Source organism: Streptomyces sp. ICC4, assembly GCF_003287915.1.
Lineage (GTDB): Bacteria > Actinomycetota > Actinomycetes > Streptomycetales > Streptomycetaceae > Streptomyces > Streptomyces tritrimontium.
Genome location: NZ_CP030286.1, coordinates 283,554 through 339,742, shown reverse-complemented (window position 1 = coordinate 339,742; position 56,189 = coordinate 283,554). Strand labels below are relative to the sequence as shown.

The following is a 56,189-nucleotide window of genomic DNA, read 5'->3' as shown; positions in this document are numbered from 1 at the left end:
AGAGTCGGCCGGTCAGGTGGGCCCCCAGCCGGTCGTCCTTCTCCACCGCCCACAGGGGGTGCCCGGCACTGGCCGCGGCAAGCGACAGGGTCCCCAGCCCAGCGCCGACTTCCAGTACAGGCCGACCCTTGGGGATGGCAGCGGATGCGAGCAAGCGCAGCGCCGCGTCCTCATGGCGCAGGAAGTACTGGCCCAAGTCCGCCCGTGTGGTGAAGCCCGCCGCTGCGACAGCCTCTGCCGCCGAGGGGGCCGACGGCTCCGCCAGGCCCCGGGCCGGTGCGATCTCGATCAACTCGGTTGTCCCTTCAAGGAGCAGCGCAAGGACACGCCGCGAGGGGGAACTGCATGGAGGGAATGGCAAGGCCGGATACGGGGAGAGGCCGGTCTGGGCCTCGTGCCGCTTGGCGTGTGCGTCACAGGAAACCGGTCCCGCAGGCTTTGCGGGAGGCGAACTAGGGGGGCGAACTCACCACGAACCAATGCGCCCCCAGCACCTGGCGCCCTACGCTCAAATCCACCTTCGAAGCACGGGCGCGACACTCGAACAGGGAGGGACCCGTGGCAGGCAGCCAACGGCGGGCAAGACAGCCGAACGAACCGCTGGCGCGACTCATCACGGCCGCGGGAGCCAGCCACATCTCGCTGGCCGCGCAGATCAACAAGATCGCGGCAGCGGCCGGCGTCGTCACCCGCTACGAGAAGACCAGCGTCGCCAATTGGGTGAATCTGGGGATGATCCCCCGGGGCCGGGCTCCGGAGTTCGTGGCCGCTGCGCTGCAAGAACGCCTCGGTCGGCCTGTCAGTCTCCAGGAAATCGGTATGTACCGCCGTGAACGAGGCGACGCCGACATGGGGTTGGATTTCGCACGCGACCCCGCCGACGCCGTACACGTCGCCGCGACCTACTGGAGAACCGTGGACCGCCGAAAGCTCATCACCACCGGATTCGCCGTATCCGCATACGCCACCCCGGTGATGCGCTGGATGACCACGCCGGCCGACCCGGCGGTCACCCACCAGGGCGGCCAGCGAGTGGGACGCGGGGATGTAGAGGACCTCTGGCAGGCCGCCGAGGACGCGCGGCTGTGGGATTCCCGGTACGGAGGCGGAAACGGGAAGGCGAACTCGGTCACCGAATGCCTCAAGCTCAAGGCGGCCCCGCTGCTTACGGGTACCTACACCGAGACGGTGGGCAAAGAACTGTTCACCGCCACCGCCGAGCTCTCCCGCGTCGTCGGATGGAGTGCCTTCGACATGGGACAGCACGAACTCGCGCAGCGCCATTTCGTCCAGGCCCTGCGCCTGGCCCGGGCCGCCGGAGACGTCCAGACCGGCTGCTACGTCCTGACCACCATGTCCCTGCAGACGTTCCTGCGAGGATTCCCCCGCGAAGCGGCGGACATGGCCGAAGGCGCCTACGAGCGGGCCAAGGGGCACGCGGCACCCCGAGTGCTCGCCTTCGCGAAGCTCGCCCAGGCCCGCGCCCACGCCCGAGAGGGCGACGCCCGGGCGGCGGGCGCTGCGCTGGCGCTCTCCGAGAGCCTCCTCGACTCGATCGGGCCTCACACCCAAGATCCCGAATGGCTCGCCTACTTCACCCACGCTCGCCTGGCCACCGACGCAACCGAGATCTACCGGGACCTGGCCAACCCGAAGGCCGCACTCACCTGGGCCCGGCAGGCAGATGCCATGCCCGCCGGCCGCTTCACCCGAGCAGTCGGCATCCGCCTCGCCGTCCTCGCCACCAGCCACCTCCAGGCCCGCGACCTCACCCAGGGCCTCCAACTCGGAACCCAGGCACTGCAGGTGCTCCGTCAGGTCCACTCCAGCCGCGCCCACGGCTACGTCCGCGACATCACCACGGCCCTGGCCCCCTGGCGGGCCGAGCCCCAGGTAGCCGACTTCACCCACCAGGCCCGTACGGCGCTCGCGGCAACCGCGTAAATTGCCCACAGCCGTAGCTGAGGACGCAGTACCACCGATGCCGCGGGCCCGAAAGCGTTCGGACATGAGCGGCCACTTCCTCTCTGGCGGGCCTCGCAGGTTCGCTGGGCGGTATGAGGACGGGGGCTTCAGCCGCGCGTGAAGGCCAGGAAGACACGAAGGGCGGCGGCCAGTCGGGCGGTGTGCCACAACCCGAGCAGGCTGGTATCGGGAAGCGGTGCGTGGACGGCCTCCCGGAGGAGGAGGACGGCATGCCGGACACGGTCCGGCGGCCCGACGGTGGTCCCGGCGCAGGCCGTCAGAAGCTGGACGGCCATCTCCCGCAGGCTCTCCCACCGTGCTGCGACTTCCTCGGGCGGCAGGAAGCGACGGTGGCGCCAGCAGTTGTGGGCTTCATGCATCGCCTGGCGGACCACCGCCGGCGCGGGACGCTTCCCGCTCGCGGAGGAAGGAAGCACCGCGTTGGGACGTGGGGCGAGCAGGTGCGCCGAGGCCAGGACCAGGGCCGGGCGTCCCCGTGTCCGGGCCACCCACCCTTCGTGCTCCAGAAGCTGCAAAGCTTCGGTGACCAGCCTCACGTCCGAGGCGCAGTAGTTGCCGAGCTCGTCGGCGCCGGGGAGCCTGTCCCCAGGCAGGTAGAGGCCGAACGCGAACGAGTCGAGCAGCCGGTCGGCGAGGTGGCGGACCCGGCCCGTTCGCTCATCAGGTGCTCCACAGACTGTGGTGCGGTGGTGGGACGCGATCAGCACGCCGACGGCGGACAGGTCCGCGAAAGCGAGCCGGACCAGCTCTGCGGGCACGCCGAGGTCAACAGCTGTCGTCTCCCGGCTCAGCTGCATCCCCGGCGCGTACCGGCGGCTTGCGACGTGTGCGGCGATCCGATCCGCGATCTCCGCGACCGGAGGGCAGGGCGGAGCGCTGGTCTCCAGAGCGACGAGCAGAGTGTGGACGGCCTTTGCACCGGCACGGATCTGTGCCACCACGGAGAGGTCGGTATCGCTCTGGTCGGCATCGTTGATGAGGCCGGCCCATCGGGCGGTGTCACTGGGCGATCCGGCGGCCGCCTCGGCCCTTTCGAGGGCCTGTGGCATCCAGAGGCACACCGTCGAGCGGATCCACGCCGCATACCCGGCGGCATGCGTCTCGATCAGCAGCGAGCCCCGGTTTGCCATATCGAGGGCGCGACGAATGTCGAAGCTCAGGCACTCTGGCGTGGTGCTGGCCTCCGGGAGCGGCATGGGTTGGGTGGGGCTGGCCGGGTCCGGCAGGCCCGCTGGAGGGGGCACGACGGCGCGGGAGCCGCCAGCCGCGGGGAGGGTCATTGCGTGCACGAGACCTCCTCCGGGACGGTTGAGCGTCTAGGTGTAGGGCGCTCACGGAGGTAGAGACCGGGTCCGTGGGGCCCACCCAGCCGGTACCGAAGGAGACCGGACGAGATGAAGGGCCGGGCCGCGCGGTGTACTCGTGTCGTCTCGACCCCGAGGTCCAGAGCGATCAGCCCATGGGGGAGGGCCTGACCGGGCCGGTAGGCCAGGGCCGTCTCTTCGATCAGGTTGGTGATGGCCACATCGTCGGGGTGCGGCTGCCCTGGCGGCACTACGATCAGCCTGGTGCCGGCGAAGGCGAGGTCACCGCGCTGTTCGAGCACACCGAGCGCGGCTGCGGCCAGCGATTGTGAAAGCCCGAGCTGGGAGCCGAGGGCCCGGGCCGCCTGCGCTCGCGATGCCCTCCGCGGCACGGTCACGGGAGTCTCGCGCAGGTGCCGTCGTATTGAGAGGACGGCTACCGCCAGGCGTCTCAGCCGGGCCGGGGAGTCCTTGGAGACACGAATGCGGTGTCCACCCGACACGCCGGTGGAGCTAGGGAGGTCGGTGTCATTCACGGTCAGCCCTGCCCCTCCGCGTTGGGGCCCGCTCCGTGCGCGAGGTAGTCGGCGGTCTGCTTGGCCAAAGGCACGAGCCCGATATCGGCCCGCAGGCGCTCCGCAGCTTCAACGTCCTTGATCGCGTACGGGCGCAGCGTGCGGGGGTTGACCTGGGTTCCGTAGGTCTGGGGCACGGACATGGTCACGGCGCAGACATCGACGACGTGGGCGAAGAACTGCTCCGGGAGTTCGCCGCTCTCGACGGCCGGTTTCATCATGTCGCGGCACTGGAACAGGAAGGCCGGCTCCTGACAGACCAGCAGGATCCGTACGGCGTGGACGGCGGCCTCGTCACCGACCAGCCCGGCCGTCGGCCACCCGTGTGCGGCCACGATCTTCTTCAGGCCGTCGGCATTGGTCCGCCGAACCAGGTGCAGTTCCTTCTCCCGATGCTTCGAGGGGATCCGCCAGGCAATCAGCTGGGCTCGGCGTTCAGCACGCCCCATCTCCGTCAGCTGGTGCGCGACTGCGGCCAGGGGGATGGTGACCGTGGTGGTGGGAGGGATCATGCGGCACCGGCCAGTGTGGGGAGCGGGCGGTGCGGGGCGATGATCTGCCCGTTCGGAAGCAGGGCGCCGGTGTCGTCGAAGATCAGCAAGCCGTTGCACCGGCGGCCCCACCCCTGTGAGACGGCCTGGGTCACGAGCTGGGCCTGGTCCCGGTCCGCGGAGTCGGCGTCCGGGCAGCGGGGTTTGTGCTGGCACATGGGAAGTCCTCGGTCGAAGGGGCGCGGCGGGCGCCGGGGTCCGTGTTCGAGTGATCTGGTTCGGGTGTCCGGCCTCTACGGGGTGTCGCCGGCGAGGTCGAGGATCTCCTCCGCGCAGGCAGCGAGGAGACGCAGGTAGCCCAGCTCGGTGCGGGCCACTGCCGGGGCGTGGAGCAACCGGTGGGCGCGGAGGAGGGCGTTGTCCATCGCGGTCTCTTCCGCCCGCCCCGACTCCACCGCCTTCTGGTGGATCGCCCGGAGACGCGGTCCGCAGCTGCCGAGCGTGCCTAGAACTTCCTGGAGTTCCAAGATCAGGGACGGGATCTCGTGGGCCCCGGGGGCCGAGGGCCCGGCTACCCGGTCCAGGGCGTCCCAAGTGCGGGCGGCTTCTGACAGTGCGGTCAGCTCTCGGGCGCACGCGAGGCCGTTGATGAGGAGAAGGAAGCCCTCCGGCGGACTCGGTCTTGGAAGGGTGGAGACGGACACGACGGCTCCTTGGAGAAACGGTTGAGGGGCTAGCTGGTGAGGGTGCTGGCCATGGCGGTCCGCAGGAGCGGCAAGAGGCAGCCGCCGTCGCTCAAAGTGGCGGGCGTCGGTTCGTCGAGTGCCCAGGGCCAGGTGTCCCAGCGCGAGCCACCCGAGGGCGGGAGCGCGATGCGGCCACCCGGACCGGACTCCACACGGACGCCGGCCACTCCGATCAAGGGAGCAGCGGTGCCCGGGGCGACGAGCAGCACTGTCTCGCCTGTCCCGTACACGAGGGAGGGCACGGGAGCGGGGTCCTGGCCACGCCGATCGGCCAAGACCAGGAGGTCCGCCCCCAGGACGGCGGGCACGATCACCGCGTCGAACGCGGAGCAGGTCGTCTGCAGTTCGAGACGACCAGGTGCCTCCTGCACGAGGGCGAGAGCGCGGTGTGCGGAGACGATGTCGCTACCCACGATCAGCGGCCAGGCAAGCACGTCCTCGTAGGCGGACACCAGGGCTGGGACGTTCCGGCTGATTGGAGGCCAGTGAGAGGCCCGAAGTGGTGTCACGGTGTGCCTCCTCCAACTGCTGCTGGTGTGTGGACCTGGCTCGGGGCTACCTGGGGAAAGCCGATCGGCATCGGGAAGCGGGGGGTGCCCAGGGCACGGAGGCACACACGGTTTCCGGTAAAGGCGGTGCGTGCGTGGAGCCATCGGTAGTTGTCGATCAGGTAGCCCTGGCCCGCTTCGAGGGTGAGGCGCTGTTGTACGGCGTTGATGGCCTGTCTGAGCTGGGGGAGGTACCCACTGATGAGGGGGCTGAATGCGGCAAGGGAGTCTTGCCGCAGCCGGATCGAAGTTCGTTGGCCGGGATGCCGGGTGAAGACCTGGGACGGGTGGCCCCCGCCGTCGCCGTAGAAGACGGTGTTGGGGAGGGTGAGTGCCTCCAGGGCCGCGGGGGAGCGCTCGGCGAGATAGCCGTGGACGGCTTGGCCGTCGGTCAGGATCACTTCGCCGCCGGTGGTTGCGGGGCGCAGGCACACCAAGAGCATCAGCCGTGGCGGATGTGGCTCGCTGGACCGCTCGGTATGAGGCAGAAGTTCACCGTTGCCCAGTCCGCCCAGGCCCGACTGCTGGGACCGGCGGCCGATGTCCTGGATGGTGGTGAGTTCGTCCGAGTCGCTGTCGCGGTGGGGTTCCAACCTCATCACGCGCTGCGCGAGGGCGAGTACAGCGGTGCGAGTCGTCAGGCCCTCGATGGTGGCCAGGCCCTGGCTCTGGAGCCGGGAGGTTATGCCACGGGGCTGCTCAGGAAGGGGTCGGGGCGCGCGGTGTGCATCGAACAGGCTGAGCGTCGGCATCGACGTGCTCCTCATGCGGTGGGCGGTGCGCCCAGGGTCTGGACAGGCGGCCAGATGCGTAAAGCGACAGGTTGTCGACTCGGACATACGCGACAGGCTGAGTCGCCGCCACGAGCGCGGTGCTACGTTCCGAAGGACAACCCCGCCACCACTTCTCCGGGACGGTCGATGTACAAGCCCTCGCTGTGGCCCGTGTCCGTCAAGGGCGTTGCTCTCGACTCGAAGGACCGGGTGCTGCTGCTCAAGAACGAAAGATCCGAGTGGGAACTCCCGGGCGGCCGCTTGGAGGTTGGTGCCGAAGGAGGCGGTTCGGCACCTGCCGACGACAGTCCCACCAAGGCTCTGGAGCGTGAGATCGCCGAAGAGACCGGCTGGGTGGTCACGGCCGGCACCGAGCTGGCTGGCGGTACGTGGATCTACGAGCCGCTCCCGGGCCGCCGCGTCCTGATCGTCACCTACGGCTGCACGGTCCTGACCCCCGACCGTGATCCGGCACTGAGTCACGAGCACAAGGAGATCGGTCTGTTCCGTCGCTCCGAAGTCGACGCTCTGAACATGCCTGTCGGCTACAAGCAGTCGATCGCGGCCTGGTACGGACATCCGCAGAGGTAACCCGCCATGTACACCCCGCAGAAGACAGGCGAGCGGCCACGACGATCGCCCCGGTTCGTCTCCTGGCATTGGGCGACTCCTGAAGCCCAGGCCATCCTCGCCACACGGAACCTGTCCGCGATCCTGAAGTACCACCGGCGTGTCCATGGCGACAGCCAGACTCAGACCGGTGAACTCCTCGGCTACGACAAGACGTACGTCTCCGCCCTGGAACTCGGAAAGCGGCACCTCAACGACGTCGGCAGTCTGCGCCACGTCGCTGAACGCCTCTCCCTGCCCCCACACGTTCTTGGCGTCACCGACCCCGCCGACGCGGACCACCGCGCGATGCTTCAGTTCGGCCAATCCACCGTCCGTCTGGCCGAGATCGCTCGCCAGTCCGGGCACGCCACCGAAGCCGTCGCGGAACTCTGGCCGCTCGTCGCCCGACTCGAAGCCCGGGCCCGCGATGGGAACACTGAACGAGAGGTCCTGCGCCTCCTCGCCCATGCTCGCCTGGGCCTGGGCACGGCCCTCGGCAACGTGCTGCCGGAGGAGCGCCTGGCCACCGCCGCGCACTGGACAGCGCAGAGCCTGGACGTCGTGCGCATCTTCGATGACCCGGCGCTCACAACCACGGCTCTCCGCATGCACGGAAACGAGCTGCGAAAGTCGGGCCTGGTCGGCGCTGCCGTCCACCGCCTTGTTCATGCTGCGGCCGTGGCCCCGAACCTGTCCGAGCGCGCGGCCGTCCTGCCGCTCCTCGCACGAGCCGCCGGATCCCTCGGCAACCAGACCCTCTTCGACCGCACTATCGAGGAGGCACACCAGCTCCTCGACGAGGTAGACCACACGAGCCTGGTCAACCCCACGGCCCTCTACGAGATCCATCTGCGGGGCCTTATCGCCACCGGCAGGGCAGACGACGCGATACGGCGCGCCGAAGCCGCCGCGCCCACCTCGACCATCTCGATCGCACCCCAGTGGCGCGTCATCGAACTCATCACCACCGGCCGTGTCCGGCTCCTCGCCGGAGACCAGCGCGGCGCCACCGAACTGCTCGTGGGCGCCGTACGTGAAGCGCGCGCCCAACGCCTCCCACACCAGCTCCAGCGCGTCCTGCGCGCCGCTGGCGACGCCCTCCCGGATGCCCACGAATCCGCCGAACAGGCATTGACCCAACTGCGCACGGAGATGGCCGCATAGAGAAGAAGTCGAACCGCGGTGGCCTCGGGGTCCACCGGTCGCACGGTTCGAAGGATCTCTTCCGCACATCGAACGTTCCCTTCATTCCGTGGGCTGGACTTCTGAGGCCCCATCAGGCTCAGGCGGTAGGTAAGAGTCGCCACGGCCCACGTGGGCCTCAACCGGCGCACCCGCCGGATACGGCGCATGCGGCGACAGATTTTGGGAATCCCGCGGATTCTCCGGCGCATCCGCCGGAGAATCGTGGGAACCCGAGGTGCTGCTGGGCGGCGCCCCCTGATCGGAGCCCACGTGACGACACCAGCGCCTCCTCACCGGCCAAGCTGTGCGCGCGCTATCCGTGTCCGCGAAGAGCGCGCCGGCCGGTCCCACCACGACATCGCCGGCCTGATCCACCGGCATTGCGGGGTCTCGGCTCTCCGGGCCTACCGCTTGGCCCTTGGCAAGACGCTGGCCGTAGCTGGTCGGGAGGTTCGAGCCTTGGCTTTGAACCACGACCCCGAAGGACCCCGGGTCGAGGGCGACCAGCTGAGCTCTTGGGAAACTGGCGGCCGAGAACCGCGTAAGGCCGTCGTCTCGGTGCTGTGCGAGTACTACGGCGCGACGGCAAGCGCACTTGGGCTCTCTGGCGAGCCGCCGGCTCCCGGCTACACCGGGGAGGCGCTGCTCCCAGTCCCTGCCGTTCCGAGCTCCTCGTCACTGGGAGACCGCGTTGATGCCGCACGGCGGTCGACTAACTCGACCCTCGCGGCGGGTACAGTCGCCGGCGGGCAGATCGACCTCCTGGACGAGCGACTCCTACTTCTCCGGAGGCAGTACCTCTACACGCCCCCGGAAGCCATGCTGACCCAGCTGCTGGAGGAACTCGACGACGTCGAGAGCCTGGTGCGCGAGCGGCAGACGACCTCCGTTCACGTCCGCCTGACTGAGATGACGGCACTTCTGGCCACACTGATCGCCGATTCCCTCATGAAACTCGGCGACCTGCGTCGAAGCGGCGTCTGGTACGAGACTGCTCGCTTCGCCGCGGAGGAGAGCGGCAACCTGGATCTGCGTGCCCGGGTCCGGGCACAAGCCGCGATGCTGCCGTACTACTACGGCCCCCTCGATACCGCCATCGCACTCGCCCGCGAGGCGCGACTGCTCACCCGGGGCCGGCCGACCGTAACAGCAGCGTTCGCCACGATGGCGGAAGCGAGGGCTCTTGCCCAGGTCGGAGACGGCGCGCAAGCGGAACTCCGGCTCAGAGAAGCGGCGACGATGTACGAGCGCCTGCCCACTGGGGCCGATGACGATGCGTTCACCTTCCCGCGGCGCCGGTACCTGCTCTACCTCAGCGGTACGTACACCGCCCTCGGCCGCAGCTCGGCCGCGATGAAGACCCAGGCCGAAGCACTCGCCCTTTACCCGGCGCAGACCGGGATCGACCCCTCGCTCCTTCGACTGGAGACCGCCATCTGCCTGGCCATGGGCCGCAGCGCGACCGAGGCCTGCCAGTTGGCCACGGCCGTCTTCCTTGAGGTGCCGGAAGAGCACCGGACTCCCATCATCGGGGCACGGGCCCGCGGGGTGATCGAAAAGCTACCGGGAGCGAACGGTCGGTCCCGTGCGGCGATGGAGCTACGCGAGCTCCTGTCACTCCCAGCCGGGCCGAGGTGACAGCTGGGCCGATCATCGGACAGATTGACCCCCATGACTGCATCGTCGACAGCACCCGGCGGCTACACAGAAGCGGACATGTGGAGCATCCTGCGCCAGGCCTGCGAGGTGGTTGGCCTCAACGCCGAGGGCGCCGAAGTGCTTCGCGGACACACCAACGCCGTCCTGCGCCTCCATCATCACCCGGTCGTCGTCAAGATCGCTCGGCTCGGGACTCCGCCCGAAGCTACGGAGCGCACGGTGCGGTTCACCCGATGGTTGATGGATGCCGGGTTCCCCACGGCGCCTCTTCTGGAATGTGACCAGCCGGTCCTCGTCGACGGGCAGCACGCGGCAACGTTCTGGGTCTACCTACCGCAGCCCACGGCCTCGGTGACTGCGGAGCAACTGGCCAAGCCGCTCCAGATGCTGCATACCCTAGGCCGCCCTCCCTTTGCGCTTCCCGAGCACGACAACGTACGCGCGATACGGCGGTCGCTCGCGGTCACCACTACCCTTCCCGCTGCCGATCTCCACTTCCTGTCCTCGCGTGCCGATCAACTTGAGGGGGCGCTCGAAGACGTCGTATTCGAGTATCCGCCGGGTGTTATCCAGGGCGACCCACAACATCGAAATGCCCTCCACACCGGTGGATCAGCCGTACTGTGCGACTGGGACACCGCGGCAATTGGTCAACCCGAATGGGACCTTGTCACGGTGGAGGTGCACTCGCGGCGATTTGGATACGGCAAGGAGCACTACGACGAGTTCGCCGCAGCATATGGATTCGACGTGACTCGATGGCCGGGATACGAAACGCTCCGTGATCTCAGAGAACTACGCATGATCACGACCAACGCCAGAAAGGCTCGTCACACGCCGGGCAGCATCCACGAAGTCGAGCGCCGGGTTCAGGGTCTTAGGCGAGCCGAAGCGGGTCTCCCCTGGCGGATCCTTTGACGCGGGAATGCGAACTGTCCACTGGTACACGCGCTTACTGGACGTTGCTGTTGTGCCACTCGGCGAGCAGGACTCGGACCGCGTTGCCGTAGCCCCGGGCCCGTTCCCAGACTTGGTACCGATCGGTATGGAGCCGGTGTGCCTCGCCCTCCATACCGGGGCGGATCCGGAGGCTGGCAGGTACCCCGAGTTGGTCGGAGTCGTGACCGGACTCGATGACTTCGTACAAGACAGCGGAACCCCGGACGTTCCTTGCCTGGCTGCTCAGACCCAGAAGCTTCGTCCATGAGGCGACGGAAGCAACAGCTGGATGATCGCTCGGCATCCCCAAGGCCCACTCAGGTCCGCTGCCGGGGATGCTCCGCCAGATAGCTCCAGGTCCATGGACCGCACCGACCCACCAATGCGGTGCCCCGGGGCCCACAGGCCATGGTCGGACCAGCCGCATAGGGGGCCGTCGATCCGAGGCTGCCCGCCGAAGCAGCAGGCCGGCGGCTCGAAGATAGGCCACATCGCATGTCTTGCTACGGGCTTGCAGCGCCGAGTGAGTGGCGCCCCGGTGGCTGCGGGTCCCGCTAGCGGCCTTCGTGGAGGCGAGCGCCTCGCGTGCCGAGGAAGCCCGTTCAAGTGCCATTTCGGATAGCTGCCCAATCTTATCCAACTGGCCCAGCGATCGGGCCCAGGACGATTCCACGGTCCGCATGCGCCGACTCTCCTTACTTGCTCGGTCGAGATGCAAACTGAATTCGCTTACGGCAGACGCCAATTATGCCCAAATGACTGGCGCCTTCTGTTGGGGCATGTCAACCTACAACACCCCCGTCAACCACCATCCAGGCAAGATCGCATGTAACCCGTGCTGTGCTCGGATCGCGAGCCGGATGCAGATCCAAGGAAAGCCGCTGCCTAAGCCCCTCTTGCTGTCCATTCGCCTGACCGCCCCACTCCTCTTCGTGCTTGGGGGCGCATGCGCAGTGATCGGGCAACAGAACCATGACCACCTGTCCGTGGCCACGGCTCTATGCCTGATCGTGTCCTCGGCTGGCCTCATCGCCCATGACCTGACCCAGGGCCGCTATCGGCGCGACCGAGACGTACTTGTTCACGTGGCTGCGAATCCCGGAGTCACTGCAGAACAGATCGCCAGTTCCTTGAAGATCGCTGACAGGGCAGTGGTAGCCGTCCTGGCCCGGCTCGTGGGGGACGGGCTGGTGGTGCAGGCAGATGAAGACTCGCCAGCGCGCGGATCGTACAGGCTGGTTGGTTGACGTCGGCCATGCCGTACCGCTCCGCCGAAGGCGATACATAGCCGATGATCCCCGGTCAGCCAAACCGGGGATTCTCCAGACCATTGAAGAAGTTCGCATCGGCTGCTTGGCGGTGGACCGCAGCGAACAGCCTGACCGATGCCCGGAACGCGGTGTTCAGGGATCCGTGCGGAGTCGGCCTGCCCCCGAAAGCGGGTGCGCAGCGCCTCTCCCCGTGGATCCCTGCGCACTCGGCCGGCGCGAACCACCAGCACTACTCGTGAGGATTCCTGCCAGTGCACCCTCTTGCGATATCTCCTGCCCAAAACGTCCAGTCGTCTCTCCTTTGCGGGCCGCCACACGCCTTCGAGTGGGAGCTGCTCTGTGCGCCGTTTTGGGTGGGGGTGCAGAGTGAGGGGGCGTGATCGGCATGATGAGCTGATGACTGTTCCCGAGATTCTTACAGAACTGAAAGGTGTCTCCCGTAGGACATTCTATCGATGGCGAGAAATGGGGACCGGCCCCACTTCATTCAAGCTCCCTAATGGTGAACTTCGTGTTTGGCGTAGCGCATTTGTGGAATGGCTCGAAGATCGAGAGAGGTATGCGGCTTGAAGACAACTGATGTGCTTATTTGGGGCGTCAGGGTTAAGTCGCGCCAGGGGAAGGACACCTACGAGGTCCGCTGGAGGGTGGGCGACCGCCCCATTTCTCGATCGCGTCGCACGAAGGGGCTCGCCGACAAGTTGCGGGCGCAGCTGCTCATGGCCCAGGAGGCTGGCGAGCAGTTCGACACCGACACAGGACTCCCGTCTTCGATGGAGGAGAAGGCGCCGGCCCGCACTTGGTACGACTTTGCGCTGGACTACTTGCGGATGAAGTGGCCGCACTGCTCTCCTAATTACCGCGATGAAATCAACGAGGCACTGACCGGGGTAACGAAGGCCCTCATGCCCAAGAAGCCCGGTCGGCCGTCGGATGTCGCGATGCAGCGTGCGCTCCGGGATTGGGCTTTCATATTGCCCGGTCCGGATGAGCGGGACGTCCCTCCGGAGATTCTGGTTGTACTCGAATGGATCTCCAAGAATTCGCCCCCACTCGAAGATCTTTCCAAGCCTGCGGTCACGCGAGGCGTTCTGGATGCGTTGACCCTGAAGCTCGATGGTGAGGCGGCGGCGGGGGAGACGATAAAGCGGAAGCGCAAGGTGTTCGTAAATGCCTTGAATTATGCCGCCGAATTGGGGGAGTTCGCCGAGAACCCGATCAAGTCGGTCTCCTGGCAGAAGCCGCCCCGAATTATCCAAGTCGACCCGCGGGTCGTAGCCAACCCGCGTCAGGCGGGCAACCTGCTTGGAGCCGTCTCGTATGTGGGGGGCTATGGGCGCGCCAGAGGCAGGCGTCTGGTCGGCCTGTTCGCGGGCATGTACTACGCCGGCCTGCGTCCGGCCGAAGCTGTGGGCGTCGCGCTCCCCGACTGCACACTGCCCAGCGAGGGCTGGGGGGAAGCGGTGCTGCACCGGACCAGGCCCACGGTCGGGAAGAAGTGGACCAGGAGCGGCGAGGTCCACGACGACCGGGGGCTGAAGAATCGCGATCCGGCGGACGTGCGGCGAGCTCCACTGCCCCCCGCGCTCGTCGCGATCTGGCGAGACAGCATCGACACGTTTGGCACGGCTGACGACGGGCGTCTCTTTTTCAACGAACGTGGTGGTCTGGTTGGATCATCCACATATTCTCGCGTTTGGGGCGAGGCTCGTGGCCTCGGCCTTCCGCCGGAGCTTGTCAACAGCCCACTGGCAGACGTTCCCTATGACCTTCGCCACTCTGCGCTCTCCACGTGGCTGAACGCCGGGCTCGATCCGACCGAGGTCGCCGAGCGTGCAGGTAACAGCGTGGAGGTCCTGCTGGCCAGGTATGCCAAATGCCTCCATGGGCGGCATGTTGTGGCCAATCAGCGCATCGACGACCTACTGCGCGAATATGAGTGATGATCGTCACATCCGACGCCCCGGGGCCACCGCCTCGGGGCGTTTCCTATGTGACGGTTCATCGGGTACGTGGGTGAATGTCCGATCCCACGTATGTCCCACGAGGCGTGTCCTACGGGTGCTTTCACTCGAACACGGCTGCATATGACTGCAGGCCCCCTGATCCGGCTAGTTGCCTGATCAGAGGGCCTATTAGGCACCTGAACTGCGGTGCCCCCGGCAGGATTCGAACCTGCGCACACGGCTCCGGAGGCCGTTGCTCTATCCCCTGAGCTACGGGGGCGCTGTCGCTGGTGTTGCGGCGACGGGTTGAACACTACCAGCATCCGGACGGTGATCAGGAACGGATTCCCGGGGAGGGGGAGGTGGGTCGCCCGGAGGGGGTGGAAGTGGCAAAAACCCGGACGCGGGGGCCGGGGCCGACCTACTCTCGAGTTGTGTCGGGCGCCTCGGGCCGGGTGCTTGTTGTCGATGACAACAAGGTCATCCGGCAGCTGATCAGGGTCAATCTCGAGCTGGAGGGCTTCGAGGTCGTGACCGCGAACGATGGTGTCGAGTGCCTGGACGTGGTGCACCACGTGCAGCCCGATGTGATCACTCTTGATGTGGTCATGCCCCGTCTGGACGGTTTCGGGGCGGCCGCGCAGTTGCGGGCCGATCCCCGGACGCGGCACCTGCCCGTTGCGATCGTGAGCGCCTGCACGCAGTACGAGGTCGAGGCCGGGATCGCCGCAGGCGTGGACGCCTTCCTCGCCAAGCCCTTCGAACCCGCCGAGCTGGTGCGCGTCGTGCGCCGGCTCATCGAGCGGCGGGACCGGAGGGAGCGGAAAGGGGCTCCCGCCGGGAGGGGGAGGGGCTGATCGGCCGCGTCCGTGGTGGGCGCATCCTTGACCCCTCTGTTCACAGGTCTGTTCGCGGGGCTGTTCACATGGCGAAACCGTTCGCGTGACCTGGGGGCTTCTCGCCTAGGCTGAGCACGTGACCCCCGCTGACCTCTCCCGTGTCGTCGTGCGCGCCCTGCGCTGCGCCGTCGAGGACGGGGAGCTGCCCGACGGGGTGGTCGTGCCCGAGCGGGTCGTCGTCGAGCGGACCAGGCCCGGGGGAGTGGGGGATTACGCGTCCCCCGTTGCTTTCGGAGTGGCCAAGAGCGGTGGAGTCGCGCCCCGTGGAGTGGCCGAGGTGCTGGCCCCCCGGCTGGCGGGACTGCCCGGGATCGACCGCGTCGAGATCACCGGCGCCGGGTTCCTGAACTTCCTACTCGCCGCTGCTCCCGTCCGGGAGTTCGTGCGGAGTGTTCGCGCGGACGGCGAGCGGTACGGGTTCGCCCCCGGTGCTCCCCCCGCGCTGGACGTGGCCATGCCCACGTCCGCCGGTCGCTCCCGTGCGGACGTCGTGCGGCTCGCCGTGCTGCGGATCGAGCTCAGCCAGGGGCGGGAGGCGACCCCCGGCGGATCCGTCGCACCCGTCGCCAAGCGGGACGGGGATGTCGTCTCCGTCTACGGGGCCGGCGCCGCCGCCTGGGCGATGCTCTGCGTTCCCGCGCAGGAGACCCCCGTCTTTCCCGCGTCGCTCCTCGTACAGGACGAGTCCAGCGAGTTCTTCCGCGTACGGTACGCCCGCGACCGCGCCCGCGCGCTGACCCGCAATGCCCGGCAGCTCGGGTTCGACGCGCTGCCCGGCGAGCCCGGCGACGGTGCCGAAGCCCTGCTCGGGGCCCTCGCCGACCACCCCCTCGTGCTCGAGGCCGCCGCGCACCACCGTGCGCCCGAGCGGCTCGTCCGGCAGCTCGTCGTGCTCGCCGACGCCCTGCTCGACTTCCAGTACGGCGTCCTGCCCAAGGGCGACGAGAAACCCTCGGCCGCCCACCGCGCCCGGCTGGCCCTTGCCGAAGCCGCCGGGACGGTGCTGGCCGGCGGCCTGGCCCTGCTCGGCATAGACGCGATAGACGCGCCCGACCACCTGTGATGCGGATGTAGGGGACGAATGCCGTCCGTACCGTCCGGATGATTGCGAAGAGAGAGTTTCGATGAGCCGTTCCGCCCACCCCGCCGGGCCCCGCCACGCCGATGTCATGCCCGAGGGCCACTACTCCCCGCCGCCCGCCGACCTCAACGCCCTCGACGAGAAGATCTGGGCGCGGACGGTCAGCCGGAACGACGACGGAGTCGTGACCGTGGGCGGGATCGAAGTCACCAAGCTCGCCGAGGAGTTCGGGACGCCCGCCTACTTCCTCGACGAGGAGGACTTCCGCGCCCGCTGCCGTGCCTGGGCGCACGCCTTCGGGCCGGACGCCGACGTGTTCTACGCCGGCAAGGCGTTCCTCTCCAAGGCCGTCGTGAAGTGGCTGAAGGAGGAGGGGCTCAACCTCGACGTCTGCTCCGGCGGGGAGCTCGCCACCGCGCTGGCCGCCGGGATGCCCGCCGGCCGGATCGCCTTCCACGGCAACAACAAGTCCACCGCCGAGATCACCCGCGCCATCGAGGCCGGCGTCGGCCGCATCGTGCTGGACTCCTTCCAGGAGATCGCCCGCGTCGCGCACATCGCCCGCGAGCACGGCGTGCGCCAGCCCGTGCAGATCCGGGTGACGGTCGGCGTCGAGGCGCACACCCACGAGTTCATCGCCACCGCGCACGAGGACCAGAAGTTCGGGATCGCCGTCGCCGACGGGTCCGCCGCCGAGGCCGTACGGCGCGCGCTCGGGCACGACAGCCTGGAGCTGCTCGGCGTCCACTCGCACATCGGCTCGCAGATCTTCGACATGGCGGGCTTCGAGGTCTCCGCGAAGCGGGTCGTGCGGCTGCTGGCCGCCGTGCGCGACGAGCACGGGGTGGAACTGCCCGAGATCGACCTCGGCGGCGGACTGGGCATCGCCTACACCTCCGGCGACGACCCCCGCGAGCCGCACGAGATCGCCAAGGCCCTGCACGAGATCGTCGCCCGCGAGTGCGAGGCGTCCGGCCTGCGCGCCCCGCGGATCTCCGTCGAGCCCGGACGGGCCATCGTCGGCCCGACCGCCTTCACCCTCTACGAGGTCGGGACGATCAAGCCGCTCGAGGGACTGCGGACGTACGTCTCCGTCGACGGGGGCATGTCCGACAACATCCGCACCGCCCTCTACGACGCGGAGTACTCCGTCATCCTCGTCTCGCGCACGTCCGACGCCGAGCCCGTGCTCGTGCGCGTCGTCGGCAAGCACTGCGAGAGCGGCGACATCGTCGTCAAGGACGCGTTCCTGCCCGCCGACCTCGCCCCCGGGGACCTCCTCGCGGTCCCGGCCACCGGCGCCTACTGCCGCTCGATGGCCAGCAACTACAACCACGCGCTCCGTCCGCCCGTCGTCGCCGTGCGCGACGGCGCGGCCCGTGTCATCGTCCGTCGGGAGACGGAGGAGGATCTCCTGCGTCTCGACCTCGGATGATCCGCATTCTTCTGGGGGAAGCCCCCCAGACCTCCAAATAGGTGTCTCACTCAATGGACCGAGGGTGGAAACTGTTGTCCATTGAGTGAGACTGGTTCACACCTGGGATGCAAACCGCTCACCAGGTACTGATGTGAAGATCGAAAGGCGTAGGTCGAATGATGCGTACGCGTCCGCTGAAGGTGGCGCTGCTGGGCTGTGGAGTGGTCGGCTCAGAGGTGGCTCGCATCATGACGACGCACGCCGACGATCTGACAGCCAGGATCGGCGCGCCCGTCGAGCTCGCCGGCGTGGCTGTGCGCCGTCCCTCCAAGGTGCGCGAGGGCATCGACCCGGCCCTCATCACCACCGATGCGACGGCGCTGCTCAAACGCGGTGACATCGACATCGCCATCGAGGTCATTGGCGGCATCGAGCCGGCCCGCACCCTGATCACCACCGCCTTCGAGCACGGCATCTCCGTCGTCTCGGCGAACAAGGCGCTGCTCGCGCAGGACGGCGCCGCGCTGCACGCCGCCGCCGAGCGGCACGGGCTGGACCTGTACTACGAGGCCGCCGTCGCCGGCGCGATCCCGCTGGTCCGCCCGATGCGCGAGTCCCTCGCGGGCGACAAGATCAACCGGGTGATGGGCATCGTCAACGGCACGACGAACTTCATCCTCGACAAGATGGACTCCACCGGCGCCGGGTACCAGGAGGCCCTCGACGAGGCCACCGCCCTCGGGTACGCCGAGGCCGACCCCACCGCCGATGTCGAGGGCTACGACGCCGCCGCCAAGGCCGCGATCCTGGCCGGCATCGCCTTCCACACCCGGGTGCGCCTCGACGACGTCTACCGTGAGGGCATGACCGAGGTCAGTGCCGCGGACTTCGCGTCCGCCAAGCGCATGGGCTGCACCATCAAGCTCCTCGCCATCCTGGAGCGCGCCGCCGACGGCGAGTCCGTCACCGCGCGCGTCCACCCGGCGATGATCCCGCTGACCCACCCGCTGGCTTCCGTCCGGGAGGCGTACAACGCCGTCTTCGTCGAGGCGGAGGCCGCCGGGCGGCTCATGTTCTACGGGCCCGGCGCGGGCGGTTCTCCGACCGCGTCGGCGGTCCTGGGCGACCTCGTCGCCGTCTGCCGCAACAAGCTCGCCGAGGCAAAGGGGCCGGGCGAGTCGGCGTACACCCAGCTGCCGGTCAGCCCCATGGGGGATGTCGTCACCCGCTACCACATCAGCCTCGATGTGGCGGACAAGCCGGGCGTCCTCGCCCAGGTGGCGACCACCTTCGCGGAGCACGGTGTCTCGATCGACACCGTCCGACAGCAGGGAAAGGACGGCGAGGCCTCCCTCGTCGTCGTCACTCACCGCGCACCCGACGCCGCCCTCTCCGGGACCGTCGAGGCGCTGCGGAAGCTGGACACCGTCCGCGGTGTCGCCAGCATCATGCGTGTTGAAGGGGAGTAAGGGCCCATGAGCAGCAATCGCACCCACCAGTGGCGCGGCATCATCGAGGAGTACCGGGACCGCCTGCCGGTCACGGACAAGACCCCGGTGGTCACGCTCCGCGAGGGCGGCACTCCCCTCGTCCCCGCGCAGGTGCTCTCCGAGCGCACCGGCTGCGAGGTACACCTCAAGGTCGAGGGGGCCAACCCCACCGGGTCCTTCAAGGACCGCGGCATGACCATGGCGATCACCAAGGCCAAGGAGGACGGCGCCAAGGCCGTCATCTGCGCCTCCACGGGCAACACCTCGGCCTCCGCCGCCGCCTACGCGGTGCGCGCCGGGATGGTCTGCGCCGTCCTCGTGCCCCGCGGCAAGATCGCGCTGGGCAAGATGGGCCAGGCGCTCGTGCACGGCGCCAAGATCCTCCAGGTCGACGGGAACTTCGACGACTGCCTGGACCTGGCCCGCTCGCTGTCCGACAACTACCCGGTGGCGCTGGTCAATTCCGTCAACCCGGTACGCATCGAGGGCCAGAAGACGGCCGCGTTCGAGATCGTTGACGCGCTCGGCGACGCCCCCGACATCCACGTGCTGCCCGTCGGCAACGCCGGCAACATCACCGCGTACTGGAAGGGCTTCAAGGAGTACAAGGCCGACGGCCTGGCCTCCCGTACGCCCCGCGTGTGGGGTTTCCAGGCCTCGGGTTCGGCGCCCATCGTGCGCGGCGAGATCGTCAAGGAGCCGCACACCATCGCCACCGCGATCCGCATCGGCAACCCGGCCTCGTGGGACTACGCCCTGCAGGCCCGGGACGAGTCGGGCGGCTTCATCGACGAGGTGACGGACCGCCAGATCCTGGCCGCCTACCGCCTGTTGGCGGCCCAGGAGGGGGTCTTCGTCGAGCCGGCGTCGGCCGCTTCCGTGGCCGGCCTGCTCAAGGCCGCCGAGCTCGGTCTGGTCGACCCCGGCCAGAAGATCGTCTGCACCGTCACCGGCAACGGCCTGAAGGACCCCGACTGGGCGGTCGCCGGCGCTCCGCAGCCGATCACCATTCCGGTGGACGCCGAGGCCGCCGCCGTGCGCCTCGGTCTCGTCTGACCGGAAAGCGCGAAAGCGGCCGAAGCAACCGAAACGCCCGCAGTATCCGAAGTATCCGAAACACCCGCAGTATCCGTAACACCCGCAGTATCCGCAGTGGTCGAGTGGCCGGATTCCGGAAGTCTTTCGAAGGCTGAGGAATCCGGCAACTCGGGCCGTACAGCACCAAAATCCCCGCGCGAACCCGGTGTGACCGACGGGAGCCCACGACACGCATCGTGCGCCTGCTGTGCGCCCTATGTCGGATGAGAACCTTCCTTCGATACGCTGTACTTACATCCGCCGCCGCGCATATGACCGCGGTGCTGCCCACGGGGCCTTCGGGTGTCGTACGTTCTCCAGTACATTCGCAGCGAGCCAGCGAAGATCTCGTCTCGCACAGTCACAAGGAGTGTCATCGGACGATGGCCGGTCCAGCTTTCCGCGCCGCCGCCGTACGGGTGCGCGTCCCCGCCAGCAGTGCCAACCTCGGCCCGGGCTTCGACGCCTTCGGCCTGGCCCTGGGGCTCTACGACGACGTCGTCGTCCGCGTGGCCGATTCCGGCCTGAACATCGACATCGCGGGTGAAGGTGCCGAGACCCTCCCGCGGGACGAGAGCCACCTCCTCGTACGTTCCATGCGCACCGCCTTCGACCTGCTGGGCGGCCAGCCGCGCGGCCTCGAGGTCGTCTGCGCCAACCGCATCCCGCACGGCCGCGGCCTCGGCTCCTCCTCCGCCGCCATCTGCGCGGGGATCGTCGCCGCCCGCGCCGTGACCATAGGCGGAGAGGCCAAGCTCGACGACGTGGCGCTCCTCGAGCTCGCCACCGAGATCGAGGGCCACCCCGACAACGTCGCCGCCTGTCTGCTCGGCGGCTTCACCCTCGCGTGGATGGACGGCGGCAGCGCCAAGGCGATCCGTATGGAGCCCGCCGATTCCATCGTTCCGGTGGTCTTCGTCCCCTCCAAGGCGGTCCTGACGGAGACCGCGCGCGGCCTGCTGCCGCGCACCGTCCCGCACGTGGACGCCGCCGTCAACGCGGGCCGCGCGGGTCTGCTCGTGGAGGCCCTGACCAGGCGTCCCGAGTTCCTGCTGCCGGCCACCGAGGACCGCCTCCACCAGGAGTACCGTTCCCCGGCGATGCCCGAGAGCGTGGCGCTCGTGGCCCGGCTGCGGGCGGACGGCATTCCCGCTGTGATCTCCGGCGCGGGCCCCACGGTCCTCGCGCTGGTCGACAACGGCGCGGCCGACAAGGTCGCGCGGCTCGCGGGCGAGGGGTGGGCGGCCAACCGCCTCGCACTCGACGCCGCGGGCGCGAGCGTACTTCCGCTGGGCACCCAGGGCGGCTGAAGAGTGCTGTAGGACATGCCGGCCAGGGGCGGGCGGCCGGGGCAGGCCGCCCGCACGGAAGGGCTCGATCGCCGGTGATGGAGAGGGGGAATGTCTGTTGGATCCGGTAGTGTTAATCTCAAGTGCGCATCCGAAGCCGCCATGGCTTGGTGCTCAGTGTCCCTATCAGGGACCACCTTTCTTCCGGGAGCCTCCCCGACTGCTTTGACCACTGCCAGCAGTTTCGAGCAACGCTCCGGAATCGGCGTGACATTCCCACGCTTCCAGCTCGGGGGCTTCTCGCCGGAACCACCCACGTACATGCACGTTTCTCTCCGCCGCATTTCTGCCGGCGGACCACCGCCCCGGCTGCGGCCCATGCCTCATCGAGTCACGGACTGCCGTCGGACAGCACAACCGGTCGCCGAGCCAGACAGGCCGACGTCCGCTCCAGGGAAGGACCCTTCGTGAGCGACACCACCGATCTGATGGGCGCTGCCGACACCAATGTCGACACCAGTGCCCCCGCCGCGGGCGCCGCGACCAAGCGTCGCCGCTCCGGCACCGGCCTTGATGGCATGGTCCTGGCCGAGCTGCAGCAGGTCGCGTCGGGCCTCGGCATCAGGGGCACCGCGCGGATGCGCAAGGGCCAGCTGATCGAGGTCATCAAGGAGGCGCAGGCGGGCAGCAGTGCCCCCAAGGCCGCGGCCTCCGCCGCCGCTGCCGCGCCCGCCGACACCGCCGAGGCCAAGCCGAAGCGCCGTGCCACCAGCAAGGCCCGTACGGGCGAGACCGCCGCCCCGGCGCCCGCCGAGAAGACCGCCGCACCGGCGCAGACCGACATCCCGGGCCAGCCGGCCAGCGAGGACGCCCCGGTCGGCGAGCGTCGCCGCCGCCGTGCCACCGCCCCCTCCGGCAGCCCCGAGGGTTCGGCCCCCGCGGCCGTGCAGGTCGAGCAGAAGACCGAGACCGCCCCGGCCGCGCAGACCGAGGCCAAGGCCGAAGCGGCCACGGCCGTCTCCGGCCAGGCCGCTCAGGCGCAGGACGGCGAAGGCCGCGGCCGGCGCGACCGCCGTGAGCGCGGCAACGACCGTGCCGAGCGCGGCGAGCGCGGCGAGCGCCAGGGCCGCCGTGACCGCGGTGCCAAGGCCGACGACCAGGGCCAGGGCGCCCAGGGTCAGAGCCAGGGCGGTCAGAGCCAGGGCGGTCAGGGCCAGGGCGGCCAGGGCCAGGGCGGTCAGGGCCAGCAGGGCGGCCGCCAGGACCGGACCGACCGTCAGGACCGCCAGCAGGGCGGCCGCGGTCAGGGCCAGGGCGGCCAGGGTCAGCAGGGCGGCCGTCAGGACCGGGACCGTCAGGACAACGGCCCGCAGGACGACTTCGACGAGGACGGCCGTCGCGGCCGTCGCGGCCGCTACCGCGACCGCCGTGGCCGTCGCGGGCGCGACGAGTTCGCCCCGGTCGAGACTCCGGTCGCCGACGACGACGTCCTGATCCCCGTCGCGGGCATCCTCGACATCCTCGACAACTACGCGTTCATCCGGACTTCGGGCTACCTGCCCGGCCCGAACGACGTGTACGTCTCCCTCGCCCAGGTCCGCAAGGCCGGTCTGCGCAAGGGCGACCACACCACCGGTGCGGTCCGCCAGCCCAAGGACGGCGAGCGCCGCGAGAAGTTCAACGCGCTCGTGCGTCTGGACTCCGTCAACGGCATGGCGCCCGAATCCGGCCGCGGTCGCCCGGAGTTCCAGAAGCTGACCCCGCTCTACCCGCAGGACCGGCTCCGTCTGGAGACCGACCCGGGCGTGCTGACCACCCGCATCATCGACCTCGTGTCGCCGATCGGTAAGGGCCAGCGCGGTCTGATCGTGGCTCCGCCGAAGACCGGTAAGACCATGATCATGCAGGCGATCGCCAACGCGATCACGGTCAACAACCCCGAGTGCCACCTGATGGTCGTCCTGGTCGACGAGCGTCCGGAAGAGGTCACCGACATGCAGCGGTCGGTGAAGGGCGAGGTCATCTCCTCGACCTTCGACCGCCCGGCCGAGGACCACACCACCGTCGCCGAGCTGGCCATCGAGCGCGCCAAGCGTCTCGTCGAGCTCGGCCACGACGTGGTCGTCCTGCTGGACTCCATCACCCGCCTGGGACGCGCGTACAACCTCGCCGCCCCCGCCTCCGGCCGCATCCTGTCCGGTGGTGTCGACTCGACCGCGCTCTACCCGCCGAAGCGCTTCTTCGGTGCCGCGCGCAACATCGAGGACGGCGGCTCGCTGACCATCCTGGCCACCGCGCTGGTCGACACCGGCTCGCGCATGGACGAGGTGATCTTCGAGGAGTTCAAGGGCACCGGCAACATGGAGCTCAAGCTCGACCGGAAGCTCGCCGACAAGCGCATCTTCCCGGCCGTGGACGTGGACCCCTCGGGCACCCGCAAGGAGGAGATCCTCCTCAACAGCGAGGAGCTCGCCATCGTCTGGAAGCTGCGCCGGGTGCTGCACGCGCTCGACTCGCAGCAGGCCATCGAGCTGCTCCTCGACAAGATGAAGCAGACGAAGTCGAACGCCGAGTTCCTCATGCAGATCGCGAAGACGACCCCGTCGGGCAAGAACGACGACTGACGTCGCCTCGTGGCACCTGCCTGACGCCGCGTTCGCACACCACGACCGCCCCCGCCGCACTCGCGGCGGGGGCGGTCGTGGTGTGCGCCACACTCCGCACCCGGCGCAGCCGCCCGCGCCGCCTCGCGCCCGCAGGGGAAACCGCAGGTAAGGCGGGACTTGCGCGGTGTTCATCCCGGCAGGTCCCATTCTTCGGATTGGTTCCGGTACGCCATGGACCGTGGAACCCTTGAGGACTTCCGCCCGTCTGTGTCAGAGGGACCGGGGACACCGAACCGAGGACGGGCAGGCAGAGGAGAGCATGAGCCAAGACAGTACGGGCCGGGGCCGCAGGGCCGCCGCGGGCCGGCGCCGACGCAAGCCGGCCACCCGCCGCAGGGCCGTCGTCATCGCCGCGTGGGCGGCAGCGGGCGTCCTCCTGCTCGGCGGGGCGGGGCTCGGCTACTTCTACTTCAAGCTCAACGGCAACCTGAAGACCGTCGACATCGACGCCGCGCTCGGCAAGGACCGCCCGCAGAACGTGAACAACGGCTCGATGGACATCCTCGTCCTCGGATCCGACTCCCGCGGCGGCGACAACGCCGAGTACGGCCAGGACGACGGCGGCTCCGCCCGCTCCGACACCGCGATGATCGTCCACCTCAACGAGGGCCACACCAAGGCCGGCGTCATATCGATACCCCGCGACACCCTGGTGACCCGGCCCGCCTGCAAGGCGGCGGACGGCAAGACGGACCCGGGCGGCATCCGGAAGATGTTCAACGAGTCGTTCACCGTCGGCGGGGCCGCCTGCACGGTCGCGACCGTGGAGAAGATGTCGGGGATCCGCATGGACCACTACCTCGAGGTCGACTTCACCGGCTTCAAGAAGATCATCGACAACCTCGGCGGCGTCGAGGTGACGACCACCAAGCCGATCAAGGACCCGTACAGCCACCTCGATCTGGCGGCCGGCACCAACAGGCTGGACGGAGAGCAGGCCCTCGGCCTGGTCCGCACCCGCCACGGCGTGGGCGACGGCGGCGACCTCGGCCGAATACAGCTCCAGCAGGCCTTCATCAAGGCCCTGATCAAGCAGGTCAAGGGCATCGGCGTCTTCGACAACCCGAAGCGGCTGCTCGACCTCGCCGACACCGCCACCAAGGCGCTCACCACCGACAAGGCGCTGGGCGACGTGAAGTCCCTCATGGGCTTCGCCCAGGGCCTCCAGGGCATCGGCCCGGAGAACATGCAGATGATCACCCTGCCGGTGACCGGGGACACCCGCGACCCCAACCGCGTCGTACCGCTCACCGCGGAGTCCAAGATGGTCTGGGACGCCCTGCTGGCCGACCGGGACATCCCCGCCGAGGCCACGGCGAACTCGGCCGGCGACAAGGGCACGGCCGGTTCCGTCGTCCGCTAGTGCTGTGACCGGGAAGGTTTGCCGGGTCGCGGTGTCCGGTGCGGTGCATCTCCCCCAGCTACCGCCGGGAGGGGCCCCCGGGCGGAGGACCACGCCTCGTACTGGACGTACCGGTGTGGTCCGACAACGCGGCGAGGTGCCGTGCCGGGCGCCGCGACCCGGCGGACCTTTCCGGTCACAGCACTAGTGCTGTGCCCGCGCGCACGCACCGTAGGCCCCGGCCACGCACCGGCAGACCGCCTGCTCAGGCGGGTTCCGGCGGGCCGAGGAATAGACGGCGGCCCCCCTCCGTTGAGGGAGGCGTCCTCAGAATTTTGACAGGCAGCCCGGTCCTGGCAGACTGGTCTGTCGGCCCCGGTTCACGCAGCGCGCAATTCGGCTCCTGCGACCCGGCGCCCTCCCGAATCTAGGAGACACCTTGAAGCGCGATGTTCACCCCCAGTACGTCGAGACCCAGGTCAGCTGCACCTGTGGCGCGTCGTTCACCACCCGTAGCACCCTGACCGAGGGCTCCATCCGAGCCGAGGTCTGCTCCGAGTGCCACCCGTTCTACACGGGCAAGCAGAAGATCCTCGACACCGGTGGCCGTGTGGCCCGCTTCGAGGCCCGCTTCGGCAAGGCTGCACAGAAGTAGCGAGCCTCCGGCGCCGGATCCCGGCTGCACCCTGTTGCTACGGGGGCAGCCGGACCGGCGCCTTTCGCGTCCCGCAGCCCTTTTCTTCACTTTCACCATCAGGAGCCCCCGATGTTCGAGGCGGTCGAGGAACTGATCGGCGAGCACGCCGATCTTGAGAAGAAGCTCGCCGACCCTTCGGTCCACTCGGATCAGGCCAACGCGCGCAAGCTCAACAAGCGCTACGCGGAGCTGACTCCGATCGTCGCGACCTTCCGTGCCTGGAAGCAGTCCGCCGAGGACATCGAGACGGCGAAGGAGTACGCGGCCGTCGACCCGGACTTCGTGGCGGAGGTCAAGGAACTGAGCGCCCAGCGCGAAGAGCTCACCGAGAAGCTCCGCCTGCTGCTCGTCCCGCGCGACCCCAGCGACGACAAGGACGTGCTCCTCGAGGTCAAGGCGGGCGCGGGCGGCGACGAGTCGGCCCTGTTCGCCGGCGACCTGCTGCGCATGTACCTGCGCTACGCCGAGCGCGTGGGCTGGAAGACCGAGATCATCGACGCCACCGAGTCCGAGCTCGGCGGCTACAAGGACGTCCAGGTCTCCGTCCGCACCAAGGGCGGCAACGGCGCGACCGAGCCCGGCCAGGGCGTCTGGGCCCGCCTGAAGTACGAGGGCGGCGTGCACCGCGTCCAGCGCGTTCCGGCCACCGAGTCCCAGGGCCGCATCCACACCTCCGCCGCCGGCGTGCTCGTCACCCCGGAAGCCGAGGAGGTGGAGGTCGAGGTCAACATGAACGACCTCCGCATCGACGTGTACCGCTCCTCGGGCCCCGGCGGCCAGTCCGTCAACACCACCGACTCGGCCGTGCGCATCACGCACCTGCCGACCGGCGTGGTCGCCTCCTGCCAGAACGAGAAGAGCCAGCTCCAGAACAAGGAGCAGGCGATGCGCATCCTGCGCTCGCGCCTGCTGGCCGCAGCGCAGGAAGCCGCCGAGCAGGAGGCCTCCGACGTGCGCCGCAGCCAGGTGCGCTCCGTGGACCGCTCCGAGAAGATCCGTACGTACAACTACCCGGAAAACCGGATCTCGGACCACCGGACCGGCTTCAAGGCGTACAACTTGGACCAGGTGCTCGACGGGGACCTCGATTCGGTCATCCAGGCCTGTGTCGACACGGACTCCGCCGCCAAGCTCGCGTCCGCGCGCTGAGTCCCTCCGCAGCATCCCCGCACGACCCCGCGGGACCCCCCGCACCACCCCCCGTACGACAGCAGCCCGGAGGACCAGCGTGAACTTGCTGCTTGCCGAGGTGGCCCAGGCCACCCAGCGGCTGGCCGCCGCCGGCGTGCCCTCACCGCGCTTCGACGCGGAGGAGCTCGCGGCCTACGTGCACGGCGTCAAGCGGGGGGAACTGCACCACGTCAAGGACGCGGACTTCGACGCCCGCTACTGGGAGGCCGTCGCCCGCCGCGAGGCGCGCGAGCCGCTCCAGCACATCACCGGCCGCGCCTTCTTCCGCTATCTGGAGCTCCAGGTCGGGCCCGGGGTCTTCGTGCCCCGGCCCGAGACCGAGTCGGTCGTGGACTGGGCCATACAGGCCGTCCGGGCGATGGACGTCGTCGAACCGCTGATCGTGGACCTGTGCACCGGGTCGGGCGCCATCGCGCTCGCCATGGCGCAGGAGGTCCCGCGCTCGCGCGTGCACGCCGTCGAGCTGTCCGAGGACGCCCTGCGGTGGACCCGCAAGAACGCCGAGGGCTCCCGGGTCAACGTCCACCAGGGCAACGCGCTCAGCGCCCTGCCCGAGCTGGACGGGCAGGTCGACCTGGTCATCTCCAACCCGCCGTACATCCCGCTCACCGAGTGGGAGTACGTCGCCCCCGAGGCCCGGGACCACGACCCCGAGATGGCGCTGTTCTCCGGCGAGGACGGCCTCGACACCATCCGCGGGATCGAGCGCACGGCCCACCGCCTGCTGCGGCCCGGCGGCATCGTCGTCATCGAGCACGCCGACACCCAGGGCGGCCAGGTCCCGTGGATCTTCGCCGAGGAGCGGGGCTGGGCCGACGCCGCCGACCACCCCGACCTCAACAACCGCCCGCGCTTCGCGACCGCCCGCAAGGCCATGCCGTGACCGGCGCTGCTTTGACCGGCGCAGCCCGCGCGAGGATTCCCGCCACCCCCCTGCTGCACGAGGAGGCCCGCTGATGGCCCGGCGATACGACTGCAACGACGCGACGGACCGCAAGACGGGCCTGCGCGAAGCCGCGTCCGCCGTGCGCCGCGGCGAGCTCGTCGTGCTGCCCACCGACACCCTGTACGGGATCGGCGCGGACGCCTTCAGCGCGGAGGCCGTCGGCGACCTGCTCGCCGCCAAGGGGCGCGGCCGCAACATGCCCACCCCCGTGCTCATCGGCTCCCCGAACACCCTGCACGGCCTGGTCACGGACTTCTCCGAGCAGGCGTGGGAGCTCGTCGACGCCTTCTGGCCGGGTGCGCTGACGCTCGTCGCCAAGCACCAGCCCTCGCTGGCGTGGGACCTGGGGGAGACCGGCGGGACCGTGGCCGTACGCATGCCCCTGCACCCCGTCGCGATCGAGCTGCTGACCGAGGTCGGCCCGATGGCGGTGTCCTCGGCGAACCTGACCGGGCACCCGGCGCCGGAGGACTGCGACGCCGCGCGCGAGATGCTGGGCGACTCCGTGTCCGTGTACCTGGACGGCGGGCCGACCCCGGGCATCCAGCCGTCGTCGATCGTCGACGTCACCGGGAAGGTTCCCGTCCTGCTGCGCGAGGGCGCGCTGACCGCCGAGCAGCTGCGGGAGGTCGTACCCGACCTCGAGGTGGCCCCGTGAGCCCTGAGGGGCGTGGCATAGCCGGGGGAACCGACACCTTCCGCATACTCCACGTCAGCACCGGCAACGTGTGCCGCTCGCCCATCACCGAGCGGTTGACGCGGCATGCGCTGTCGCACCGGCTCGGCGCGCCCGTCACGGGTGACCTGATCGTGGAGAGCGCGGGCACCTGGGGCCACGAGGGCGCGCCCATGGAGGCCAACGCGGCCGCCGTGCTGGCGGACTTCGGGGCGGACGCGTCGGGGTTCACCGGGCGGGAGCTGCTGGACGAGCACGTCATCCGGGCGGACCTGGTGCTGACCGCCACGCGCGACCACCGTGCGCAGGTCATCTCGATGGGGCACTCGGCGGGACTGCGGACCTTCACGCTGAAGGAGTTCACCCGGCTGGTCCGGGCGATAGACCCGGCGACGCTGCCGCCGCTGGACGAGGGCATGGTGGAGCGGGCGCGGGCGCTGGTACGGGCCGCCGCCGCGCTGCGCGGGTGGCTGCTGGCGCCGTCCCCGGACGCGGACGAGGTGTACGACCCGTACGGGGCGCCGATCACCTTCTTCCGCTCGATCGGCGACGAGATCAACCAGGCGCTGGACCCGGTGGTCACGGCCCTGACGGGCGTCACCGCCTCCCGCTGAGCCGCGCCGCCGCTGCCGGGGCCGCCGCCCCCGAACCCCCGCTCCCCGAACGCCGCGGTGGCCGGATCCGGCCGCTGCCGCCCGCGGAGCTCCGGCGGACTTCGCGCCGCGATGCGCGATGCGCGGGCTCGGCCTACAGTGGCTGGTACCCGGTACCCCCTGGAGTCGTGCCATGAGCGTCATCACCGAGCCCACGGACCTGCTGCGGCAGCAGGACCCGCAGATGGCGGACGTGCTCGCCGGAGAGGCGCAGCGCCAGGCGGGGTCCCTGCAGCTGATCGCCGCCGAGAACTTCACCTCGACCGCCGTGCTCACCGCGCTCGGGTCGGCGCTCGCCAACAAGTACGCCGAGGGCTATCCCGGCGCCCGCCACCACGGCGGCTGCGAGTACGCGGACCTCGCCGAGCGGATCGCCGTCGAGCGGGCCAGCGCCCTCTTCGGGGCCGAGCACGCCAACGTGCAGCCGCACTCCGGATCGGCCGCCGTGCTGGCGGCCTACGCCGCCCTGCTGCGGCCCGGGGACACCGTGCTGGCCATGGGGCTGCCCTCCGGGGGACACCTCACCCACGGGTCGCCCGCGAACTTCTCCGGGCGCTGGTTCGACTTCGTCGGCTACGGCGTCGACGCCGGGACCGGGCTCATCGACTACCTCCAGGTGCAGGAGCTCGCGCACACGCACCGGCCCAAGGCCATCGTGTGCGGGTCCATCTCCTACCCGAGGCATCCCGAGTACTCCGTCTTCCGGGAGATCGCCGACGAGGTCGGCGCCTTCCTCATCGCCGACGCAGCCCACCCCATCGGTCTCGTGGCCGGCGGGGCCGCGCCCAGCCCCGTGCCCTACGCCGACGTCGTCTGCGCCACCACGCACAAGGTGCTCCGGGGCCCGCGCGGCGGGATGATCCTGTGCGGGGCCGAGTTCGCGGAGCGGATCGACCGGGCGGTGTTCCCCTTCACCCAGGGCGGTGCCCAGATGCACACCATCGCCGCCAAGGCGGTGGCCTTCGGCGAGGCGGCGGGTCCGGCCTTCACCTCGTACGCGCACCGGGTGGTCGCCAACGCCCGGACCCTGGCCGACGCGCTCGCCGCCCGCGGCTTCGCGATCACGACCGGCGGGACGGACACGCACCTGATCACCGCGGACCCCGCGCCGCTGGGCCTCGACGGCCCCACCGCCCGGGGCCGGCTCGCCGCCTCCGGGATCGTGCTGGACACCTGCGCCCTTCCGTACGGGGACCAGCGCGGGATCCGCCTCGGCACCGCGGCAGTGACCACGCAGGGCATGGGCGGGCCGCAGATGGTCCGGATCGCGGAGCTGTTCACGGCCGCGCTGGCCGGCGGGGAGCCCGCGAAGATCCGCAGGGAAGTCAACGAGCTGGTGATCGGTTTTCCACCGTATGGGGTTCAATAGGGACAAGGAGGATGTACCGCAACCGGGATAGCGCCCCCGTGCGTCCCCGACAGCGAGTACATCGCAGCTAGTGTGTGGGGCTGAGATGGCCGGCGATACATCTGGGGCAGCCCGTGCGTGAATATCTGCTGACGCTTTGCGTCACGGTCGCGGTGACCTACCTGCTCACCGGGCCCGTGCGGAAGTTCGCGATCGCGGTCGGTGCGATGCCCGAGATCCGCGCCCGCGACGTGCACCGCGAGCCCACTCCGCGGCTCGGCGGCATCGCCATGTTCGGCGGACTGTGCGCGGGGCTGCTGGTCGCCGACCACCTGCAGAACCTCAACGGCGTCTTCGAGCTGTCGAACGAGCCGCGCGCCCTGCTCTCCGGGGCGGCCCTGATCTGGCTGGTCGGCGTGCTCGACGACAAGTTCGAGCTCGACGCCCTGATCAAGCTCGGCGCGCAGATGATCTCCGCCGGCGTGATGTGCATGCAGGGTCTGACCATCCTGTGGATCCCGGTCCCGGGGGTCGGATCGGTCTCGCTCACCCCCTGGCAGGGCAACCTGCTCACCGTGGCCCTCGTCGTGATCACCATCAACGCGGTGAACTTCGTGGACGGCCTCGACGGCCTGGCCGCCGGCATGGTCTGCATCGCGACCTGTGCCTTCTTCCTCTACGCGTACCGGATCTGGTTCGGCTACGGGATCGAGGCGGCCGCGCCCGCGACGCTCTTCGCCGCCATCCTGATGGGCATGTGCCTGGGCTTCCTGCCGCACAACATGCACCCCGCCCGGATCTTCATGGGCGACTCCGGCTCGATGCTCATCGGCCTGGTGCTGGCCGCCGCCGCCATCTCCATCACCGGGCAGGTGGACCCGGACGCGATGGCGCTGTTCGCGGGCGGCGAGCGCAACGCGACCCACGCGATGCTGCCGGTCTTCATCCCGCTGATCCTGCCCCTGACGATCATCGCGATCCCGATGGCGGACCTGGTCCTGGCCGTCGTACGGCGCACCTGGAAGGGGCAGTCGCCGTTCGCGGCGGACCGCGGGCACCTGCACCACCGGCTGCTGGAGCTCGGGCATTCGCACAGCCGCGCGGTGCTCATCATGTACTTCTGGTCAGGACTGATCGCCTTCGGCGCCGTGGCGTACTCGGTGCACTCCACCTCGATGTGGATCGTCCTCGCGATCGCCGGGCTGAGCGCCGTGGGCCTGCTCCTGCTCCTGCTGCCGCGCTTCACCCCGCGGACCCCGCGGTGGGCGGAGCGGCTGGTCCCGCCGCGCTACCGGCACGCGGAACGGGCGGCCGAGGCGGCCCTGCTGGACGCCTCCGCGGTGGAGCCGGAGCCGGTGAGGCCGATCGCGGCGGGTGTGGCGGGCGTCAACGGGGCGACCGCGGTAGGCCCCCGTTCGCGCTTCCCCGACCGGCGCAAGGCCGAGTCCTCCCGCTGACACGATGAGCGCATGTCGGACATGAACTCCCTTTACCAGGCAACCCGCCTCGCTGTCGCGCACACACGGGCGGGTTAGCCCTCATGTGTGACAGTCGGCACACTCCATGAGTAAAGCTCTCATCAAATACTTTGTGATACCGTTCACTAAACCCGGCGACAGAGCCGAAGGACCGTAGTGCGACGGTCCATTGGCCCGAGGTCCTCACTCGGACCGGGCTTACGCTCGTCCCGTACGAGTCCCGTGCCCCCACCACCACGCGGAGCAAACCGCCATGCGGTCAGATGACGTCCGATCCCTCCTGCAAACCGCCGTACCCACGGCTGTCGCCGGCGCTCTCGCCGCCGTCATCAGTGGGCTGGTGGCCGGTGGCAAGGGGGCCGTGGGCGCCGTCGTCGCGACGGTGGTGGTGATGCTGTTCATGGGCATCGGGTTCCTCGTGCTGCAGCGCACGGCGAAATCACTGCCGCACCTGTTCCAGGCCATGGGGCTCATGCTCTACACGGCCCAGATCCTGGCGCTCTTCGTCTTTCTCGCCGTGTTCAAGAACACCACCCTGTTCCACCCCAAGGCCTTCGCGATCACGCTCGTCGCCACCACCCTCGTGTGGATCGGCGCACAGGCGCGTGCTCATATGAAGGCCAAGATCCTTTACGTCGAACCGGACTCGATGAAGGGCGACAAGCCCGAGAATTCGGGGCCCAAGTCGTGAGGGGTAGGGCCGGAATAAGTGTGCGTTCGAGATGCTGCTATCGTCCGGTTCCAACTGCGGCACTGCGGGCGCGGGCATCTGAGCTGACGCCTGTTCCATCGCGAGGCTCGATGCCTGACTGCCGCCCCACCATCCGTTACACCAGTCCAGTGCCGAACCGCGGCTGCTCGCCGCGCCGACACAACGAGGTTGCCGTACCTATGCGCCACGCTGAAGGAGCCCTGCGGTGAGTGCTGCTGACATGACGCTCGCCTTCGATATCAACTGTCATTTCGAAGACGGCACTGGCTGCGGCTTCCCGGGCCCGACCCTGTACTCGTTCCTGTTCGAGCCGATCTTCGGTGACGCCGACACCAACCTGTACTTCAACAAGACGATGCTGCTCGCCCTGCTGGGCTCGGTCATCATCGTCGGCTTCTTCTGGGCCGCGTTCCGGAAGCCGAAGGTCGTCCCGGGCAAGTTGCAGATGGTCGCCGAGGCGGGCTACGACTTCGTACGCCGCGGCATCGTCTACGAGACGCTCGGCAAGAAGGAAGGCGAGAAGTACGTCCCCTTCATGGTCGCGACGTTCTTCTTCGTCTGGATCATGAACCTGTGGTCGATCGTGCCGCTCGCCCAGTTCCCGATCACCGCGGTCATCGCGTACCCGGCCGGCCTCGCCCTCGTCATCTACGTCATGTGGATGTCGGTGACCTTCAAGCGCCACGGCTTCGTCGGCGGCTTCAAGAACATCACCGGCTACGACAAGTCCCTCGGCGCGGTGCTGCCGCTGGTCATGGTGATCGAGTTCTTCTCGAACGTCCTGGTCCGCCCCTTCACCCACGCGGTCCGACTGTTCGCCAACATGTTCGCCGGTCACACGCTGCTGCTGCTGTTCACCATCGCCAGCTGGTACCTGCTGAACGGGATCGGCATCGCGTACGCGGGCGTCTCGTTCGTCATGGTCATCGTGATGACCGCATTCGAACTCTTCATCCAGGCTGTCCAGGCGTACGTCTTCGTCCTCCTGGCCTGCAGCTTCCTGCAGGGCGCGCTCGCCGAGCACCACTGAGCGAGTTCGCTCCGCAAACCCCCCGAATCGTCCGGTGGCCAACCCCCACCGGTCCATGAAAGAGAAGGAAGAACTGGCATGTCCCAGACCCTTGCTGCCGTCACCGGTTCCCTCAGCTCCGTTGGCTACGGCCTCGCGGCGATCGGCCCCGGCGTCGGCGTCGGCATCATCTTCGGTAACGGCACCCAGGCTCTTGCCCGTCAGCCCGAAGCTGCCGGTCTGATCCGCGCCAACCAGATCCTCGGCTTCGCCTTCTGTGAGGCGCTCGCCCTCATCGGTCTGGTCATGCCGTTCGTCTACGCCTGACGAACACGACTAGTCCGAATCGACGAAAGGCACTGATGTGAACCTCCTGGTTCTCGCGGCCGAGGAGCCGGGCAACCCGCTCCTCCCGCCGATCCCCGAGCTCGTCATCGGTCTGATCGCCTTCGTCATCGTCTTCGGCTTCCTCGCGAAGAAGCTCCTCCCGAACATCAACAAGGTTCTGGACGAGCGCCACGCGGCGATCGAAGGCGGTATCGAAAAGGCTGAGGCCGCTCAGACCGAGGCTCAGAGCGTTCTGGAGCAGTACAAGGCCCAGCTCGCCGAAGCCCGGCACGAGGCCGCTCGCCTGCGCCAGGACGCCCTGGAGCAGGGCACTGCGCTCAAGGAAGAACTCCGCGCAGAGGGCCAGCGGCAGCGTGAGGAGATCATCGCTGCCGGTCACGCCCAGATCGAGGCCGACCGCAAGGCCGCCTCTTCGGCGCTCCGCCAGGACGTGGGCAAGCTCGCCACCGACCTGGCCGGAAAGCTCGTCGGCGAGTCCCTCGAGGACCACGCCCGGCAGAGCCGCACGATCGACCGCTTCCTCAGCGAGCTCGAGGAGAAGGCCGAGGCCGCCCGATGAACGGAGCGAGCCGCGACGCGCTGGCCACCGCCCGCGAGCGTCTCGACGCGCTGACGGACAACACGTCCGTCGACGCGACGAAGCTCGCCGGCGAGCTGGCGGCCGTCACCGCGCTGCTCGACCGTGAGGTCTCGCTGCGTCGGGTCATCACCGACCCGGCGCAGTCCGGCGAGGCCAAGGCCGAGCTGGCCGGTCGTCTGCTCGGCGGCCAGGTGGGCGGGGAAACCCTCGACCTGGTGTCCGGCATGGTCCGGTCCCGCTGGTCGCGCTCCCGTGACCTGGTGGACTCGCTGGAGAGGCTGGCGGACACCGCCGACCTCACCGCGGCGGAGAGCGCCGGCTCCCTCGACGACGTCGAGGACGAGCTGTTCCGGTTCGGCCGGATCGTCTCTTCGAGCACCGAGCTGCGCGCCGCGCTGACCGACCGGTCGGCGAGCGTCTCCGCCAAGAGCACGCTGCTGCGCAGCCTGCTCGGCGGCAAGGCGAACGCCGTCACCGAGCGTCTGGTCACGCGTCTCGTCACGCACCCGCGTGGACGTAGCCTGGAAGCGGGACTCGAATCCCTCTCCACGCTCGCCGCCGAGCGCCGTGGCCGCAGGGTCGCCACCGTGACCAGTGCGGTTCCGCTCAGCGACGTGCAGAAGCAGCGTCTCGGCGCGGTGCTGGCCAAGCTCTACGGCCGCCCGATGCACCTGAACCTCGACGTGGACCCGACGGTCCTCGGCGGGATCTCGGTGCGGGTGGGCGACGAGGTCATCGACGGCACCATCGCGGACCGCATCGAAGAGGCGTCCCGTCGCATGGCCGGCTGACCAGCCACCAACTAGAACAAAGCATTCCTAGCGGCCCGGTTGGGCCGTGCAGAACTTGCAGAAGATTCCTGGGGGTCGCCCCCAGACCCCAAAGAAGCTTCAGGCCCAACAAGGAGAGCAGGGAACCCAGATGGCGGAGCTCACGATCCGGCCGGAGGAGATCCGGGACGCACTGGAGAACTTCGTCCAGTCGTACCAGCCGGACGCGGCCTCGCGCGAGGAGGTCGGCACGGTCAGCGCTGCCGGCGACGGCATCGCGAAGGTGGAGGGTCTGCCCTCCGCCATGGCGAACGAGCTGCTGAAGTTCGAGGACGGAACCCTTGGTCTCGCCCTGAACCTCGACGAGCGCGAGATCGGTGCGGTCGTCCTCGGCGAGTTCAGCGGTATCGAGGAGGGCCAGCCGGTGCAGCGCACCGGTGAGGTGCTCTCCGTCGGCGTCGGCGAGGGTTACCTCGGCCGCGTTGTCGACCCGCTCGGCAACCCGATCGACGGCCTCGGCGAGATCGCAACCGAGGGCCGCCGCGCCCTCGAGCTGCAGGCCCCCGGCGTCATGGTCCGCAAGTCGGTCCACGAGCCGATGCAGACCGGCTACAAGGCCATCGACGCGATGGTGCCGGTCGGCCGTGGTCAGCGTCAGCTGATCATCGGTGACCGTCAGACCGGCAAGACCGCTCTTGCCGTCGACACGATCATCAACCAGCGCGACAACTGGCGCTCGGGCGACGTGAACAAGCAGGTTCGCTGCATCTACGTCGCCATCGGCCAGAAGGGCTCGACCATCGCGTCCGTTCGCGGCGCCCTGGAAGACGCCGGCGCGCTCGAGTACACGACGATCGTCGCCGCCCCGGCGTCCGACCCGGCCGGCTTCAAGTACCTGGCGCCGTACACCGGTTCGGCCATCGGCCAGCACTGGATGTACGCCGGCAAGCACGTCCTGATCATCTTCGATGACCTGTCGAAGCAGGCCGACGCCTACCGCGCCGTGTCGCTGCTGCTGCGCCGTCCGCCGGGCCGCGAGGCCTACCCGGGCGACGTCTTCTACTTGCACTCCCGTCTGCTGGAGCGCTGCGCGAAGCTCTCCGACGACATGGGCGCCGGTTCGATGACCGGTCTGCCGATCGTCGAGACCAAGGCGAACGACGTGTCGGCGTTCATCCCGACCAACGTCATCTCCATCACCGACGGCCAGTGCTTCCTTGAGTCCGACCTGTTCAACGCGGGCCAGCGCCCGGCGCTGAACGTCGGTATCTCGGTCTCCCGCGTCGGTGGCTCGGCCCAGCACAAGGCCATGAAGCAGGTTTCCGGCCGTCTGCGCCTGGACCTAGCCCAGTACCGCGAGCTGGAGGCGTTCGCCGCCTTCGGTTCCGACCTGGACGCCGCGTCGAAGTCCTCGCTGGAGCGCGGCAAGCGTCTGGTCGAGCTGCTGAAGCAGGGCCAGTACCAGCCGATGCCCGTCGAGGAGCAGGTCATCTCCGTCTGGGCCGGTACCACCGGCAAGATGGACGAGGTCCCGGTCAACGACATCCGTCGCTTCGAGTCGGAGCTGCTGGAGCACCTGCGCGTCTCGCGCAAGGACCTCCTCACCTCCATCGCGGACGGCGGCAAGATGTCGGACGACACCCTTACCTCCATCGCTGACGCCATCGCTGACTTCAAGCGTGGGTTCGAGACCTCGGACGGCAAGCTGCTGGGCGAGGACGCGCCGGCCGTCAACGTCTCCAAGTGACGACGGAAGGAAGCTGACTCATGGGAGCGCAGCTCCGGGTCTACAAGCGTCGTATCCGTGCCGTCACGGCGACCAAGAAGATCACCAAGGCGATGGAAATGATCGCCGCCTCGCGCATCGTCAAGGCACAGCGCAAGGTGGCGGCATCGATGCCGTACGCGACCGAGCTCACCCGTGCGGTGACCGCGGTGGCGACCGGTTCGAACACCAAGCACGCCCTGACGACCGAGGTCGAGGCACCGGTGCGTGCCGCGGTCCTGCTCATCACGAGCGACCGCGGTCTGGCCGGCGGCTACTCCTCGAACGCCATCAAGCAGGCGGAGCGGCTCACCGAGCGGCTGCGCGGCGAGGGCAAGGAGGTCGACACGTACATCGTCGGCCGTAAGGGTGTCGCCTACTACGGGTTCCGCGAGCGCAAGGTCGCGGAGTCGTGGACCGGCTTCACCGACAGCCCGGCCTACGCCGACGCCAAGCGCGTCGCGGCGCCGCTGATCGAGGCCATCCAGACGGTTACGGCCGAGGGTGGCGTCGACGAGCTGCACATCGTCTACACGGAATTCGTGTCGATGATGACGCAGAACGCGGTGGACGGCCGGATGCTGCCGCTCAGCCTCGACCAGGCTGCGGAGGAGAGCGGCGCGAAGGGCGAGATCCTTCCGCTGTTCGACTTCGAGCCGTCGGCGGAGGACGTCCTCGACGCCCTTCTGCCGCGCTACGTCGAGAGCCGCATCTACAACGCACTGCTGCAGTCGGCCGCTTCCGAGCACGCCGCCCGCCGCCGCGCGATGAAGTCGGCTACCGACAACGCCGGGGATCTCATCAAGAGTCTCTCCCGGCTTGCCAACGCGGCCCGCCAGGCCGAAATCACCCAGGAAATCAGCGAGATCGTCGGTGGCGCCAGCGCCATGGCAGACGCGACCGCGGGGAGTGACAAGTAATGACGACCACTGTTGAGACGGCCGCCGCCACGGGCCGCGTCGCCCGGGTCATCGGCCCGGTCGTCGACGTGGAGTTCCCCGTCGACGCGATGCCCGAGATCTACAACGCGCTGAAGGTCCAGGTGGCCGACCCGGCCCAGGACGGCGAGCTGAAGACGCTGACCCTGGAAGTCGCCCAGCACCTGGGTGACGGCCTGGTCCGCACCATCTCCATGCAGCCCACCGACGGTCTGGTCCGCCAGGCCACGGTGATCAACACGGGCGAGGGCATCACCGTCCCCGTCGGTGACTTCACCAAGGGCAAGGTGTTCAACACCCTCGGTGAGGTGCTGAACTACCCGGAGGAGAACGCCAACGTCACCGAGCGCTGGCCGATCCACCGCAAGGCGCCCCGCTTCGACGAGCTCGAGTCGAAGACGGAGATGTTCGAGACCGGCGTCAAGGTCATCGACCTTCTCACCCCGTACGTCAAGGGTGGAAAGATCGGTCTGTTCGGTGGTGCCGGTGTCGGCAAGACCGTTCTGATCCAGGAAATGATCTACCGCGTGGCCAACAACCACGATGGTGTGTCGGTCTTCGCGGGCGTCGGTGAGCGTACCCGTGAGGGCAACGACCTCATCGAGGAGATGGCCGAGTCCGGCGTCATCGACAAGACGGCGCTTGTCTTCGGTCAGATGGACGAGCCCCCGGGCACCCGTCTTCGCGTCGCGCTGGCCGGTCTGACCATGGCGGAGTACTTCCGCGATGTTCAGAAGCAGGACGTGCTCTTCTTCATCGACAACATCTTCCGTTACACCCAGGCCGGTTCGGAGGTGTCGACCCTTCTGGGCCGCATGCCGTCCGCCGTGGGTTACCAGCCGAACCTGGCTGACGAGATGGGTCTGCTGCAGGAGCGCATCACCTCGACCCGCGGTCACTCGATCACCTCGATGCAGGCGATCTACGTCCCCGCGGACGACCTGACCGACCCGGCGCCGGCCACCACCTTCGCCCACCTCGACGCGACGACGGTTCTTTCCCGTCCGATCTCCGAGAAGGGCATCTACCCGGCCGTGGACCCGCTGGACTCGACGTCCCGCATCCTCGACCCGCGGTACATCGCGGCGGACCACTACGCCACGGCGATGCGCGTCAAGGGGATCCTGCAGAAGTACAAGGACCTCCAGGACATCATCGCGATCCTCGGTATCGACGAGCTGGGCGAGGAGGACAAGCTCGTTGTCCACCGTGCCCGTCGTGTCGAGCGCTTCCTGTCGCAGAACACCCACGTCGCCAAGCAGTTCACCGGCGTGGACGGTTCGGACGTTCCGCTCGAGGAGTCCATCGTCGCCTTCAACGCGATCTGCGACGGAGACTACGACCACTTCCCCGAGCAGGCGTTCTTCCTGTGCGGTGGCATTGAGGACCTCAAGGCCAACGCCAAGGAGCTGGGCGTCTCCTAAAGCCGGGCTCGCGTTTGAGCACAGCTGATTGACGGAGAGGGGCGGGTGTGTCCCGTCCCTCTCCCCACGCCCATTAGAATTTGACCCAACACCCGGCTTTCCCGCCGGGTGGTGACCCGAGGAGCCACCTTGGCTGCTGAGCTGCACGTCGAGCTGGTCGCGGCGGACCGGAGTGTCTGGTCCGGCGAGGCCACCCTGGTTGTCGCCCGCACCACGTCCGGCGACATCGGCGTCATGCCCGGTCACCAGCCGCTTCTCGGTGTGCTGGAATCGGGCCCGGTGACCATCCGCACCAGCGGGGGCGACACTGTCGTCGCCGCGGTGCACGGCGGTTTCATCTCGTTCGCGGACAACAAGCTGTCCCTGCTGGCCGAGATCGCCGAGCTTGCCGACGAGATCGATGTCGAGCGGGCGGAGCGGGCACTGGAGCGCGCGAAGGCGGAGACCGATTCGGTCTCCGAGCGTCGCGCCGATGTCCGGCTGCGCGCGGTTTCGGGGCGCTGAGCCCCGGTACCGGTAAGAGTTTCAAACCTCAGCCGCGGCCTGTTCCGGAACTTTTCGGACCGGGTCGCGGCTGAGGCGATGCAGGTCGCCCCCAGACTCCGTCTGGTAGGAGCTCCGTCGGTTGAGGTTTTCGATGAGCGAGGAGGTCGGTGAAAGATGCTCCTCGCTCTGCTTGTGAGCGGCCTGTCCGTAGTGGCCCTGGTGGTGGTCGGGCTGTTTGTCTTCGGACTGCGCCGCAGGCTGATCCAGCGCTCCGGCGGCACCTTCGACTGCAGCCTGCGCTGGGGCGTGGCCGAGGAGCCCGACGTCTCCGGCAAGGGCTGGGTGTACGGGGTCGCCCGCTACAGCGGTGACCGCATCGACTGGTTCCGCGTCTTCAGCTACTCCCCGCGGCCGCGCCGGCTGCTGGAGCGGTCCTCCATCGAGGTCATCGCCCGCCGTGCGCCCGAGGGCGAGGAGGAGCTGGCCCTGCTCTCCGACGCCGTCGTACTCGGCTGCGTCCACCGCGGCACCCGGCTGGAGCTGGCGATGAGCGATGACGCGCTGACCGGTTTCCTGGCCTGGCTCGAGGCGGCTCCGCCCGGGCAGCGGGTGAACGTCGCCTGAGGGCGCGTACGACCCGCGGAACGTGGAGAAGCCGGGGAGAGGGGGGCGGACCCCTCTCCCCGGCTTCGTCTTTTCACCGGGCGTCGTTCAGAAGCCGTGCGCGCGGGGCTTACTGAAGGCCGGTGTGGACCGCGGTGGCCAGCTCGCCGTTGCCGGTGTCGCCGCTGAACTCCCAGTAGAAGGCGCCCTTGAGGCCCTGCTGCTTCACCCAGCTCATCTTCCCGGCGATGGTGGCGGGGGTGTCGTAGCTCCACCAGTTGCTGCCGCACTTGGCGTACGCCGTGCCGGCGATGGTGCCGGTCGAGGGGCAGCTGTTCTTGAGGACCTTGTAGTCCTCGATGCCCTGCTCGTAGGTGCCCGGGGCCGGTCCGGTGGCGGTGCCGCCGGGCGTGGCCTGGGTGACGCCGGTCCAGCCCCGGCCGTAGAAGCCGATGCCGAGGTTGAGCTTGGAGCCGGCGATGCCCTTGCCCTTGAGCTTGGTGATCGCGGCCTCGGAGTTGAACCCGGCGATCGGGATGCCGGTGTACGAGGTGAGCGGGGAGTGCGGGGCCGTCGGGCCCTGCGCCGCCCACGCGCCGAAGAAGTCGTACGTCATGACGTTGTAGAAGTCGACGTGCTGTGCGGCGCCCGCGTAGTCCGCGACGTCGAGCTTGCCGCCGTTGGAGCCGTCGGCGGAGATCGCCGCGGTGACCAGGTTGCTGCCGCCGAACTTCGCGCGCAGCGCCGAGAGCACGTTCTTCAGGGAGGCGGCCCCGCTGGTGTCGCAGGTCAGGCCGCACGCGTTCGGGTACTCCCAGTCGATGTCGATGCCGTCGAACACGTCGGCCCAGCGCGGGTCCTCGACCAGGTCGTAGCAGGACTGGGCGAAGGCGGCCGGGTTGGCCGCGGCCTGGCCGAAGCCGCCGGACCAGGTCCAGCCGCCGAAGGAGTACAGGACCTTGATGTTCGGGTACTTCTTCTTCAGCTGGCGCAGCTGGTTGAAGTTGCCCGCGACCGGCTGGTCCCAGGTGTCGGCGGTGCCGGAGACGCTGGAGGAGGCGTCGTAGGTCTTCTGGTAGTCGGCGTAGGCGTCACCGATCGTGCACTTGCCGCCCTGGACGTTGCCGAAGGCGTAGTTGATGTGCGTGATCTTCGCGGCGGTGCCGGAGGTGACCAGGTTCTTCACGTGGTAGTTGCGCTGGTAGACGCCCCAGTTCGTGAAGTAGCCGAGCTTGACCGCGGCGCCGGGGTTGCCGGGGTCCGGGTCGGGCGGGGTGGTGGTGCCGGTGGTGGTCACCGAGACGGAACCGGAGGAGGGACCGGTCTGGTCGATGGTGTCGCGGGCGGTGACCGTGTAGCCGTACGTCGTGCCCTTGGTCAGGCCCGAGTCGGTGTACGAGGGGGACGTGACGGTGGCGACCTTGGCGCCGCCGCGGTAGACGTCGTAGTTCTTGACGCCCTTGTCGTCGGTGGCCGCGGCCCAGCCGAGGGTCACGGAGGTGTCGGTGACGCCGCTGGCCGTGGGGGTGCCGGGGGCGCTGGGCGGATTGTCGGTGGGGGTGGTGCCGCCGTCACAGCTGCCGCCGTTGACCTTGCAGCCGCTGGGGGCGCCGCCGCCGGTGCCGTTGAAGCCGAAGCTGATGGTGGCGCCCGGGGCGAGGGTGCCGTTCCAGCCAACGTTCTTTCCGGTCCAGTGGGTGCCGGAGCTGGTGACGGTGGCGTCCCAGGCGGAGGTGACGGCGGTGCCGGACGGGTAGTCCCACTCCACGGTCCAGCTGCTGAGGGTGGTCGTGCCGGTGTTCTTCACCGTCCACTTGCCCTCGAAGCCGGAGCCCCAGTCGGAGACCTTGGTGTACGTCGCCGTCGCCGAGGCGGCTGCCGCGGCGGGGCCGGCGACGGCCACGAGTCCGGCGAGGGGCAGGGTGAGGACGGCCAGGGCGGCCGCGACTCTTCGAAGCAGTGGTGCGCGTCGTGGGGGTGCTGTGCTCAAGGGTGCTCCTCCGAGGTCCGCCGCGGCCGTGGGGACGGCCGCGGCATGGGGGTGGGACCTGCGCCGCCCGTGAGCGCGCCGCATGACTTTTTGTCATGACACGCTCACCACAGTTGTGCGTGAGAGTAGAAAGGTCTGGACCAACCGTCAAGAGGTCCAGACCTTACGGAAAACCCGGGGAGTCGTTTCCGGCCGGATTCCCGCTAGAGCCCCAACTCCTGTGCCAACACCGCTGCTTGGACCCGGCTGCGAAGCTCCAGCTTCGCCAGGAGCCTGCTGACGTGCGTCTTCGCCGTGGCCTCCGCCATCTCCAGGCGCACCGCGATCTCCGCGTTCGACAAGCCCTCGCCCAGGCACCCCAGCACTTCCCGCTCGCGCCGGGTCAGTGACTCCACCGCCGCCGGCACGGGCACCCGTACGGGCCGCGGAGCCGCGAACTCCGCGATCAGCCGCCGGGTCACCGCCGGCGCGATCAGGCCCTCCCCGCGCGCGACCGTCCGTACCGCCGTGATCAGCTCCGCCGCGTCCGCGTCCTTCAGCAGGAAGCCGGCCGCGCCCGCGCGCAGCGCCCCGAAGACGTACTCGTCCAGGTCGAACGTGGTCAGGACGAGGACGTCGGCCAGGCCCTCCGCGACCACCTGGCGGGTCGCCGAGACCCCGTCCAGGCGCGGCATCTGCACGTCCATGAGCACCAGGTCCGGCCGCAGCTCCCGGGCCAGGCGCACCGCCTCCTCCCCGTCGGCCGCCTCGCCCACCACCTCGATGTCGCCCGCGCTGCGCAGGATCAGGACCAGCCCGGACCGCACCGCGCCCTGGTCCTCCGCCACCACTACCCTGACCGTCGTCACGTCCGCACCGCCCTCTCCCGTGCGGGCAGCGTGGCCCGCACCCGCCACACCGACTCCTCGCGCCCCGCCCGGAACTCCCCGCCGAGCAGCTCCGCCCGCTCCCGCATGCCGATCAGCCCCGCCCCGGACCCCGGCGCGCGGGGGCCGGGGCGCTCCCCGTACGGGGAGTCCACGCGGACGCTCAGCACCCCGCCCTCCGCGCCGTCCAGGCAGACCCGGACCCGGACCGTGCCCGGGGCGGCGTGTTTGAGGGCGTTCGTCAGCGATTCCTGGACGATCCGGTACGCCGCCAGCTCCACGGGGGCCGGCAGCGGCTCCCCGGGCGGCCGGTCGTCCAGGAGCACGAAGTCCAGGTCGCTCGCGGCGCCGTTGACGCGGGCCTGCCCCAGCAGGACCTCCAGCCCGTCGAGCGACGGCGTGGCGGCCGCCTCCTGCTCCGCGCCCGCGTCCCGCAGCAGCCCGATCAGCCGGCGCATTTCGGCCAGTCCTTGGACGCTGTTCTCCCGGATCACCCCGAGGGCCTCGCGGCTGGTGGCGGGGGAGTCGATGGAGAGCGCGGCGGTGGAGTGGATGGCGATCGCGGAGAGGTGGTTGGCCACCATGTCGTGCAGTTCGCGGGCCATCCGGGCGCGCTCGGCGACGACCGCCTGCGACCGGTCCATCTCGGCCAGCAGCGCGGTCTGCTCGGCGCGCAGCCGGGCGGCGACCGCGGCCTCGCGGTGGTTGCGCAGGGTGGCGCCGGTCAGCGCCGGACCGAAGCTCACGATGCCGGTGACCACGCCGATCAGCAGGGCCTGCGGGGTGCGCAGCCAGGCTACGGAGGCGATGGTGACGGCCACGGTGATCAGGCCGGTGGTCACCGGGAGACGGCGGGCCATGGCGGGTTTGCCGTAGACGACGGCCGCGTACATCAGGTCCGTGAAGATCAGGACGGTGGCCAGATTCCCCACGGTGAACTGGTCGGCGATCAGTCCGGCGGTGCCGACGGCGAGGGTCAGCCGGGGCGCGCTGCGGCGCAGCAGCTCCATCGCGCCGAGGGCGAAGAGGGGGACGAGCGCGGCCCAGGCGGGGAGCAGGTCCCGGGTGGCGGAGCTGTGCACCCCGAGCGACCACAGGACCAGGCCGGCAGCCACGCTGGCCACCGCGAGCAGGACGTCGTCACGGTGCGGGGGCGGGATCTTCGGGGTCACGGTCCCATCCAACAGGGTGAGGCGGGGCCGGGCATCGCCATCGGGGCCGAGGAGCGCTACATCGAAAGGTGCAGTGCGGCTCCCGCGCCTTTCGTCACCGGTGACGAGGAATCGGCGCCGACCGGGCGGGAAGCTGGAGACGTCCCCCCACCGCAGGAACGGAGAGTCCCGTGCTCGTCACCCTGATCATCGTCTGCGAAGTCGGCTTCTGGGTCCTGCTGACCGGCGGCCTGGCCCTGCGCTACCTCGCGAAGATGCCGAAGACCGGCGCGGCCGTCCTGCTGTGCGAGCCGCTGCTGGAACTGGTGCTGCTCGCGGCCACCGCCGTGGACCTGCGCGGCGGCGCCGAGCCGGACTGGAAGCACGGGCTCGCCGCGCTGTACATCGGCTACACCGTGGCCTACGGGCACTACACGGTGCGCTGGCTCGACGGCCACGCGGCGTACCGCCTGGCCGGGGGCCCGAAGCCGGTCGGCGCCGGGTACGGCTGGGCGCGGGCCGTCCACGAGTGGAAGCTGGTCGCCCGGACCCTCCTCGCCGCCGCCGTCGCGGCCGGACTGCTGCAGGCCGCGATCTGGTACGTCGGCGGCGCGGCGGACACCGGCCCGCTGCGCGGGTGGCAGCTCACGGGGCTGCGGATGACCGGCATCCACGCGCTGATCGCCGTCGCGTACACGGTGTGGCCGAAGCGGGCGCCGGCGAAGGCCCCCCTGGAGGCCGCCCGCCGGGAAAGCACCCGGGACAGCAGCCGGGAAAGCACCCGGGACAGCAGTCGCTAGCGGTCCCCGCCCGGGACCCACAGGACGTCCCCGACCTCCTTGTTGGCCGTACGGGCCAGGATGAACAGGAGGTCGGAGAGGCGGTTGAGGTAGGTGGCCGTCAGCGGGTTCATCACCTCGGCGTGCGCCTCCAGCGCGGCCCAGGTGGAGCGCTCGGCGCGGCGGACCACCGTGCAGGCCTGGTGGAGGAGGGCGGCGCCGGGGGTGCCGCCGGGGAGGATGAAGCTGCGGAGCTTCTCCAGCTGCTCGTTGAAGGAGTCGCAGTCCGCCTCCAGCTTGTCGATGTAGAACTGCTCGACGCGCAGCGGCGGATACTCCGGGTTCTCCACGACCGGGGTGCAGAGGTCGGCGCCGACGTCGAAGAGGTCGTTCTGCACCCGGACCAGGACCTTCACGACGTCGGCGGGCAGCGAGCCGAGTGCGATCGCCGTCCCGATGGCCGCGTTGGCCTCGTTGGCGTCGGCGTAGGCGGAGATCCGCAGATCGGTCTTGGCCGTACGGCTCATGTCGCCGAGGGCGGTCGTGCCCTTGTCGCCGGTGCGGGTGTAGATGCGCGTGAGGTTCACCATGCCGCCAGCGTAGTGCGGGCCAACTGCGGCCCTCCGGCGCACTGCTGGGCCGTCCCGGTGTGATGTCCGTCATCTGAGACGTGACGCGTGTTACTTCGCGGTCACTCCGCCCTTCCCGGGCGCTAGTCTCCGCCGGAGAACGAACGAGGCTGTGCCGTATTCGAAAGCGTGGGGTGTGCAGTGGCTGGGAAGCTCGCCGTCATCGGTGCCGGACTGATGGGTTCCGGAATCGCGCAGGTCTCCGCTCAGGCGGGATGGGACGTCGTGCTGCGCGATGTCACCGATGCCGCTCTGACCCGCGGGACCGACGGGATCAAGGCCTCGTACGACAGGTTCGTCTCCAAGGGCAAGCTGACCGCCGAGGACGCGGAGGCGGCCCTCGCCCGGATCACGACGACCACCGAGCTCGAAGCGGTCTCCGACGCCGACATCGTCGTCGAGGCCGTCTTCGAGAAGCTCGAGATCAAGCACGAGATCTTCCGCGCGCTCGACAAGCTCGTGCGCGAAGACGCGATCCTCGCCTCCAACACCTCCGCCATCCCGATCACCAAGATCGCGGCCGTGACGGAGCGTCCGGAGCGGGTCGTCGGCGCGCACTTCTTCTCGCCCGTCCCGATGATGCAGCTGTGCGAGCTCGTGCGCGGCTACAAGACGAGCGACGAAACCCTCGCCACCACGAGGGCGTTCGCCGAGTCCGTCGGCAAGACCTGCATCGTCGTCAACCGCGATGTCGCCGGTTTCGTGACGACCCGTCTCATTTCGGCCCTGGTCGTCGAAGCCGCGAAGCTGTACGAATCGGGCGTAGCCTCCGCCGAGGACATCGACATCGCCTGCAAGCTCGGCTTCGGGCACGCGATGGGCCCGCTGGCCACCGCCGACCTCACCGGCGTCGACATCCTGCTGCACGCCACCGGCAACATCTACACCGAGACGCAGGACGAGAAGTTCGCGCCGCCGGAGCTGATGCGCCGCATGGTGGACGCCGGCGACCTCGGCCGCAAGAGCGGCCAGGGCTTCTACAAGCACTGACCACCAGTTCGAACGCCGGCACCCCAAAGGGTGAATTTGGTATCGGTTCGCTCACGGTCGGCAACTTCCCTGCCCCTGGGGCAGTCAGTTGAAGTGAGAGTTGCCGACCACGGACCAGTCGGACCATACGCACGCAGTACCGCACTGCCGGGAGCACACATGCACATCAGGGGCGACCACGCCGAACTCGCTGTCGGGGGCCGCCTCGACGTGCGCAGCGCGGCGGACGCCCGTACGGCCCTGCACTCCGCCCTCGACAACGGCCACGGGGACCTCGTGCTGGACCTCACCGGGCTCGACTCCTGGGACGCGACCGGCCTCGGCGTGATCATGGGAGCACACCGCCGGGCCGGCCGGACCGGCCGGCGGCTCGTCCTGCGCGGGGTGCCGCCGCAGATGCAGCGGCTGCTCGTCGCCACCCGGCTGCACCGGATCCTCGCGATCGAGGGCGGCCTGGAAGCGGAATCCCTGCCGCGGGTCTGATCCGGCCGGAATCTCCCGCGACATTTCCTGCGGAAACGTAACGGTCCGGTGGTGAAGGCACCCCGGCGGTTCCCGCGCCGCCGGGCACGGTCTAGGGTTCGGGCGGAAACCGGACCAGTAGCGACAGCGGCGTGTGCGAAGGCCGGGCGATACGACGGCGCACGGCGCGATCGGGGGACTTGGTCATGGACCGCACACAAGGGCAGGCCGATCCGGCTCAGCAGCCCGCACGAGTGGTGACGCTGACCACCGGGGACTTCACCCTCACGGTGAACCCCGTCGACGGCAGCGAGATCGAGCCGACCCACCGCCCCGGCGGCGAGAGCGACCCCGTCCCCGCCCGGCGCACACCCGCCGCCCGGGCCTCCAGAGCCGCCGCGGCGCGCCCGCCCGTACCGCCGGGGGCCCCGGCCGGACGGCTGCTGCTGGGCCGCGAGGAGGAGCGCGAGCGCCTCGTACGCCTCCTGGCCCGCGGCCGCTCCGTACGGCTGACCGGACCGCCCGGATCCGGGCGCACCGCCCTGCTCGACGCCATCGCCGACGACTGCGCGGACATCGCCCCCGACGGGGTCGTCCGGCTCAGCGGATACGGGCACCAGCAGCCCGGCGAACTCCTCCACGCGCTGTACGCCACCGTCTGCGAGGCCACGGCCGAACGCCCCGACCGCGACCGGCTCCTCGCCCGGGTGCGGGAGATCGGCGCCGTCGTCCTCCTCGACGACCTCGACATGGGCGGCCCCGCCCTCGACGAACTGCTGCGGGCCACGCCGGAGTGCGCCTACCTGCTGGCCGCCACCCCCGACACCCGGGCCCCCTCCGAGGACTCGCACCTCGAAGAGGTCTTCCTCGGCGGACTGAGCCGCACCGACTGCGTGGCCCTGCTCGAAGCGGGCACCGGCCGGGTCCTCGACGAGGCGGAGACCGCCTGGGCGGCCGACCTGCGCTTCGCCTCCGAAGGGCTGCCGCTGCGCTTCGTCCAGGCCGCGGCGCTGCTGCGCCGGCGCGACGAGCTGAACCGGGCCGGCGCCGAGGACGAGGACGAGGAGCCCGGCGTCTTCGAGGAACGGCCCCGCGACACCGTCTTCGTGCCGCTGCCGACCCTGGCCGAGGGCGCCGCTCCGGCGGAACTGCTGGCCTCGCGGGTCAGCGAGTCCGGGCGGGCCGCGCTGCGGATCGCCTGCGCGCTGGGCGGGGAGCTGCCGCACCACGCGCACCTGCCGGCGCTGGTCGGGGACACGCACGCCGACACGGCCGTCGGGGAACTGCTCGACTGCGGCCTGCTGACCCCCGTCGGCACGCGCTACCGGCTCGCCGCCGGGGTCGCGCGGCAGCTGGAGGAGGTCGGGTACGGGGACACCGCGGCCGAGGAGGCCCGTACGGCCGCCCGGCACTACGCCTGGTGGACCGGACACACCTCGGTGACCCCGGAGCGCGTCGCGGCCGAGGCGGACGCGATACTCGCCGCGCTCGCCGGCGCGGACGTGGTGGCGGCCGTCCTGCTGGCCCGGACGGCTGCCCCGGCGTTCGCGGCCTCGCTGCACTGGGAGGCGTGGGAGCGGGTGCTGCGCGCGGGCGCGGAGGCCGCGCGCAAGGCCGGGGAGGTCGCCGAACAGGCGTACTTCCACCACGAACTGGGCGTACTGGCCCTGTGCGAGGGCCGCATCGACCGGGCGCGGGCCGAGCTGGAGGCCTCGATCGGGCTGCGCGGCGCGCTGGCCGACAAGCGGGGCACCGTGGCGGGCCGCCGGGCCCTGGCCCTGGTGACCGACCGGGAGGCGGCCGGAGTGCACGTCTCGCCGCCGCTGCGGCTGGCCCCGCCGGCCCCGGCTGCGGCCGGCGCCGCGGGGAGCGGACTGGCGGCCCTGACCGGCCCGACCACGGTGCTCCCGGTGGCCGCGCTGCCTCCGGTGTCGCCGCTGACTCCCGCCGCGCCGAAGACCACGAAGACCACGAAGGCCCCGGCGGCCCCCGTGCCTCCGGTGGCCCCTGCGCCCCTGGTGTCCGCTGTGACCCCGGTGGCTCCCGTGTCCCCGGTGGTTCCCGGGCTCGTGCCGGCCCCCGCCGACCCGTCGGGCCCGGAAGCGGTCACCACGGTGGTGCCGGCGGTGGTGCCCGCGGGCTCGGTCTCGCCCACGACGCTGGCCGAGGTCTTCGAGGACGCCTTCCCGCTCACGCCGGAACCGGCCGAAGCGCCGCGGCCGGCGCCCCGGCCGAAGCCGCGGCCCAGCCGCAAGCCGCTGCTCCTGGCCGCGGCCGGGGCGCTGACGGTGGTGGTGCTGGGTGCGGTGGTCGCGCTGGCGATGAGCTCCGACGAGACGCCCCCGCCGACCCAGGGGCCGGGCGCCTCGACGACCCCGACCGCGGGGGACCCGGTCACGGCGCCGAGCGATCCGGGCCCGAGCGGGAACGATCCTGCACCGGAACCGGACACGTCGTCACCGGGCGCGGAGGAGCCGAGCGCCACGCCGTCGCCGAAGAAGTCCACCACGCGCAAGCCCTCGCCGACCCCGCAGCCCTCGGGCTCGACGGGCCCGGTCGTCCCGCCGGTGACCCCGCCGACGGACACGCCCACCACGCCGACGCCCACCCCGACGCCGACCCCGACGCCCACCCCGACGGGGGAGACCGGCGGGACCGGAACGTCCACGGGCACGACGACGGGAACGACGGGCGGCACGCCGTGACCGGCCCGGACGGGACGACCGACGGCGCCTAGAACAGGCGGAGCTTGTCGTCCTCGATGCCGCGCATGGCGTTGTAGTCGAGGACGACGCAGTCCATGCCGCGGTCGTTCGCCAGGACGCGGGCCTGGGGCTTGATCTCCTGGGCCGCGAACACGCCCTTGACGGGCGCCAGGTGCGGGTCTCGGTTCAGGAGCTCCAGGTAGCGCGTGAGCTGCTCCACGCCGTCGATCTCACCGCGCCGCTTGATCTCCACCGCGACCGTCGCGCCCGAACCGTCCCGGCACAGGATGTCCACCGGGCCGATCGCGGTCATGTACTCGCGGCGGATCAGCGTGTAGCCCTCGCCGAGGGTGTCGATCCGGTCGGCCAGGAGCTCCTGCAGGTGGGCCTCGACGCCGTCCTTGATCAGGCCCGGGTCGATGCCCAGCTCGTGCGAGGAGTCGTGGAGGACTTCCTCCATGGTGATGATGAGCTTCTCGCCCGCCTTGTTGATGACGGTCCAGACGCCGGCTTCGTCACCGGTCCCCTCCTTGAGGGTGCACGGCGGCGACATCCAGTTGAGCGGTTTGTACGCCCGGTCGTCCGCGTGGATCGAGACACTGCCGTCGGCCTTCACGAGGATCAGACGGGGTGCCGAGGGCAGATGGGCGGTGAGCCGGCCCGCGTAATCGACGGAGCAGCGGGCAATGACGAGACGCATGGTCGGCAACGCTACTCGACCGATGGGCCTGCACGCGATTCGCCCCCGAAAGCCCCGTTCGCGGATGGCGCGTTGTATGCGCATTCTCCTGGTGCGGTCCCCACCGGGCGCCTACCGTGGTGAGCGGGAGGTTGCGACGCGTGCACACTGCGTCGCGATCTCCGTCCCTGCCCGTAAGACTCCGGTCACCCAATCGGCCGGGGTCGCGAGAGGAGAACCCATGTCGCTCGACGTCTCACCGGCCCTACTCGAACAGGCCGAGCGAGGCGAGGTCGACGAAGCCGCTTTCGTCGACTGCGTCCGGACCTCCCTGCCCTACGCATGGGAGATGATCAGCTCGTTGGTGGCCCAGCTGAAGGTCGACGGCGGACAGTTCGCCGACAACCAGACGCCGCCGCCCGACGAGCAGGCGCGTGGCCAACTGCTGCGCGCTCTCGCGAGCGACGCGATACGGGGTGCGCTGCAGCGCCACTTCGGAGTGCGCCTGGCATTCCAGAACTGTCACCGGCTGGCGGTCTTCCCGCTGGATTCCTCGGTGGACGACCGGCTGGCCAAGTTCACTTCGATCCGCGGTCAGCTGCTCAACCAGTCGCCGGAGCTGCGCGACTGTTAGCACGGCCCCGTAGGCGCACGCCCCGTTCGTCAGCGCACGATCCGCACATGTGACCGTGTACGACCGGTATCCCGCTGCCGCTCCGGTGCCAACGGAGCGGCAGCCCTGGTCTCAGCCGAGCCGGGGCACGACTTCGGTGCCGAGCCTGCGGAGGTTCTCCTCCGTCGCGGCGAGGTCCCCCGAGCCTTCCGTCAGCAGGGCGAACCGCGTGATGCCCGTACGTTCCGAGGTGGCCGCCAGCCGGTCCGCCGCCAGCTCCGGGGTGCCCACGGGGTGCAGGTCGCACAACAGCTCGGTGTACGCGACCGGGTCGCGCATCGCGCGCCGGCGGCCGTCCACCGTCACGTGCGCGTCCAGCCCCTGCTTGAGCCAGCCCGGCATCGACTTCATCAGCGTTTCCCGGGCGTCCGCCGTCCGGTCCGCCAGCTGGCACACCCCGGCCGACACGTGGTCCGCCTCGGGCGAGCGGCCCGCGGCCCGCGCCGTGCGCCGCCACAGGTCGACCATCGCGGCCTTGTCCTCGTCACCGCAGTGCATGCCGAGCAGCATGGGCAGACCGCGCTCCGCGGCCAGCCGGACCGATGCGGGGGAGGTGCAGGCGACGATCACTTCCGGCCCCTTCCCGTCCCCGTCCAGAGCCTCCGACGGGCGCGGTACGACGGCCACCTCGCGGAAGCCGTACCGCCCGCCGGGGCCCCGCAGATCCGGCTGCACAGCCGCCTGCGCGGCCGCCGGGGACCCCGCTCCCGACCCCGCCCCCACCCGAGGCTCGGCCAGCCAGCGGCGCAGCAGGTCCAGGTCCTCCTGGAAGCGGTTCTCGTACGCGTCGAGGCCGCCCCCGAAGACCTCCAGGTCCACCCAGGGGCCGCCCCGGCCGACGCCGAGGGAGAACCGTCCCTCCGAGGTCAGGTGCAGCAGGGCCGCCTGCTCGCCCAGGGCCACCGGGTGCGTGTTCGGCAGCACGCTGACCGCCGTGCCCACGCGCAGCCGGCGGGTGCGGCCCAGCATCAGGGCCGCCAGGGTCACCGCCGAGGGGCAGACCCCGTACGGGACGAAGTGGTGCTCGGCGAGCCAGACCGAGTCGAGCCCGGTCTCCTCGGCCACCTCGGCGGTCCGCACCGCCCGGTGCAGTGCCTCTCCCTGACCCTGGCCAGGGAACTGGGCTGCCAGTACAAACGCTCCTACACGCATCGCCTTTAGCCTCCTCGCGGCTGACGCGGCCTCCCCCAGGCGGACCGGTTTTCTTACCGGCAACAACGTCTGACACGTGCCAAAGGCACGGCCTGACAGGAAAGTTATTGGGATTGTCGGGCCAGTCACGTATTGCGGATGGTCGTCCTTCGGCCACCCTGCGGGTACCCCGGCTCGCTGCGCGTAGTCTGGGAGAAAGTCACTGCCGTCCGCCCATCCGTGAGGTATACGTGTCACCGCGCCACAACCGCCCCAGGGGCGGCGAGAATCCAGCCGATCGTTCGGACCAGGCCTCGGGCCCGGGCAGTCTGGACCGGTACGGGCTGGAGCGCATGGAGGAGTACCAGGGCGAGGACTGGAAGGTCCGGCACGTCGCGGGCGCGAGCGCGGCGGGCAAGCGGTACCGCTGCCCCGGATGCGACCAGGAGATCCCCTCCGGCACCCCGCACCTGGTGGCCTGGCCGGAGTACGGCGGCGTCGACGACCGCAGGCACTGGCACAAGGCCTGCTGGAACGCGAAGGACCGCCGCACCTCCAAGGTGCAGCGGTCCCGCAACGCTCCCAAGCACTGAGCCGGCCCCGGACGTCCCGGTCAGGTCGGGTCCGGTCGGGGCCCGTCGGGTCCCGTCCCGTCAGGTCCGTCCTAGACGTCCCGGCGGCCGGTCACCACGTACGAGGCGGCGACCGCCGCGCCCGTCACCAGCAGGATCAGCACCAGGTGGCTCAGGCTGCCCGGGGCCGTGATGCCGTCCGCGACCACGGCGCCGTCCGCGGCCGGCTCGCTGCCGCCGGCGGGCAGCCCGAACAGCTGCATCAGCGCCATGGGCGCGTTGTACTGGATCATGGCCCGGCCGACCGGGGCGAGGGCCTCCCAGATGCTGAACACGGCCCCTATGACCGGCGGCAGGGTGACGATGCCCAGCATCAGGGCGATCGCGCCCGCGGAATGCCGCACCAGCGCCCCGATAGCCAGGGACAGCACGCCGAGCAGGGTGACGTAGAAGCTGCCCAGGAGCCCGGAGACCCACTCGGAGCCGGAGTGCGTCCCCGAGGCCGAGCCGCCGTGCAGGATCGAGGCGGTCAGCCCGACCAGGGCGACCGACCCGGCGGTGGTGAGGAAGGCCGCGGTGCCGAAGACGAGGTACTTCGCGGTCAGCACCCGGTACCGGTCGGGGGCCGCCGTGAAGGTGGTGCGGACCAGGCCGGTGCCGTATTCGGAGGTCACGGTCAGCACCCCGAGCACCATCACCGACAGCTGCCCGACGAGCAGGCCGAAGAGGGAGGGGGCGATGAACGGCATCTGCTCGTAGTCCAGGTCCCGGGTCTGCAGGATCACCGCGCCGCCGATGCCGACGACGAGCAGCACCAGCGAGCCGAGCGTCCACATCGTGGAGCGGACCGAGATCAGCTTCGTCCACTCCGAGGCCACCGCGTGCCCCAGGTGCGGCCGCGTGGCCGGCAGCGGGGAGCTGTAGCCCTGCGGGGCCGGCTCCCCGGCGGTCGCGGTGGTGGGGGCGGTCATCGGGTGTCCTCGGGCTCGTGGGCGGGCGTGCGCACCGGTTCCTGGGGCTGGGCGGGGCCGGGGGAGGGCGCGGCCCCGGCGAGCTCGCCCGGGCTGCCGGGCATCAGGAACGGCCGCCCGTCCGTCCCGGGCGGCGGGGGCGCGAAGAACCCGGCCTGCGGGACCTCGACGGCGGCGGCCGCCGCCTCCTCCTCCCACTTCGGGACGGACAGCGGCTCGGGCTCCCACAGCTCGGCCCGGGGGTCCTCGGTGGAGGTGTACTCGACGGAGGACTGCGTCATCCGCATGTAGGCCTCCTCCAGCGAGGCCCGGTGCGGCGACAGCTCCCACAGCCGTACGCCGGCGGCGTGCGCGAGGTCCGAGATCCGGGCCAGCTCCAGCCCGGTCACCCGCAGCGCCCCGTCGGGCTCCTTGAGCACCCGGCCCCCCGCCCTGCTGAGGACGGAGCCCAGGGTGTCCCAGCCGTCGGGGTCGGTGTCGGCCGTGCGGACCCGCGCGAATCCGGCCGAGTTGTGCGTGATGAAGTCCGCGGTGCTCATGTCGGCCAGCAGCCGGCCCCGGCCGATCACGATCAGGTGGTCGGCGGTCAGCGCCATCTCGCTCATCAGGTGCGAGGAGACGAAGACGGTGCGGCCCTCGGCGGCGAGCCGGCGCATCAGGTTGCGGACCCAGAGGATGCCCTCGGGGTCGAGCCCGTTGACCGGCTCGTCGAAGAGCACCACCTGCGGGTCTCCGAGCAGGGCGGTCGCGATGCCCAGCCGCTGGCCCATGCCGAGCGAGAAGCCCTTCGTGCGCTGCCGGGCGACGTCCTGGAGGCCCACGACGCCCAGGACCTCATCGACCCGCTTCTCGGGGATCCCGGAGAGCTGGGCGATGGACAGGAGGTGGGTGCGGGCCCGGCGGCCGCCGTGCACGGCCTTGGCGTCGAGCAGGGCGCCGACGTGCCGCTGGGCGTTGGCCAGCTCACGGAAGGGCAGGCCGTTGATGGTGACCCGGCCGGAGGTGGGGCGGTCCAGGCCGAGGACCAGGCGCATGGTGGTGGACTTCCCGGAGCCGTTGGGCCCCAGGAATCCCGTCACGTGACCGGGCCTGACCTGGAAGGACAGGTCGTCGACGGCGGTCTTCGCGCCGAAGCGCTTGGTCAGCCCGACTGCCTCGATCATGTGCTCTGCCCCTTGCCAGGCCGGGGCGAGTTTCGCCCCTGTAAGGGTTAAGAGGATAACGAGGTTCCTACGGTTCCGTCCCGGGCCTGATCCCTGAGCTGCCCCTGAGATCGACCCGGGCATTCCCCGTAGTACCTCAGGCGTCCCTCTTCCTGAGGACGAGGTAGCCGCCGAGAACGGCCGCCAGCACCCACAGGGCCATGATCCCGAAGCCGCCCCAGGGTCCGTAGGGCACCTTCTCGCTGCCCATCGCCCCCGGGATCACCTGCATGACCTTGGATCCGGCCTGGTCGGGGAAGTACTGGGCGACCTTCCGGGTCGCCGGCACCGCTCCGAGGATGTTCGAGACCAGGAGGAAGAACGGCATCAGGATGCCCAGCGAGAGCATCGAGCTGCGCAGCATGGTGGCCACGCCCATGGAGAACAGCGCGAGCATCCCCATGTACAGCCCGGCGCCGAAGACGGCGCGCAGGACGTTCGGCTCGCTGATGGCGATGCTCCGGTCGCC

At 69.9% G+C, this 56,189-nt stretch carries 56 protein-coding genes and 1 tRNA gene (2 of these 57 cut by a window edge); 40 read left to right on the top strand and 17 right to left on the bottom strand.

Features of this window, described 5'->3' with window-relative positions:
* A protein-coding gene (locus DRB89_RS01680; protein WP_162688437.1) for an rRNA adenine N-6-methyltransferase family protein crosses the window boundary here: on the bottom strand, positions 1-292 show its beginning. It extends 314 nt beyond the left edge of the window; only the first 292 of its 606 coding nucleotides appear in the window; the start codon lies at positions 290-292; its stop codon lies off the left edge, out of view.
* 266 nt (positions 293-558) lie between these two features.
* Here DRB89_RS01680 and DRB89_RS01675 point away from each other — a divergent pair, with 266 nt between their 5' ends.
* Positions 559-1,944, top strand: a complete 1,386-nt coding sequence (locus DRB89_RS01675; protein ID WP_112448100.1) for a sporulation protein — start codon at positions 559-561, stop codon at positions 1,942-1,944.
* 128 nt (positions 1,945-2,072) lie between these two features.
* On the opposite strand, the gene DRB89_RS01670 is transcribed toward DRB89_RS01675, so the two are convergent.
* Complete coding sequence (locus tag DRB89_RS01670; RefSeq protein ID WP_112448101.1) at positions 2,073-3,266, bottom strand: GntR family transcriptional regulator; 1,194 nt, start codon at positions 3,264-3,266, stop codon at positions 2,073-2,075.
* 74 nt (positions 3,267-3,340) lie between these two features.
* Here DRB89_RS01670 and DRB89_RS01665 point away from each other — a divergent pair, with 74 nt between their 5' ends.
* Positions 3,341-3,622 carry a hypothetical protein gene (locus tag DRB89_RS01665; RefSeq protein WP_162688435.1) on the top strand — a complete coding sequence of 94 codons (282 nt, stop codon included), beginning with the start codon at positions 3,341-3,343 and terminating at the stop codon, positions 3,620-3,622.
* Between the two features lie 206 nt (positions 3,623-3,828).
* Here the strand turns inward: DRB89_RS01665 and DRB89_RS01660 are convergent, their stop codons facing one another.
* The 5 genes from DRB89_RS01660 to DRB89_RS01640 all read right to left on the bottom strand — a co-directional run bounded on the left by DRB89_RS01660 (position 3,829) and on the right by DRB89_RS01640 (position 6,402).
* Positions 3,829-4,377 (bottom strand): DUF6624 domain-containing protein, encoded by a 549-nt coding sequence (locus DRB89_RS01660; protein WP_112448103.1) that lies wholly within the window; start codon positions 4,375-4,377, stop codon positions 3,829-3,831.
* Positions 4,374-4,574: a DUF5999 family protein gene (locus DRB89_RS01655; RefSeq protein ID WP_112448104.1), complete on the bottom strand. Its 201-nt coding sequence runs from the start codon at positions 4,572-4,574 to the stop codon at positions 4,374-4,376. The genes DRB89_RS01660 and DRB89_RS01655 overlap by 4 nt, the downstream gene beginning before the upstream one ends.
* 75 nt (positions 4,575-4,649) lie before the next feature.
* Complete coding sequence (locus DRB89_RS45850; RefSeq protein ID WP_275431888.1) at positions 4,650-4,781, bottom strand: hypothetical protein; 132 nt, start codon at positions 4,779-4,781, stop codon at positions 4,650-4,652.
* Positions 4,782-5,089: 308 nt separating this feature from the next.
* Positions 5,090-5,554 carry a hypothetical protein gene (locus DRB89_RS01645; protein ID WP_112448106.1) on the bottom strand — a complete coding sequence of 155 codons (465 nt, stop codon included), beginning with the start codon at positions 5,552-5,554 and terminating at the stop codon, positions 5,090-5,092.
* A 53-nt stretch (positions 5,555-5,607) separates the two neighbouring features.
* Complete coding sequence (locus DRB89_RS01640) at positions 5,608-6,402, bottom strand: TauD/TfdA family dioxygenase (protein ID WP_162688434.1); 795 nt, start codon at positions 6,400-6,402, stop codon at positions 5,608-5,610.
* Between the two features lie 168 nt (positions 6,403-6,570).
* Between DRB89_RS01640 and DRB89_RS01635 the strand changes: the two genes are divergently transcribed.
* The 7 genes from DRB89_RS01635 (at position 6,571) to DRB89_RS01600 (ending at position 14,032) form a co-directional block, all read left to right on the top strand.
* Entirely contained in the window at positions 6,571-7,014 is a 444-nt protein-coding gene (locus tag DRB89_RS01635; RefSeq protein ID WP_112448108.1) for an NUDIX hydrolase, read from the top strand.
* A gap of 6 nt (positions 7,015-7,020) precedes the next feature.
* Entirely contained in the window at positions 7,021-8,199 is a 1,179-nt protein-coding gene (locus DRB89_RS43595; RefSeq protein ID WP_204357684.1) for a helix-turn-helix domain-containing protein, read from the top strand.
* A 480-nt stretch (positions 8,200-8,679) separates the two neighbouring features.
* A complete protein-coding gene (locus tag DRB89_RS01625; protein WP_239515968.1) occupies positions 8,680-9,858 on the top strand; it encodes an XRE family transcriptional regulator in 1,179 nt (392 codons plus the stop codon).
* Positions 9,859-9,891: 33 nt separating this feature from the next.
* Positions 9,892-10,797, top strand: coding sequence for a phosphotransferase (locus DRB89_RS01620; protein WP_112448109.1), 906 nt, complete (start codon positions 9,892-9,894; stop codon positions 10,795-10,797).
* Between the two features lie 800 nt (positions 10,798-11,597).
* Positions 11,598-12,065 (top strand): helix-turn-helix domain-containing protein, encoded by a 468-nt coding sequence (locus DRB89_RS01610; RefSeq protein ID WP_162688433.1) that lies wholly within the window; start codon positions 11,598-11,600, stop codon positions 12,063-12,065.
* A gap of 420 nt (positions 12,066-12,485) precedes the next feature.
* A complete protein-coding gene (locus DRB89_RS44130) occupies positions 12,486-12,659 on the top strand; it encodes a helix-turn-helix domain-containing protein (RefSeq protein WP_112448112.1) in 174 nt (57 codons plus the stop codon).
* Entirely contained in the window at positions 12,656-14,032 is a 1,377-nt protein-coding gene (locus tag DRB89_RS01600; protein ID WP_112448113.1) for a site-specific integrase, read from the top strand. Before DRB89_RS44130 ends, DRB89_RS01600 begins: the two co-directional genes overlap by 4 nt.
* Positions 14,033-14,243: 211 nt before the next feature.
* On the opposite strand, the gene DRB89_RS01595 is transcribed toward DRB89_RS01600, so the two are convergent.
* Positions 14,244-14,315, bottom strand: a tRNA-Arg gene (locus DRB89_RS01595).
* A gap of 82 nt (positions 14,316-14,397) precedes the next feature.
* Between DRB89_RS01595 and DRB89_RS01590 the strand changes: the two genes are divergently transcribed.
* From DRB89_RS01590 to DRB89_RS01465, 25 genes are all read left to right on the top strand, one after another.
* Positions 14,398-14,892, top strand: coding sequence for a response regulator (locus tag DRB89_RS01590; RefSeq protein WP_112463187.1), 495 nt, complete (start codon positions 14,398-14,400; stop codon positions 14,890-14,892).
* Between the two features lie 118 nt (positions 14,893-15,010).
* Entirely contained in the window at positions 15,011-15,997 is a 987-nt protein-coding gene (gene nrtL, locus DRB89_RS01585; RefSeq protein WP_112448411.1) for an ArgS-related anticodon-binding protein NrtL, read from the top strand.
* Positions 15,998-16,058: 61 nt separating this feature from the next.
* Entirely contained in the window at positions 16,059-17,450 is a 1,392-nt protein-coding gene (gene lysA / locus DRB89_RS01580) for a diaminopimelate decarboxylase (RefSeq protein WP_112448412.1), read from the top strand.
* A gap of 161 nt (positions 17,451-17,611) precedes the next feature.
* A complete protein-coding gene (locus DRB89_RS01575) occupies positions 17,612-18,901 on the top strand; it encodes a homoserine dehydrogenase (RefSeq protein WP_112453353.1) in 1,290 nt (429 codons plus the stop codon).
* Between the two features lie 6 nt (positions 18,902-18,907).
* Positions 18,908-19,978, top strand: a complete 1,071-nt coding sequence (gene thrC / locus DRB89_RS01570) for a threonine synthase (RefSeq protein ID WP_112448413.1) — start codon at positions 18,908-18,910, stop codon at positions 19,976-19,978.
* A 404-nt stretch (positions 19,979-20,382) separates the two neighbouring features.
* Positions 20,383-21,309: a homoserine kinase gene (gene thrB / locus DRB89_RS01560; RefSeq protein WP_112448415.1), complete on the top strand. Its 927-nt coding sequence runs from the start codon at positions 20,383-20,385 to the stop codon at positions 21,307-21,309.
* A gap of 446 nt (positions 21,310-21,755) precedes the next feature.
* Entirely contained in the window at positions 21,756-23,912 is a 2,157-nt protein-coding gene (gene rho / locus DRB89_RS01555; protein WP_112463185.1) for a transcription termination factor Rho, read from the top strand.
* Between the two features lie 301 nt (positions 23,913-24,213).
* A complete protein-coding gene (locus DRB89_RS01550; protein ID WP_112448417.1) occupies positions 24,214-25,317 on the top strand; it encodes an LCP family protein in 1,104 nt (367 codons plus the stop codon).
* 418 nt (positions 25,318-25,735) lie between these two features.
* Positions 25,736-25,951: a 50S ribosomal protein L31 gene (rpmE, locus tag DRB89_RS01545; RefSeq protein ID WP_112448418.1), complete on the top strand. Its 216-nt coding sequence runs from the start codon at positions 25,736-25,738 to the stop codon at positions 25,949-25,951.
* A 111-nt stretch (positions 25,952-26,062) separates the two neighbouring features.
* On the top strand, positions 26,063-27,142 hold the full coding sequence (gene prfA / locus DRB89_RS01540) for a peptide chain release factor 1 (RefSeq protein WP_112448419.1): 1,080 nt from the start codon (positions 26,063-26,065) through the stop codon (positions 27,140-27,142).
* 79 nt (positions 27,143-27,221) lie between these two features.
* On the top strand, positions 27,222-28,067 hold the full coding sequence (prmC, locus tag DRB89_RS01535; protein ID WP_112448420.1) for a peptide chain release factor N(5)-glutamine methyltransferase: 846 nt from the start codon (positions 27,222-27,224) through the stop codon (positions 28,065-28,067).
* 73 nt (positions 28,068-28,140) lie between these two features.
* Positions 28,141-28,788, top strand: coding sequence for an L-threonylcarbamoyladenylate synthase (locus DRB89_RS01530; RefSeq protein WP_112448421.1), 648 nt, complete (start codon positions 28,141-28,143; stop codon positions 28,786-28,788).
* Positions 28,785-29,420, top strand: a complete 636-nt coding sequence (locus DRB89_RS01525) for a protein-tyrosine-phosphatase (RefSeq protein ID WP_112448422.1) — start codon at positions 28,785-28,787, stop codon at positions 29,418-29,420. Before DRB89_RS01530 ends, DRB89_RS01525 begins: the two co-directional genes overlap by 4 nt.
* Before the next feature lie 172 nt (positions 29,421-29,592).
* Positions 29,593-30,828, top strand: a complete 1,236-nt coding sequence (gene glyA, locus DRB89_RS01520; protein WP_112448423.1) for a serine hydroxymethyltransferase — start codon at positions 29,593-29,595, stop codon at positions 30,826-30,828.
* 101 nt (positions 30,829-30,929) lie between these two features.
* Positions 30,930-32,264, top strand: coding sequence for an MraY family glycosyltransferase (locus tag DRB89_RS01515; RefSeq protein WP_204358014.1), 1,335 nt, complete (start codon positions 30,930-30,932; stop codon positions 32,262-32,264).
* 274 nt (positions 32,265-32,538) lie between these two features.
* Complete coding sequence (locus DRB89_RS01510) at positions 32,539-32,976, top strand: hypothetical protein (protein WP_112448425.1); 438 nt, start codon at positions 32,539-32,541, stop codon at positions 32,974-32,976.
* A gap of 241 nt (positions 32,977-33,217) precedes the next feature.
* Positions 33,218-34,027 carry a F0F1 ATP synthase subunit A gene (gene atpB, locus DRB89_RS01505; RefSeq protein ID WP_112448426.1) on the top strand — a complete coding sequence of 270 codons (810 nt, stop codon included), beginning with the start codon at positions 33,218-33,220 and terminating at the stop codon, positions 34,025-34,027.
* A 78-nt stretch (positions 34,028-34,105) separates the two neighbouring features.
* Positions 34,106-34,333 (top strand): ATP synthase subunit C, encoded by a 228-nt coding sequence (locus tag DRB89_RS01500; protein ID WP_046776171.1) that lies wholly within the window; start codon positions 34,106-34,108, stop codon positions 34,331-34,333.
* Positions 34,334-34,370: 37 nt separating this feature from the next.
* Entirely contained in the window at positions 34,371-34,913 is a 543-nt protein-coding gene (locus DRB89_RS01495; protein WP_112448427.1) for a F0F1 ATP synthase subunit B, read from the top strand.
* On the top strand, positions 34,910-35,725 hold the full coding sequence (locus DRB89_RS01490; RefSeq protein ID WP_112448428.1) for a F0F1 ATP synthase subunit delta: 816 nt from the start codon (positions 34,910-34,912) through the stop codon (positions 35,723-35,725). Before DRB89_RS01495 ends, DRB89_RS01490 begins: the two co-directional genes overlap by 4 nt.
* A gap of 130 nt (positions 35,726-35,855) precedes the next feature.
* Complete coding sequence (atpA, locus tag DRB89_RS01485) at positions 35,856-37,451, top strand: F0F1 ATP synthase subunit alpha (RefSeq protein ID WP_112448429.1); 1,596 nt, start codon at positions 35,856-35,858, stop codon at positions 37,449-37,451.
* A gap of 20 nt (positions 37,452-37,471) precedes the next feature.
* Complete coding sequence (locus tag DRB89_RS01480; protein ID WP_112448430.1) at positions 37,472-38,389, top strand: F0F1 ATP synthase subunit gamma; 918 nt, start codon at positions 37,472-37,474, stop codon at positions 38,387-38,389.
* Positions 38,389-39,831 (top strand): F0F1 ATP synthase subunit beta, encoded by a 1,443-nt coding sequence (gene atpD / locus DRB89_RS01475; RefSeq protein WP_112448431.1) that lies wholly within the window; start codon positions 38,389-38,391, stop codon positions 39,829-39,831. Before DRB89_RS01480 ends, atpD begins: the two co-directional genes overlap by 1 nt.
* 129 nt (positions 39,832-39,960) lie before the next feature.
* Positions 39,961-40,335 (top strand): F0F1 ATP synthase subunit epsilon, encoded by a 375-nt coding sequence (locus DRB89_RS01470; protein ID WP_112448432.1) that lies wholly within the window; start codon positions 39,961-39,963, stop codon positions 40,333-40,335.
* Positions 40,336-40,491: 156 nt separating this feature from the next.
* The gene (locus tag DRB89_RS01465; RefSeq protein WP_112448433.1) at positions 40,492-40,941 is read left to right on the top strand and encodes a DUF2550 domain-containing protein; all 450 of its coding nucleotides are present in this window, start codon (positions 40,492-40,494) and stop codon (positions 40,939-40,941) included.
* A 109-nt stretch (positions 40,942-41,050) separates the two neighbouring features.
* Here the strand turns inward: DRB89_RS01465 and DRB89_RS01460 are convergent, their stop codons facing one another.
* From DRB89_RS01460 to DRB89_RS01450, 3 genes are all read right to left on the bottom strand, one after another.
* Complete coding sequence (locus tag DRB89_RS01460; protein WP_239516722.1) at positions 41,051-42,880, bottom strand: glycoside hydrolase family 18 chitinase; 1,830 nt, start codon at positions 42,878-42,880, stop codon at positions 41,051-41,053.
* A 233-nt stretch (positions 42,881-43,113) separates the two neighbouring features.
* Positions 43,114-43,758 carry a response regulator transcription factor gene (locus DRB89_RS01455; RefSeq protein ID WP_112453354.1) on the bottom strand — a complete coding sequence of 215 codons (645 nt, stop codon included), beginning with the start codon at positions 43,756-43,758 and terminating at the stop codon, positions 43,114-43,116.
* Positions 43,755-44,960: a histidine kinase gene (locus tag DRB89_RS01450; protein ID WP_112448435.1), complete on the bottom strand. Its 1,206-nt coding sequence runs from the start codon at positions 44,958-44,960 to the stop codon at positions 43,755-43,757. Before DRB89_RS01450 ends, DRB89_RS01455 begins: the two co-directional genes overlap by 4 nt.
* Before the next feature lie 158 nt (positions 44,961-45,118).
* Here DRB89_RS01450 and DRB89_RS01445 point away from each other — a divergent pair, with 158 nt between their 5' ends.
* Positions 45,119-45,727, top strand: coding sequence for a hypothetical protein (locus DRB89_RS01445; RefSeq protein ID WP_112448436.1), 609 nt, complete (start codon positions 45,119-45,121; stop codon positions 45,725-45,727).
* Here the strand turns inward: DRB89_RS01445 and DRB89_RS01440 are convergent.
* Positions 45,724-46,296 carry a cob(I)yrinic acid a,c-diamide adenosyltransferase gene (locus tag DRB89_RS01440; protein ID WP_112448437.1) on the bottom strand — a complete coding sequence of 191 codons (573 nt, stop codon included), beginning with the start codon at positions 46,294-46,296 and terminating at the stop codon, positions 45,724-45,726. The two genes, DRB89_RS01445 and DRB89_RS01440, sit on opposite strands and share 4 nt — an antisense overlap.
* A 180-nt stretch (positions 46,297-46,476) precedes the next feature.
* Between DRB89_RS01440 and DRB89_RS01435 the strand changes: the two genes are divergently transcribed.
* From DRB89_RS01435 to DRB89_RS42655, 3 genes are all read left to right on the top strand, one after another.
* On the top strand, positions 46,477-47,325 hold the full coding sequence (locus DRB89_RS01435) for a 3-hydroxyacyl-CoA dehydrogenase family protein (protein WP_112448438.1): 849 nt from the start codon (positions 46,477-46,479) through the stop codon (positions 47,323-47,325).
* 159 nt (positions 47,326-47,484) lie between these two features.
* Positions 47,485-47,808 carry an STAS domain-containing protein gene (locus DRB89_RS01430; protein WP_112448439.1) on the top strand — a complete coding sequence of 108 codons (324 nt, stop codon included), beginning with the start codon at positions 47,485-47,487 and terminating at the stop codon, positions 47,806-47,808.
* 185 nt (positions 47,809-47,993) lie between these two features.
* A complete protein-coding gene (locus DRB89_RS42655; protein ID WP_162688432.1) occupies positions 47,994-50,492 on the top strand; it encodes an ATP-binding protein in 2,499 nt (832 codons plus the stop codon).
* Between the two features lie 28 nt (positions 50,493-50,520).
* On the opposite strand, the gene nucS is transcribed toward DRB89_RS42655, so the two are convergent.
* Positions 50,521-51,192: an endonuclease NucS gene (gene nucS / locus DRB89_RS01420; protein ID WP_162688431.1), complete on the bottom strand. Its 672-nt coding sequence runs from the start codon at positions 51,190-51,192 to the stop codon at positions 50,521-50,523.
* Positions 51,193-51,412: 220 nt separating this feature from the next.
* Here nucS and DRB89_RS01415 point away from each other — a divergent pair, with 220 nt between their 5' ends.
* The gene (locus tag DRB89_RS01415; protein WP_031150500.1) at positions 51,413-51,805 is read left to right on the top strand and encodes an SCO5389 family protein; all 393 of its coding nucleotides are present in this window, start codon (positions 51,413-51,415) and stop codon (positions 51,803-51,805) included.
* Between the two features lie 111 nt (positions 51,806-51,916).
* Here DRB89_RS01415 and DRB89_RS01410 read toward each other — a convergent pair whose 3' ends face one another.
* Entirely contained in the window at positions 51,917-52,996 is a 1,080-nt protein-coding gene (locus DRB89_RS01410) for an LLM class flavin-dependent oxidoreductase (protein WP_112448626.1), read from the bottom strand.
* A gap of 230 nt (positions 52,997-53,226) precedes the next feature.
* Here DRB89_RS01410 and DRB89_RS01405 point away from each other — a divergent pair, with 230 nt between their 5' ends.
* Entirely contained in the window at positions 53,227-53,568 is a 342-nt protein-coding gene (locus DRB89_RS01405; protein ID WP_112448627.1) for an ATP/GTP-binding protein, read from the top strand.
* A gap of 71 nt (positions 53,569-53,639) precedes the next feature.
* Here DRB89_RS01405 and DRB89_RS01400 read toward each other — a convergent pair whose 3' ends face one another.
* The 3 genes from DRB89_RS01400 to DRB89_RS01390 form a co-directional block, all read right to left on the bottom strand.
* A complete protein-coding gene (locus DRB89_RS01400) occupies positions 53,640-54,518 on the bottom strand; it encodes an ABC transporter permease (RefSeq protein ID WP_112463184.1) in 879 nt (292 codons plus the stop codon).
* Positions 54,515-55,681 (bottom strand): ABC transporter ATP-binding protein, encoded by a 1,167-nt coding sequence (locus DRB89_RS01395; RefSeq protein WP_112463183.1) that lies wholly within the window; start codon positions 55,679-55,681, stop codon positions 54,515-54,517. The genes DRB89_RS01400 and DRB89_RS01395 overlap by 4 nt, the downstream gene beginning before the upstream one ends.
* A gap of 136 nt (positions 55,682-55,817) precedes the next feature.
* Positions 55,818-56,189: the final stretch of an ABC transporter permease gene (locus DRB89_RS01390; RefSeq protein WP_112450025.1), read on the bottom strand. The gene runs 408 nt beyond the window's last position; 372 of the gene's 780 nt are visible here — the last part of the coding sequence; its start codon lies off the right edge, out of view — the gene reads right to left on this strand; its stop codon occupies positions 55,818-55,820.

What these genes read in the sequence shown, in the direction of transcription:
- DRB89_RS01670 (WP_112448101.1), bottom strand. Translation starts at nt 3,266, where the DNA reads ATGACCCTCCCCGCGGCTGGCGGCTCCCGCGCCGTCGTGCCCCCTCCA.
- DRB89_RS01660 (WP_112448103.1), bottom strand. Translation starts at nt 4,377, where the DNA reads ATGATCCCTCCCACCACCACGGTCACCATCCCCCTGGCCGCAGTCGCG.
- DRB89_RS01655 (WP_112448104.1), bottom strand. Translation starts at nt 4,574, where the DNA reads ATGTGCCAGCACAAACCCCGCTGCCCGGACGCCGACTCCGCGGACCGG.
- DRB89_RS45850 (WP_275431888.1), bottom strand. Translation starts at nt 4,781, where the DNA reads ATGGACAACGCCCTCCTCCGCGCCCACCGGTTGCTCCACGCCCCGGCA.
- DRB89_RS01640 (WP_162688434.1), bottom strand. Translation starts at nt 6,402, where the DNA reads ATGCCGACGCTCAGCCTGTTCGATGCACACCGCGCGCCCCGACCCCTT.
- DRB89_RS01635 (WP_112448108.1), top strand. Translation starts at nt 6,571, where the DNA reads ATGTACAAGCCCTCGCTGTGGCCCGTGTCCGTCAAGGGCGTTGCTCTC.
- DRB89_RS43595 (WP_204357684.1), top strand. Translation starts at nt 7,021, where the DNA reads ATGTACACCCCGCAGAAGACAGGCGAGCGGCCACGACGATCGCCCCGG.
- DRB89_RS01620 (WP_112448109.1), top strand. Translation starts at nt 9,892, where the DNA reads ATGACTGCATCGTCGACAGCACCCGGCGGCTACACAGAAGCGGACATG.
- DRB89_RS01610 (WP_162688433.1), top strand. Translation starts at nt 11,598, where the DNA reads ATGTCAACCTACAACACCCCCGTCAACCACCATCCAGGCAAGATCGCA.
- DRB89_RS44130 (WP_112448112.1), top strand. Translation starts at nt 12,486, where the DNA reads ATGACTGTTCCCGAGATTCTTACAGAACTGAAAGGTGTCTCCCGTAGG.
- lysA (WP_112448412.1), top strand. Translation starts at nt 16,059, where the DNA reads ATGAGCCGTTCCGCCCACCCCGCCGGGCCCCGCCACGCCGATGTCATG.
- DRB89_RS01575 (WP_112453353.1), top strand. Translation starts at nt 17,612, where the DNA reads ATGCGTACGCGTCCGCTGAAGGTGGCGCTGCTGGGCTGTGGAGTGGTC.
- thrC (WP_112448413.1), top strand. Translation starts at nt 18,908, where the DNA reads ATGAGCAGCAATCGCACCCACCAGTGGCGCGGCATCATCGAGGAGTAC.
- thrB (WP_112448415.1), top strand. Translation starts at nt 20,383, where the DNA reads ATGGCCGGTCCAGCTTTCCGCGCCGCCGCCGTACGGGTGCGCGTCCCC.
- DRB89_RS01550 (WP_112448417.1), top strand. Translation starts at nt 24,214, where the DNA reads ATGAGCCAAGACAGTACGGGCCGGGGCCGCAGGGCCGCCGCGGGCCGG.
- prfA (WP_112448419.1), top strand. Translation starts at nt 26,063, where the DNA reads ATGTTCGAGGCGGTCGAGGAACTGATCGGCGAGCACGCCGATCTTGAG.
- DRB89_RS01530 (WP_112448421.1), top strand. Translation starts at nt 28,141, where the DNA reads ATGGCCCGGCGATACGACTGCAACGACGCGACGGACCGCAAGACGGGC.
- glyA (WP_112448423.1), top strand. Translation starts at nt 29,593, where the DNA reads ATGAGCGTCATCACCGAGCCCACGGACCTGCTGCGGCAGCAGGACCCG.
- DRB89_RS01510 (WP_112448425.1), top strand. Translation starts at nt 32,539, where the DNA reads ATGCGGTCAGATGACGTCCGATCCCTCCTGCAAACCGCCGTACCCACG.
- atpB (WP_112448426.1), top strand. Translation starts at nt 33,218, where the DNA reads ATGACGCTCGCCTTCGATATCAACTGTCATTTCGAAGACGGCACTGGC.
- DRB89_RS01500 (WP_046776171.1), top strand. Translation starts at nt 34,106, where the DNA reads ATGTCCCAGACCCTTGCTGCCGTCACCGGTTCCCTCAGCTCCGTTGGC.
- DRB89_RS01490 (WP_112448428.1), top strand. Translation starts at nt 34,910, where the DNA reads ATGAACGGAGCGAGCCGCGACGCGCTGGCCACCGCCCGCGAGCGTCTC.
- atpA (WP_112448429.1), top strand. Translation starts at nt 35,856, where the DNA reads ATGGCGGAGCTCACGATCCGGCCGGAGGAGATCCGGGACGCACTGGAG.
- DRB89_RS01480 (WP_112448430.1), top strand. Translation starts at nt 37,472, where the DNA reads ATGGGAGCGCAGCTCCGGGTCTACAAGCGTCGTATCCGTGCCGTCACG.
- atpD (WP_112448431.1), top strand. Translation starts at nt 38,389, where the DNA reads ATGACGACCACTGTTGAGACGGCCGCCGCCACGGGCCGCGTCGCCCGG.
- DRB89_RS01465 (WP_112448433.1), top strand. Translation starts at nt 40,492, where the DNA reads ATGCTCCTCGCTCTGCTTGTGAGCGGCCTGTCCGTAGTGGCCCTGGTG.
- DRB89_RS01440 (WP_112448437.1), bottom strand. Translation starts at nt 46,296, where the DNA reads ATGGTGAACCTCACGCGCATCTACACCCGCACCGGCGACAAGGGCACG.
- DRB89_RS01430 (WP_112448439.1), top strand. Translation starts at nt 47,485, where the DNA reads ATGCACATCAGGGGCGACCACGCCGAACTCGCTGTCGGGGGCCGCCTC.
- DRB89_RS42655 (WP_162688432.1), top strand. Translation starts at nt 47,994, where the DNA reads ATGGACCGCACACAAGGGCAGGCCGATCCGGCTCAGCAGCCCGCACGA.
- nucS (WP_162688431.1), bottom strand. Translation starts at nt 51,192, where the DNA reads ATGCGTCTCGTCATTGCCCGCTGCTCCGTCGATTACGCGGGCCGGCTC.
- DRB89_RS01415 (WP_031150500.1), top strand. Translation starts at nt 51,413, where the DNA reads ATGTCGCTCGACGTCTCACCGGCCCTACTCGAACAGGCCGAGCGAGGC.
- DRB89_RS01410 (WP_112448626.1), bottom strand. Translation starts at nt 52,996, where the DNA reads ATGCGTGTAGGAGCGTTTGTACTGGCAGCCCAGTTCCCTGGCCAGGGT.
- DRB89_RS01400 (WP_112463184.1), bottom strand. Translation starts at nt 54,518, where the DNA reads ATGACCGCCCCCACCACCGCGACCGCCGGGGAGCCGGCCCCGCAGGGC.
- DRB89_RS01395 (WP_112463183.1), bottom strand. Translation starts at nt 55,681, where the DNA reads ATGATCGAGGCAGTCGGGCTGACCAAGCGCTTCGGCGCGAAGACCGCC.